We start from the raw sequence: 40,684 nt of genomic DNA, 5'->3' as shown, positions 1-40,684 counted from the left end.
CACGGTGCCGGAGCGAAGGAACCCCTGGGAACCAGGGGCCGGACGTCAGCGAAAATGGTTTTGGTTACTTTTGTCGAAACAAAAGTGACCCGGCCGTCAGGACGGAACCAGAATTCAGCAGCGCCGCAAACGTTATGGGTGCCACTCGATTCAAAGATCTAGCGCTTCAAGGCTTGGCCGCGGTCTGCTGTGTCTTCCCCCCCGTAACCCGCCAAATCTTATTCCCCACATCATCTGCCACCAGCAACCCACCCTGATGATCATTGACCACCCCGACCGGCCGACCCTGGGCTTTTTCATCGGAATTCAGGAAGCCAGTCAGCAGGTCGATGGGCGCGCCGCTAGGCTTACCGCCGCTGAAGGGCACAAACAGCACCTTATAGCCGCTGTGGGGTTTACGGTTCCATGAGCCGTGCTGACCAATGAACAGCCCTTCGTTAAATGGCGCAGGCAGGGTTTTGCCGTCGGCGAACACCAGACCCAACGACGCGGTGTGTGGACCAACTGCGAAGTCCGGGGCGATAGCCTTGGCGACCAGTTCCGGATTTTGCGGTTTCACCCGCACATCCACGTGCTGGCCGTAATAGCTATAAGGCCAGCCATAGAAGCCGCCGTCCTTGACCGAGGTGACGTAGTCTGGGACCAGATCGCTGCCGATTTCGTCGCGTTCGTTGACCGCCGTCCACAACTTGCCGGTGTTGGGTTCCCAATCCATGCCGTTCGGATTGCGCAGGCCCGAGGCGAAGATACGATGTGCGCCGGTGGCGGCATCGACTTCCCAGATGGCGGCGCGACCTTCTTCAGCGGCCATGCCGTTTTCCGCCACATTACTGTTGGAGCCAACAGTCACGTACAGCTTGCTGCCGTCCTTGCTGGCGATGACGTTTTTGGTCCAGTGGTGATTCAGCGTGCCGCCTGGCAGGTCGACGACTTTGGTAGGCGCAGCGCTGATCGACGTCTGGCCGTCCTGATACGGGAAGCTGATCAGGCGGTCCGTGTCGGCCACATACAGCTTATTACCCACCAGAGTCATGCCGAACGGCGAGTTGAGGTTTGCCAGAAACACCGTGCGGGTCTCGGCCACGCCGTCGTGATCCTTGTCGCGCAACAGGGTGATGCGGTTGGCGCTGGGCACGCCCGCTCCGGCCCGGGCCATGACTTTTTTCATGACCCACCCTCGTACGCCCTGGTCATCGTCGGGTTTGGGCGGCGAATTGGTTTCCGCCACCAGCACGTCGCCGTTGGGCAGTACATACAGCCAGCGTGGGTGATCCAGATTCTCGGCGAAGGCGGCAACCTGGGTGCCGGGGGCCGCAACGGGTTTGGCATCTTTCGCCCAGCCGACCGCCGGGGCGATGTTCACCGTCGGGATCAGGGTCTTGTTCGGTTCAGGCAGCTTGGGCGACGGACCGGTGCCGTCGTTGACCTGCAAGGTAGAGGACTCGCCACAGCCCGCCAGGCCAGCAGCAAGCACGAGCAACACAGCGTAATGCGGTTTGAGCGTGAACATGGTGGATCTCCGTAACGGGCAGGGTGCAATAAGAGATAGAGACGCTCATGCGGGGGAGGTTCAACCCCGTGTTTGATTGACGCTCCCAGCCCAACCCTCTAATCTGCGCGCTTTGTTTCAGGTGCTCGAAATCCCCCGGATTGATTGAGTGAAACAGGGAAACCGGTAAAGCCGCTTAACGCGCTTCATCCCGGTGCTGCCCCCGCAACGGTAGATGAGTGAAGCTGTGCTGATGCCACTGTGTCTGAAAAGCCATGGGAAGGCGCGCAGTCGGGTTCGCCCGCTCATGAGCCCGGAGACCGGCCTGATCCATCCAACAGCATCACGGCGGGCGATGCTCTGCGCATGATCTGGCCGAGCGGCCAGTCAGTGCTGCCGCCTGCCGTCTGCTTTCGCGTGCCCTCAAGCGGAGAGCTGAGATGAACGAATCCCCCGAACGTGACGAACGCCATCTGGCGCGCATGCTGCGCAAAAAAGCCGTGATGGACGAACGTATCGCCAGCGCCCCCAATGAATGTGGCTTGCTCCTGGTGCTCACCGGCAATGGCAAAGGCAAAAGCAGCTCGGCCTTTGGCATGCTAGCCCGGGCCATGGGCCATGGCATGCAATGCGGCGTTGTGCAGTTCATCAAGGGCAGCAACAGCACCGGCGAAGAATTCTTTTTCCGGCGTTTCCCGGAGCAGGTGCGTTACCACGTGATGGGCGAGGGCTACACCTGGGAAACCCAGGATCGTCAACGGGATATCGCCGCTGCCGAAGCCGCTTGGGAAGTGTCCCTGGAAATGCTTCGCGACCCGGCCATCGGCATGGTCGTGCTGGATGAGCTGAATATCGCCCTTAAACACGGCTATCTGGACATCGAGCGGGTGCTCGCCGATCTGCAAGCCCGTCCGCCCATGCAGCACGTGATCGTCACCGGTCGTGGTGCCAAGCCGGAAATGATCGACATGGCCGACACTGTTTCTGAAATCACCGTGGTCAAGCACGCCTTTCAGGCAGGCATCCGAGCGCAGAAAGGCATTGAGCTGTGAGTGATTTTTCATGAGTGAGCCGCGCCATTGTCCGGCCGTATTGATCGCTGCGCCCGCTTCGGGTCAGGGCAAAACCACTGTCACCGCTGCGCTGGCTCGTCTGCATCGCAATCAGGGCCGCAAGGTTCGCGTGTTCAAATGCGGGCCGGATTTTCTCGACCCGATGATTCTTGAGCGGGCCAGTGGTGCGCCGGTGTATCAGCTGGACTTGTGGATGGTCGGCGCCGATGAAAGCCGCCGTCTGCTCTGGGAAGCGGCAGGCGAAGCGGATCTGATTCTGATTGAAGGCGTGATGGGCCTGTTCGACGGCACCCCGTCCAGCGCCGATCTGGCCCGTCATTTCGGCGTGCCAGTGCTGGGCGTCATCGACGGCACGGCGATGGCCCAGACGTTCGGCGCCCTGGCGCTGGGGCTGGCGCGGTATCAACCGGATTTGCCATTTGCCGGCGTGCTGGCCAATCGGGTCGGCACCGTGCGCCATGCGCAATTGCTCGAAGGCAGCCTCACCGAAGGTCTGCGCTGGTATGGCGCCCTGTCCCGGGAAACCGGAATCGAGCTGCCCAGTCGTCATCTCGGGTTGGTGCAGGCCAGCGAGCTGAACGATCTGGACCTGCGTCTGGACGCGGCTGCCGAGGCCTTGGCCAGTACCTGCGAAGTGGCCTTGCCACCGGCAGTGACGTTCGCCGCGCCGGAGATCATTCCCGCAGAGCCTTTGCTGGAAGGCGTGCGTATCGCCATAGCCCATGACGAAGCCTTCGCCTTTACCTATGGCGCGAGCCTGGACCTGCTACGGGCCATGGGCGCCGAGCTGTCGTTTTTCTCGCCGATCCGCGACAGCGTAATACCGGATGCCGACAGCCTGTATCTGCCTGGCGGTTATCCGGAATTGCACCACCAAGCCTTGAGCCAGAACGCGCCGATGCTGGCAGCGATTCGCGCCCATCACCAGGCAGGCAAACCCTTGCTGGCCGAATGCGGTGGAATGTTGTATCTGCTTGATGCCTTGACCGATGTCGACGGGCAACGCGCTGAACTGGTCGGGTTGCTGAGTGGTGAAGCGGTGATGCAGAAGCGTCTGGCGGCGCTGGCGCTGCAGAACGTTGCATTGCCCGAAGGCGAATTGCGCGGCCACACTTATCACCACTCGCTGACCAGCACCGAGTTGCAGCCCATCGCTCGCGGCTTGAGCCCTAACGGTGGGCGCGGCGCAGAGGCGGTTTATCGCGATGGGCGTCTGACCGCGTCTTACGTGCACTTCTATTTCCCTTCCAATCCTCAGGCGGTTGCGGCGCTTTTCAAACCATGAGTGATCAAGCGTACAGCGACCAAGAGCGTGCTGCGGTCTACCGTGCCATTGCCGAGCGTCGTGACATGCGGCATTTCAGCGGTGGCAGCGTGGCCCCGGAATTACTGGCACGTCTGCTCGACGCTGCCCATCAAGCGCCCAGCGTTGGCTTGATGCAGCCTTGGCGCTTCATCCGCATCACCGACCGAGCGTTGCGTGCCAGCATTCAGGCCCAGGTCGAGGAGGAGCGGATTCGCACCGCCGAAGCCTTGGGCGAGCGCGCCGATGACTTCATGAAGCTCAAGGTCGAAGGCATCAGCGACTGCGCCGAAGTGCTGGTGGCGGCTCTGATGGATGATCGCGAGAAGCATATTTTTGGTCGTCGAACCTTGCCCGAGATGGATCTGGCGTCGCTATCCTGCGCGATTCAGAACCTCTGGCTGGCGGCCCGCGCCGAAGGTCTGGGCATGGGCTGGGTATCGCTGTTCGATCCCCAGGCGCTGGCGGATCTGCTGGGCATGCCAGCGGGTGCCAAGCCGCTGGCGATTCTGTGCCTGGGGCCGGTGACGGAGTTCTATCCCGCACCCATGCTGGTCATGGAAGGCTGGACAAAAGAGCGACCGCTGAGCGAAATGCTGTTTGAAAATCAGTGGGGAGTCAGTCAATGAGTATGGCGCTGTTGAGCGTCGCCGGGGTGGCGCTGGATGCGTTGCTCGGCGAGCCGAAACGGTCCCATCCGCTGGTCGCGTTCGGGCGCTTTGCCGACCGCATCGAGCAGCGCTTCAATTCTGCGGGACGCGGCTGGCGCAGCCACGGTGTCACTGCATGGGTGATCGCGGTGGTGCCGTTGACCCTACTGGCCACCTTGCTCAGTTGGCTGCCTTACATCGGCTGGCTGGTTGAGATCCTCGCCTTGTATTGCGCCCTGGGTTTGCGCAGCCTGGGCGAGCATGTCGAGCCGGTGGCTCAGGCGTTGCGCTCCGATGATCTGGAAGAAGCGCGGCGTCGGGTGGGGTACTTGGTCAGCCGTCAGACCAGCGAACTGGACGCCACCGAAGTGGCCCGGGCTGCCACTGAGTCAGTGCTGGAGAACGGCAGTGATGCGGTGTTTGCCGCGCTGTTCTGGTTTGCGGTCGCCGGTGCGCCGGGGGTGGTCCTGTATCGCCTGAGCAATACGCTGGACGCCATGTGGGGTTATCGCAACGAACGTTTTGAACGCTTCGGCTGGGCAGCGGCAAAGATCGATGACCTGCTCAACTACATTCCTGCACGGCTGGTGGCGCTGACCTACGCGCTGTTGGGCAAGACCCGGCTGGCGCTGCGCTGCTGGCGCACTCAAGGCCCGACCTGGGACAGCCCCAATGCCGGACCGGTGATGGCAGCCGGCGCTGGTGCGTTGGGGGTGGAGCTGGGTGGCGCGGCGATTTATCACGGTGAGCTGCACCAACGTCCGCAACTGGGCGAAGGTGTGCCGGCGGATGCGAACGCCATCGACCGAGGCTGGCAGCTGGTGCAGCGCGGTGTGTGGTTATGGTTGCTGGTGTTGTGCGTAGGAGCTGAGTTTTATGCTTGAGCACGGTGGGCGCTTGCGCAAGGCCGCTCGGCAATACGGCATTGCCGAAGCGGACTGGCTGGATCTCTCCACGGGCATTGCGCCGTGGGCCTTTCCCATTCCGGCCATCCCGCCCGATGCCTGGGCGCGACTGCCTGAAGCAGATGATGGGCTGGAGCAAAGCGCTTGTGTTTATTACGGCGCCCCCGGTGCGCTGGCGGTGCCCGGCTCCCAAGCGGCCATTCAGGCGCTGCCTAGATTGCGCAGTACCGGCAAGGTCGGCGTGCTATCGCCCTGTTACGCCGAGCACGCCCATGCCTGGCGCCATTCGGGGTTTCTGGTGCGCGAGGTGGTCGAGCATGAAGTGGACTATTTTCTCGACAGCCTCGACGTGCTGGTGGTGGTCAACCCGAACAATCCTACAGGGCTGATGCTCAGTGCCGAGCAACTGCTGAAATGGCACACCCGGCTCGCCCGGCGCGGTGGCTGGCTGGTGGTGGATGAAGCGTTCATGGACAACACGCCAGAATTGAGTCTTGCGCAACACAGCGATGTGCCCGGTTTGATCGTGCTGCGTTCTTTCGGAAAATTCTTCGGCCTGGCTGGGGTGCGACTGGGTTTTGTCCTGGCCGAGGCCCGCTTGCTCAACCTGTTGCGCAACGAGATCGGGCCGTGGGCCGTGAGTGGGCCTACGCGCATTATCGGTCAGGCATGCCTGGGTGATACCGAAGGACATGACATGCAGCGCCAGCGCACCGAGCAGGCGAGCCAGCGTCTGGTGCAATTGCTGACCCGCCATTGCCTGACGCCACAGGGTGGATGCGCGCTGTTCCAGCGGCTGATCACCCCTCGTGCTGCGCAACTCTATGAATTCTGCGCCGTGCGCGGGATCCTGCTGCGCTTGTTCGTCAGTGACGACCCGCTCAAATGCAGCCTGCGATTCGGCCTGCCTCGGGACGAGGTGCAGTGGCAGCGTCTGGATGCCGCACTTTTGGATTTCAATCGGGAGCAGCCATGACCACCTTAATGGTGCAGGGCACCACGTCGGATGCCGGCAAAAGTACCCTGGTGACCGCGCTGTGCCGCTGGCTGACGCGCCAGGGCGTTGCCGTGGTGCCGTTCAAGCCACAAAACATGGCACTCAACAGTGCGGTCACTGCCGATGGTGGGGAAATCGGCCGCGCTCAGGCGGTACAAGCTCAAGCCTGTGGCCTGCAACCGCATACCGACATGAACCCGGTATTGCTCAAACCCAACAGCGACACCGGTGCGCAAGTGATTATTCACGGCCGTGCAGTGACCACCATGAATGCGGTGGCGTATCACGGCTATAAAGAGATCGCCATGCAGGCGGTGCTCGAATCTCACACGCGGCTGAGCCAGACTTACCCGGTGATCATGGTCGAAGGCGCCGGATCGCCTGCCGAGATCAATCTGCGCGCCAATGACATCGCCAACATGGGCTTCGCCGAAGCAGTGGATTGCCCGGTGCTGTTGATTGCCGACATCAATCGCGGTGGGGTTTTCGCCCATCTGGTGGGCACCCTCGAGTTGCTGTCCCCAAGCGAACAGGCGCGGGTCAAAGGTTTCATCATCAATCGGTTTCGCGGCGACATCGCCTTGCTGCAACCGGGTCTGGACTGGCTTGAAGCCCGTACCGGCAAGCCGGTGGTGGGCGTGCTGCCTTACGTGATGGACCTGCATCTGGAGGCGGAAGACGGCCTCGATCAGCGCCAGACCGATAAGGTCGAGCAAGTGTTGAATGTGGTGGTGCCGATCTTGCCGCGCATCAGTAACCATACCGATTTCGACCCGCTGCGCCTGCATCCGCAGGTCAATCTGCAATTCATCGGGCCGGGCCAGGCGATCCCTGCGGCTGACCTGATCATCCTGCCCGGCTCGAAAAGTGTGCGCAGTGACATGGCGTACCTGTGCGCCAATGGCTGGGACAGTGCTATCGCCCGCCATCTGCGCTATGGCGGCAAGTTGCTCGGGATCTGCGGTGGGTTGCAGATGCTCGGTGAGTATTTGCATGACCCGCTGGGGCTGGAAGGTGCACCGGGCTCCAGTGCAGGCCTGGGCTTGCTGGAGATGAGTACTGTGCTTGAAGAGCACAAACAGCTGCGCAATGTGACCGGCCGTTTGTTGCTGGAAGGCGTGCAGGTCAGCGGTTACGAAATTCATGCCGGAGTGACCACCGGCGCGGCTCTGGAGAATCCGGCGGTGGAGCTGGGTGATGGTCGTTTCGATGGCGCGCAAAGTGCGGACGGTCAGATTTTCGGCACCTACCTTCACGGCCTCTTCGAAACCCCCGAGGCGTGCAGCGCGCTGCTGCGTTGGGCGGGCTTGCAGGATGTGCAGCAAGTGGATTATCACGCCCTGCGCGAACGTGACATCGAGCGCCTGGCAGATCTGGTGGAAAACCATCTGGATGGCGGCTTGTTGCGGGAGTTGTGTGGGGTTGGAAAAGGGACGGTTCCTGTGGGAGCGAGGCTTGCCCGCGATGAACGATAGCGCGGTATCTCCCATGGACCGTGGTGCCTCAATCGCGGGCAAGCACCGCTCCCACAATCAATCCCATTCCACTCGGATGGTGATGTGCTTTCTGATGAAAGAGGACCACTGACATGCTGCAATTAATCCTCGGCGGCGCACGCTCCGGCAAGAGCAAACTGGCGGAAGGGCTGGCCAGTGGTTCGGGGCTGGAGGTGGTGTATATCGCCACGAGCCAACCGGTGGATGGCGAGCTGAACCAGCGTGTCGCCCTGCACCGTGAGCGTCGGCCCGCCAGCTGGGGACTGATTGAAGAGCCCATCGAGCTGGCGAGAATACTTCGTGATAACGCCTGCGCCGAGCGCTGCCTGCTGGTGGACTGCCTGACGCTGTGGCTGACCAATCTGCTGATGCTGGAAAACCCCACGCGTCTGGCGCAAGAGCGCGAGGCGCTGCTCGACTGCCTGGCGCAACTGCCAGGCGAAATCATTTTTGTCAGCAACGAGACCGGGCTGGGCGTAGTGCCCCTCGGTGAGTTGACCCGGCGTTATGTCGATGAGGCCGGCTTGCTCCATCAAGCCCTGGCCGAACGTTGCCAGCGCGTGGTGTTGACGGTTGCCGGCCTGCCGCTGACATTGAAAGGATCCGCATTATGAGTAATTCCTGGTGGCTCGCGCCTGCACGGACGATCAATGTTCCGGTCCGCGAAGAGGCCCTTGCCCGACAGCAACAGTTGACCAAACCCACCGGTTCACTCGGCCAGCTGGAGCGCGTTGCGGTGCAACTGGCCGGATTGCAGGGCCGGGCAAAACCCAAGGCCGATGCGCTCTGGATCGCCATCTTCGCGGGGGACCACGGCGTGGTCGCCGAAGGCGTCTCGGCCTATCCCCAGGAAGTGACCGGGCAAATGCTGCATAACTTTGTCACAGGCGGCGCGGCCATCAGCGTCTTGGCGCAACAACTCTCAGCGCAACTGGATGTGGTCGACCTGGGCACGGTCGCGCCACTGGATCTGCCGGGTGTACGCCATTTGCGTATCGGTGCCGGCACGGCGAACTTTGCTCAGGCTCCGGCGATGACCCAGGCGCAGGGACTATTGGCCCTGCAGGCCGGCCGCGACAGCGTGTTGCGGGCCAAGGCGGTGGGCAGTGAATTGTTCGTCGGCGGCGAGATGGGCATCGGTAATACGGCAGCAGCCAGCGCAGTGGCCTGCTCGCTGCTCGAGTGCCCGGCGCAGTTGTTGGTAGGGCCGGGCACCGGGCTGAATGCCGCAGGTATTGCCCACAAGACTGAGGTCATCGAGCGCGCCCTGAAGTTGCATGCCGAGCATGCTGGCGACCCGCTGCAAAGCCTGTTCTGTCTGGGCGGTTTCGAGATTGCAGCCCTGGCCGGTGCCTATCTGGCGTGCGCGCAGGAAGGCATCCCGGTGTTGGTCGACGGCTTTATTTGCAGCGTTGCGGCTCTGGTCGCCGTGCGTCTGAACCCTTCGTGCCGTGACTGGCTGCTGTTCGGCCATCGTGGTGCCGAGCCTGGCCATCGTCATCTGCTGGAAACCTTGCAAGCCGAACCGCTGCTGGATCTGGGTCTGCGTCTGGGCGAAGGCAGCGGCGCAGCACTGGCGGTGCCGTTGGTGCGTCTGGCGTGCCAGCTGCATAACGGCATGGCGACTTTTGCCGAAGCAGCCGTTGCAGATCGCCCGGCATGATGTTGCATCTGGACATGCTGCGCCACGGCGAAACCGAGTTGGGCGGCGGCATGCGTGGCAGCATCGACGACGCCTTGACGCAAGCCGGTTGGCAACAGATGCGCGCAGCGGTAGCTGAATCCGGGCCTTGGGACCGCATCGTCAGTTCGCCTCTGCAACGCTGCGCACGATTCGCCGAAGAGTTGGCGCGCCAGCATTCCTTGCCCTTGAGCCTTGAGCCGGATTTGCAGGAACTGCATTTCGGCGATTGGGAAGGGCACAGCGCTGCACAGTTGATGGACACCGATGCCGAAGGCCTCGGCTTGTTCTGGAATGATCCGTACAGCTTCACCCCGCCCAATGGCGAGCCAGTGCTTGAGTTTTCGGCACGTGTACTGGCTGCGGTGCACCGGTTGCATCAGGCTTATGCCGGTGAAAGAGTCTTGCTGATCAGTCATGGCGGTGTGATGCGCCTGTTGTTGGCCCAGGCCCGGGGCTTGCCTCGTGAGCAATTGCTGCAAGTCACGGTGGGGCATGGCGCGTTGTTGGGCATTAGTGTGGCTTCGAACGGAGCCTTGGAGTCCGCTTGCTGCAACGTGGCAAACTCGGATCCCTGTGGGAGCGGAGCTTGCCCGCGATAAGGGTGCCGTGGATATCAGGCGTATCGCATTCAACCCTATCGCGGGCAAGCACCCACAGAAATAGCATTCCAATTTAAGTTGTGAGTTGTTAGCGAGGAAGTCCGCCATGTTGCCATTCTGGATTGCCCTGCAATTCCTCAGCAGCTTGCCGATCAGCTTGCCCGGCATGCCCAAGCCGCAAGAGCTGGGGCGCTCGTTGTTGTTCTATCCGTTGGTGGGCGTGCTGTTTGGTGTCGTGCTGCTTGGTTTGAATGCACTGCTCAGCGGCACGCCACTGTTCTTGCATGCCGCGTTGCTGCTGACGGCCTGGGTGCTGCTCAGCGGCGGGTTGCATCTGGACGGTCTGGCCGACAGTGCCGACGCCTGGCTGGGTGGTTTCGGCGACCGTGAACGCACTTTGAGCATCATGAAAGATCCGCGCAGCGGGCCGATCGCGGTGGTCACCCTGATATTGGTGCTGCTGCTCAAATTTACTGTGCTGCTGGCCTTGATCGAAAATCATCACAGCGTCGCATTGTTGCTGGCGCCGGTCATCGGCCGCGTCGCGATGCTGGGGCTGTTTCTTTGTACTCCCTATGTTCGAGCGGGCGGGTTGGGGCAGGCGTTGGCTGATCACTTACCGCGTCCGGCGGGGACCAAGGTGTTGCTGGTCGCTGCTCTTGGTTGCCTGTTGATTGCCGGGTGGACAGGTTTGTATGCGCTCATTGCGGCGGCTGCTGCTTTCTTTTGGTTGCGGCATTTGATGGTCAAGCGTCTGGGTGGCACAACCGGAGATACGGCAGGGGCCTTGTTGGAGTTGCTTGAGGTGGTGGTTCTATTGGTGCTGGCAATCTGATGCCGCCACTGAACCATTGTCGGAGCGGTGCTTGTTCTGGGCGGCATTCCGACGATAAGGCTGGACGCGACTCACAGCGAACGCATCCAGCCTTATCGCGGAGAAGCACCGCACATAGGGCTGAGTTCATTCTCGAATTGACACCTCCATCCCCCAGCGCGTAGCTTCCACACATTCAGTTACGGGTATATGCGCGTAACTTGTCGTCTTACTCGTGAGCTGGAGAATAAAAATGACTTCTGTCTGGCGTACCAGTGGCTGGATTCTGTTGGGCAGTGCATTGATTCTGGCTCTGTCGCTCGGCACGCGGCATGGTTTCGGGCTGTTCCTTGCGCCCATGAGTGCCGATTTTGGCTGGGGGCGTGAGGTCTTTGCGTTTGCCATCGCCTTTCAGAACCTGATGTGGGGCTTGGCGCAACCCTTCGCAGGTGCCCTGGCTGACCGCTTTGGTGCGGCGAAGGTGGTGTTTGTCGGCGGGATTCTTTACGCCGCCGGGTTGATGATGATGAGCATGGCGGACTCGCCGCTGAGTCTGTCCTTGAGCGCGGGCCTGTTGATCGGGATCGGCCTGTCCGGGACTTCATTTTCAGTGATCCTCGGCGTTGTCGGCCGGGCGTTGCCGCCTGAGAAACGCAGCATGGGCATGGGCATCGCCAGTGCGGCGGGGTCCTTCGGCCAGTTCGCCATGCTGCCCGGTACTCTCGGTCTCCTCAGTTGGTTGGGATGGTCCTCGGCCTTGCTGGTGCTGGGCGCGATGGTGGCGCTGATTCTGCCATTGGTGATGATGCTCAAGGACAATCCGACGCCGCTGGTGGGTGGCGAGCAAACCTTGCGTGAGGCGTTGCAAGAAGCCTGCTCCCACTCCGGGTTCTGGTTGCTGGCGCTTGGTTTTTTTGTCTGCGGTTTTCAGGTGGTGTTCATCGGCGTGCATCTGCCAGCCTATCTCGTGGATCAGCACTTGCCGGCCAAGGTGGGCACCACAGTGTTGGCGCTGATTGGCCTGTTCAATATTTTCGGCACCTACACCGCAGGCTGGCTGGGCGGGCGCATGTCCAAACCAAGATTGTTGACGATGCTGTATCTGCTGCGCGCGGTGGTCATTGTATTGTTCATTTCGGTGCCCTTGAGCCAGACCACGGCCTATCTGTTTGGTGTGGCCATGGGCTTGTTATGGCTGTCTACCGTGCCACTGACCAACGGCACCGTCGCTACGCTATTCGGTGTGCGAAATTTGTCGATGCTCGGTGGTATCGTGTTTCTGTTCCATCAATTGGGCGCTTTCCTTGGCGGTTGGCTGGGTGGCGTCGTTTATGACCGAACCGGGAGCTATGACTTGATCTGGCAACTATCGATCCTGCTCAGCCTGTTGGCCGCTGCGCTCAACTGGCCGGTACGCGAACGGCCAGTTGCCCGTTTGCAGGCGAGTGTCGCGTGAACAGACTCAGGTTCTGGGGCGCGGGCATGGTCGGCGGGTTGCTGCTGGCCCTGGTCTGGTGGGCATGGCAGTACGTCGGGTTGGCGGCACTGCAACTCGGTATGGGCGCCTGCTGACTAGCCGCGCTAGGCATTTCTTCGGGCGCAGGTTAATTTGTCTGACAGAAAAGACAATAACGACTGCGCCGACCGGTGCCTGGAATTCTTATGACCACTCGCTGGCTTGCTGTTCCTGTTCTATTGCTCGCCATGGGCGGAACTGCCCTGGCTGCAGACTGCCCGCCGTTGCTGCAGGGTGAATTGCCGAAGCTGCGCGCCAAGGAAAATATCGATCTGTGCCAGCGCTTCGCCGGCAAACCAATGGTGGTGGTCAATACCGCCAGCTTCTGTGGTTTTGCGCCGCAATTCAAAAGCCTTGAGGCCCTGAGCCAGCGTTACAAAGGGCAGGGGTTGGAAGTGCTGGGCGTGCCGTCCAATGACTTCAAGCAGGAGTCCAAAGACGGAGAGGAGACCGCCAAAGTCTGCTACGTCAATTACGGCGTGACCTTCACCATGACCGAGCCGCAGAGCGTCAGAGGTTCTGACGCCACGCATCTGTTCAAGGTGCTGGCCGAGCAGAGCAGCGCGCCGCGCTGGAACTTCTATAAATACGTAGTCGATCGTCAGGGCAAGGTCGTGGCCAGTTTCTCCAGCATGACCGAGCCGGACGATCCGGATCTGATTGCGGCGGTGGAAAAGGCCATCGCTTCCAAACCTTGAGGCGCAGATAACAAAAAGCCCCGCAGACCATCACTGGTTTGCGGGGCTTTTGTTTTCAGCCCGTCGCGACTAATGCATCAGAAGCGATAGGTGATCGAGCTACCGATACCGTGAGCACTGTTGCGGTAGTCCGCGCTGTAGGCGCCTTTGGTCGCGCTGGCGTCGCGAATCTTCGCTTCATCTTCACGCAGGTACGAGTAGGCCACGTCGATGGTCATGTCGTCCGTCGGGCTCCAGGCAGCACCGAAACTGATGGCCTTGCGGTCACCGGTCGGGATGCGTGGTGAACGATTCAGGTTATTGGCTGGCGACTGATCAACCGAGAAGCCGGTACGCAGGGTCCACTCTTTGTTGACTTTGTAGGACGCGCCGATGGCGTGTGCCCAGGTGTCGTGCCAGTTCTGTTCTTCGGCAATTCTGCCGATCGGGCCTGCTGAGCCACCCAGTTGCGGTGGAACGCCACTGTTGTTCACAACGATGCTTTCCAGTCGGCTCCAGCGAGTCCAGGTGCTCCCTGCATAGAGAGTCCAGTTGGCGTCCAGCTCGTGGGTAACCGAGAAATCGACAGATTCCGGAGTATCAATGTTCAGGCCAGCGTGATACTTGCCGCCGTTGAACGGGCCGAAACCGCTGCCTTCGATTTTGGTTTTGCCATCGAGTTTGTATTCGACTTTGGAGTGGTAGGTCAGGCCTACGCGGGTGCTGTCAGTGGCTTGTACCAGGATACCGGCGTTGAAGCCGATCCCCAGGTCGTCGCCTTTGATCTTCACTTCGCCGTCATTGCGGCCAGGTGTTGCAGCGTTAAGCGTGGCTGAGGTCAGCTCGCCTTCGATGCGGTTGAAGGTAGGACCGAAACCGATCGAGACCTTGTCGTTGAATGCATAGCTGACGGTGGGCTGGAAGGTGAGAACCTGAACGTGGCTCTTGTCACCCCAGTAGCGACCGGCAAAACCGCTTTCGTAGTCAGTGACCAGACCAAACGGAACGTAGAAACCAACACCAAATGCCCAGTGATCATCGATAGGCTTGACGTAATAGCCCATCGGAACACCGACGAACGGTACCATATCGCCATCATTGCTGCCGCCAAAAGTGCCGCGGCCGTTGTCAATGTCGGTTTTGGCGATGATCGCCGCTGCGCCAACGCTGACTTGTTCGCGCTTCAAACGGGACATGCCGGCAGGGTTACCAAAGACAGTGCTTGCATCATCAGCTGAGGAAGAGCGGCCCGCGAAGCCGGTGCCCATGCCACTGATACTTTGCTCGTTGATAGCGAAGCCGGAAGCAAACAATTGAGAAGTTGCCAGGCTGACAGCTAGGCCGAGTGTGGTCTTGAGCATTACTTTTTTCATTATTAGAACTCCGTGTTGATCACCGCGCGGAAATTACCAACATTTTTCGGAATGCGCTATAGGCCCAATGGCGCGATCTAGAGCGTTTTTTGTAGGACAATCCGTTTAAAATGTCGACATCGTAACGCAACGTGCGGCGGTCACATCCCGGTCATGCCGGGTGATATAGCGGAGTTACACAGGTCTGCCATGCGTCTACGAAATCACGCAGTCTGCCCTGAGGCTGAAATATTTCGCGCCATATTTTGGCCATTTCACGGGGATCTTCATCGGAGGGCAGGCACGAGCCTCTGGCTTCAACCATTAACCATGCAATGGCGGTGGAGTAACGCAGGTTCACGGTAAGTTCCAGATGGGGGCCGGTCAGGAAGGCATGTTGGCTGGCTAGCCCGCGAACGAGGCTGGCTAGCTCCGGATCTCGCGCCAGATAGCTGTCCCATAGTTGTCGGTGGCGAACGTCGGTGATGCTGTAAAGGCCGTGGCCCCGTCGGCTGTCCAGCTCTGCACCTAATGAGGACTGGCTGGCCGCGACTGCCAGCAGAAATGATTCGGCGCCCCCGCTGTGGCGGTTCAAATACAGCAGTGTGGGGCGGATGACGTGACGGGATAAATCTCTGGCTGCAATTCCCATAATGCCCTCGGGGAATCCAATGACCGCCGGGCCCTGACGTATTGGCAGCGAAGGTACAGGTCAGGCCCGTCGGAAGCGGCCGGTGCCGCTTAAGTTGAAGTGTAGTGTCAGAAATCCAGCGTAAAGGACTGTTTTTAAATTATTTCCCGACAAGCATCGACCTGCATATATCCCTTTGCGCTAGAGGGATATCAATCACGCTGCTTATTTTACGGGCGAAAAAAAGCCCCGCCGTTATTGGGCAGGGCTTTATTCATTCGTCGAAACCGGCTGTTTAGCCTCAGGCGATCAAGGCCTGGCGAGTACGATCGATCACTGCTTGCAGCGGCTCTGCGCTGGAATACTGATCGGGGTACAGGCGTTCGCTGTGGCGTGCAATGCCGTGTTCGTTGACGATGGTAAAGCTGAAGCAGCCTTTGCGAGCGGCCATGATCAGGCAGTTCATCGGGGCAAAAGCGTTGGTCAGTGTATGGATAGCGTGTTCAGTCTGGATATGAGTAGTCATGGTAAGGGTGTTTCCTGGATCGGCACGGAACAAAACCGTGCAAAATTAAAACGTTCCAGCTAAACGCGGGCCATCCTGTTGTTAGGAGGCTGGGCGAAGAACCTGTCTGGAACAAAGCAGGCAGTTGAGGCGCGCGTTATCGTATGGCGCTCATTCTGACCGGTAGGTACTTAGGAGGGCAGGCAGCACAACAAGAGCAAAGGTTCGACGCTCTAGGTGGAGATCCTGATCAATTGCAGGCTGGTTCTATCAGACCATGAAGTTGTTGCATCACCACTGCCGTCTGCGGCTAGTCGGTATGCAGGTTCATGTCTGGAAACCATCGAGGTGGTCGATCCCTTGTTGTCAGCAGCCTCTTCATTCGTGTGAAGGTAGCGTGCCGGGGGACTTTTTCGACCAGAATTGACTTTCAGCTTGGTACTAACGGCGGCAATGCTAACCGAGTTGCCGGGGTATGGGAAGAGGCGAGGTGAAAAAACCTTAGCTTAGTCTTTGGGTTGTGGGAGCGCGCTTGCCCGCGATAGCGTTGGATCAGGCATAATTTTTCGGCTGAACCAACGTTATCGCGGGCAAGCGCGCTCCTACAGAGGCGGTGTTGGCCATGGGCATTTTCAGCTCTTATCGCCGTCCGGAATCAACTTGTGCACATTGGCGCAACTAGCTGCCACATCACTGTCATATGCGCGTCTAAGAGGTTGATTTACCGTGGTGATTTATTAAGTCAATGAAAAACATCAAATTTTTTCACTGGTGAAAAAATCGTCAGTTTGACCGCAGGCCCCATTCCGTCTAGCTTTGCGGGCCTTGGATGGGGGTTGTCCACTGAGTTATCCACAGCTTCTGTGGATTGTCCCAAGCGTGCGCTCTACTAAGCGGGTTTAAGCCCCTCGTTCTTCAATACCCTCTTTACCTGCGTGAGAAAAAGTGTAGAGTTGCGCGCCTCCTGTTTTGCCCCCGCAGTGTTTATGAAGCCGTATCCTGACTCACCAAACGAACCTAATGCCTCAACGGGCGAAAGTTCGCACCTGTCATTGCGTGTCGCGTTGTGGCTGCTCGATAACCCGCGTCTGAATCAAAAGTCCAGCATCAAGCACTTCGCCGGTCGTTTGCTCAAGCAGCCTGCGCGTCGAGGCGTGGTGGTGGCGCAAAGTCGGTTGGGGCAAATGCTTTGCCGGGACTGTGGCAATACCCGGGATCGGCGCATCGGTCATGAGTTGCTGCGTCAGGCCGCACGCGCCGGTGACTGCAGCGCTCAGTTCGAATATGGACGTCTGTGTGCGCAGGCACCGATCAACGAACCGCAACGTGCCCGCCACTGGCTGGAACTGGCGTCGGCAAAAGGCTCGCTGGATGCACAGCGGCTGCTGGTCCAGATGGACCGTCGCTGACACCATCTCCCGCAATCCGCTGCCGTCCCACGCCGCAGTTCGCGCATAATGCCGCCAGCATGAATCGGGCATTCCTGGAGTTTCTATGGCACTGGACTTGAACAGCCTGCTGATCGGCCTTGGCCTCGCGGCGTTGCCATTATTGGCCCTCGCCTGGCAACTGCAGCGCAAGCTGACCCTGCTTAAGGCCGAGACAGCGCTGCTTGATGAACGACTGAGCACTGCGCAAATGGCTCAGGATGGGCTCAATGCCCAACTGGATGCCAGCCGCGATGAGATCAGCGATCTGAGCCAAGCGAATGCCGTCAAGCAAGCGGACCTCGCCGCGACCCGCCGGGAGGTCGAGCTGCTGCGTCAGGAGCGTGACAATGCTCAGGATGCCGCACAAGGCTGGAACCTGGAGCGCAGCACTAAAGAAGCCGAGCTACGTCGACTGGATTCTCAATGCGCCTCATTGACCGCCGAGTTGCGTGAGCAGCAGGAAAGCCATCAGCAGCGACTGAACGACCTGCAATCCTCTCGGGACGAACTGCGAGCGCAGTTTGCCGAAATGGCCAGCAAGATCTTTGATGAACGCGAACAGCGCTTTGCCGAAACCAGTCAGCAGCAACTCGGACAACTATTGGACCCTTTGAAGGAGCGCATTCAGTCCTTCGAGAAACGCGTTGAAGAGAGCTATCAGGCTGAAGCCCGGGAGCGATTCTCGCTGGGTAAAGAGCTGGAGCGTTTGCAGCAACTGAACCTGCGCCTGAGCGACGAGGCGACTAACCTCACCCGCGCGCTCAAAGGCCAGAAAACCCAAGGCAACTGGGGTGAGTTGATTCTTGAGCGAGTGCTGGAGCATGCAGGCCTGGAGAAGGGCCGCGAATATCAGACTCAAGTCAGCCTCAAAGGGCCGGATGGCGAACGTTTCCAGCCGGATGTGCTGATCATGTTGCCGGGTGACAAGCAGGTCGTGGTGGACGCCAAGGTCAGTCTTACGGCTTACCAGCAATACATCAGCGCCGATGACGATGTAATAGGTCAGGCTGCGCTCAAGCAACATGTGCTGTCGCTGCGCAATCACGTCAAAGGCTTGTCAGGCAAGGATTACAAGCGCCTCGAAGGTTTGCATAGCCTGGATTTCGTGTTGTTGTTCGTGCCCATCGAGGCGGCATTTTCCGCCGCCCTGCAGGCTGAGCCGAATCTGTTTCAGGAAGCCTTCGATCGCAATATCGTGATCGTAAGCCCGACGACCCTGCTGGCCACCTTGCGTGTGATCGACAGTCTGTGGAAGCAGGAGCGTCAAAGCCAGAACGCTCGGGAAATCGCCGAGCGTGCCGGCTGGCTGTACGACAAATTCGTGCTGTTCATACAGGACCTGGATGAAGTCGGCAGCCGTTTACAGCAACTGGACAAGGCGTACAGTGCTGCTCGCAACAAATTGACCGACGGGCGTGGCAATCTTGTCAGTCGTAGCGAACAGCTGAAACTGCTGGGCGCTCGGGCCAGTAAAAACTTGCCGGCAGATCTGCTTGAGCGGGCAATGACCGATGAGCAGGGGCTGGCGCAGTTGCCGGAGTAGTACACCGCGCTGGAAACGCACGACCTGAGCTCACGATCACCGCGAGGCAGCGATAGCGTCGCATCTGATACACCGCCATCGCTGCCTCGCTGAGCTCACGATCACCGCGAGGCAGCGATAGCGTCGCATCTGATACACCGCCATCGCTGCCTCGCGGTGATCGTGAGCTCCTGCAGGAAATCGTGCTGCTCTCCATCATTGAACAGGGATTTTTAGTACATGAGCATTACCCGCAAAAGCTCGGATGGTTTCGCCCTGCAAGTCATGCTCGTATTGTGTGTGGTCTGGGGCATGCAGCAGGTGCTAATCAAATGGGCGGCGCCGGATATTGCGCCGGTCATGCAGGCGGCGGGTCGTTCCGGCATCGCTGCGTTGATTGTCGGCATAGCGATGTGCTGGCAGGGCGGGTTGCGCAGCATGAGCAGTACTTGGCGAGCAGGGCTGCTGGCGGGCAGCCTGTTTGCCCTGGAGTTTCTGTTTATCGCCGAAGGCTTGCAGTTGACCTCGGCGGCGCACATGTCTGTATTCCTTTATACCGCGCCGATTTTCACCGCGTTGGGCCTGCACTGGAAATTGCCCAGCGAGCGCCTGCGGCCTTTGCAGTGGCTGGGTGTATTACTGGCATTCGCTGGCATTGCCACAGCGTTTGTCGGAGGGATGTCGTTGACCGGCATGGACACCAACATGCTGATCGGTGATGGCATGGGCGTGCTGGCTGGCATGGCCTGGGGCGCTACGACCGTGGTGGTGCGCAGCTCACGGCTTTCCGAGGCGCCGGTGACCTTGACTCTTTTTTATCAGTTGATGGTTTGCCTGGTGGGCCTGCTATTGATTGCGGTGGCCAGCGGTCAGGTGACTCATGTGCAGCTGACACCCGTCGGCGTTGGTAGTGTGCTGTTCCAGGGGTTGGTCGTCTCATGCGCGAGCTACCTGACCTGGTTCTGGTTGCTGCGCCGCTATATGGCCTCCAGTCTGGCGGTGTTTTCGTTTATGACTCCGCTGTTCGGCGTAACCTTTGGTGTGCTGCTGCTCAATGAGCCGCTGAGCATTAACTTCGTGATCGGCGCGATTCTGGTGCTGTTGGGGATTACGCTGGTCAGCGGCGAGCAGTGGATACGTAAAAAGCTCAATCGCTGGGCCAGGCCGGATTGACGGCGATTCGCCGTTGGTCGCAAACAGCGGTTACTCGGGTGAAAGAGATGTCACATTGAGCACTGTAGGAAAAATGTTTTTTCCGTGACACTCGTTAGCAGGCGTAAAGTGCGACTAGGCACTATTATCTGTAAGACGCGGCTTGAAGATCAGTCGTCGAGTATTTCCCTGAAGGGGGGCTTTATGAACACTAAACTGCAAGATTGGCTACATGACCTTGGCGTCGCACTGGGCTTGATCGAACGCCCTAAATTGCAACCCATCCCGGTACGCACAGACGATGATCGTCGTCGTCGCCAGCAGCAACGCCGATAATCCACCTTCGGCGTCAATCGGGGCGCGATGGCGTCCCGAAGTATCCCATCAGGCCAGCCTTGCCAGCGCTGGTCTTGGTTGAAGTTTTTTACCCATGAATGTTCTTTCCTGGGTCAGTCATCCCTCATCGCTAAAATGAAGTCCACCAGAAAATTCAGGGTCATGTGCTCAGGCGCCTGCGTTGCACGCTGTCTGATGGGCACGGGAAAGGTGAATTCCAGCTGGGATTCGAGATAGCTGAACAGCTCCTCGACGTCGTCTTCGTCCAGGGCGAGGTCCTCAAAAGTGGAATTCTCGTGGATCTCCGCTTTATCCACCAGAATCACGCCGACCCTGTCGAATACCAGTTGCTTGATCTCCTCGCGACTCATGAAAGCTCCCTGTGATTTATATGTTTTAGAGGATCAGCCCTAACTTCCATAAAACAGAGGGTGTTTCCATGCGAGTGATCCCACGCTACGTCGATAAATGACGCTTTTCGAAGTCGGCTGTTCTCGGCGCGGTCACTATCAAGGCTAGCTCAAAACCACCGCTGCTCAGGGTTTGTGGGAGAAATAAAAAGGGTGTCCGAAGACACCCTTTTTTTGTGACGCCGGCTCGCTTGAGGTCAGCGATGTGCTACGCCTGGCAGCACGCAGAGCATTTCGTAGAGCAGGTTGGCACCCAGAAGAGAAGTGTTGCCGGTAGTGTCATAGGGTGGCGAGACTTCGACCAAGTCGCAGCCGATCAGGTCCAGCCCCTGGCAGCCACGAATGATTTCGATACCTTGAATGGTGGTCAGCCCGCCGATCTCCGGGGTGCCGGTGCCAGGTGCCCAGGCAGGGTCGATGCCATCAATGTCGAAGCTCAGGTAAACCGGTCCTCCAGCGACTTTTTCGCGAACTTCGGCCATCAGCGGTGCCAGTGATTTGTGCCAGCACTCTTCGGCCTGAACCACGCGGAAACCCTGTTTGCGGCTCCAGTTGAAGTCTTCAGCGGTGTAACCCTGTGCACGCAAGCCAATCTGGACCACGCGATCACAATCCAGCAGGCCTTCTTCAACTGCACGACGGAAGGTGGTGCCGTGGGCGATTTTCTCGCCGAACATGTGATCGTTGACGTCGGCGTGGGCATCGATATGTACCAGACCGATTTTGCCGTACTTCTTATGCAGGGCGCGCAGGATTGGCAGGGTAATGGTGTGATCGCCACCCAGAGTCAACGGGATCACGTCGTGGCTGACAATTTCGTCGTAGGCCTCTTCGATGATGCGCACGGCGTCCAGCAGATTGAAGGTGTTGATCGCCACATCGCCAATGTCCGCGACCGACAGAGAGTCAAACGGCGCCGCGCCGGTTGCCATGTTGTAGGGGCGAATCATCACTGACTCAGCACGGATTTCCCGTGGGCCGAAGCGGGTGCCAGCACGCAAGGAGGTGCCGATATCCAGTGGGACGCCGACGAACGCAGCATCCAGCCCTGCAGCTGTTTGCAGGTGCGGCAGCCGCATCATGGTGGCGATACCGGCAAAGCGCGGCATTTCATTGCCGCCCAGTGGTTGGTGAAAAATCTTTTCCACGGGATTGCCTCAATATTGATTTCAATGGGGCAATTCTGCGAAGCGGGACCCCAAGGAACAATCGCTGGGGCGAAATACTTAGTTCAGGAATTTCAAAACTAAATGAGTTTTGGGCTAAGATTCCGGGCTTGTGGGAGTGGCGCTTGTGTGGGAGCGGTGCTTGCCCGCGATAAGGCTGGACGCGGTTCACTTTAGATCGCATCCGGCCTTATCGCGGGCGAGCACCGCTCCCACCAGTCGGCGCCAGCCCTGAATACAGTGTCCGGACCTCCCCATGCCTAACGCCTTACCCGATATAAAGCTGCTACGGATTTTCGCCAGTGTTGTGCGCCATCAAGGTTTTGCCAGTGCCCAGCAGGAATTGAACCTGTCGACATCGGCCATCAGCACCTATATGAGCCAGCTGGAAGCGGCGTTGGGCATTGTCCTGTGTCATCGGGGGCGGGGCGGTTTCAGCCTGACCAGCAAGGGCGAGTTGTTTCATCAGGAAACCCTGCGTCTGCTGGGCGAACTGGAGGGCTTCGAACTTTATGCGGCAGCCCTCAAGGGCGAACTGCGCGGCACACTCAACCTGGGCGTGCTGGACTCGACAGTCAGTGACCGGGCGCTGCCGTTTGCCGAAGTGATCGGTGCCTACAGCGCGGAACATCCGGCGGTGCACATCCATTTATCCGTGATGAGCCCTTATGAGTTGCAACTTGGCGTGCTGGATAACCGCCTCGATCTGGCGATTGGTTCATTTTCCACGCGCATGAACGGCCTGTTGTATCAGCCGCTGTACCGTGAACAGCATTGGCTGTATTGCAGCAATCGCCACGCCCTGTTTGCCGAACGGCGCATCCCGGAGCCGGTGATTGCTCAGCAGCGGATGGTCGGCCGCGGCTACTGGAGCCAGGCGGAACTTGCCCGGCATGGTTTCAAACACAGCGCCGCCACTGTGGAAAGTATGGAAGCCCAGCTGATATTGGTGCTGTCTGGCGCGTACATTGGGTATCTGCCCGAGCATTACGCCCAGGCCTGGGTGGATTCCGGGCACCTGCGGGTCTTGCTGCCTGCGACTTTCGGCTATCAGGCGCCGTTCTCCATGATTGTGCGCCGTGGCCGAAGCCGCGAACCGCTGATCCAGACCTTTCGTGACTTGCTCAAAGCACAGCTCAACCCGAGCTGAGGAAGCCTTTATGTCCGTCGTGATCTCCAAAAGGGCCCGTTGCGAGCGCTGTCTGCGTCCCGAAACCCACTGCCTGTGCGCGCTGATTCCGCAACTGGACAGCCGCACCCGCGTACTCGTCCTGCAACATCCCAGTGAGGTCAATCACGCGTTGAACACCGGGCGACTGGCCACTTTGGGCCTGCGCAATGCGCAACTGCTGGTGGGCGAGGTGTTTGAGGATCTGCAGACGGTGCTTTACCCGCCAGGCTATCAGCCGCGCCTATTGTTTCCGGGGGAGGGCGCGCAGCCGCTGGTGGCCGATCAGGTTGATACGCTGCCGACTTTATTAGTCGTGCCTGACGGGACTTGGCGCAAGGCGCGCAAGTTGCTGCATATGAATCCGCTGCTGGCGGCATTGCCGCGGGTCACGCTGGGTGAGGTGCTGCCCTCGCGCTACCGCTTACGCAAGGCACCGGGGCCGGATGCCTTGTCAACGCTGGAGGCAATCACTCATGCGTTGCAGATTATCGAGGCCCCAAAATCCTTCGTGCCGTTATTGGCGCCTTTTGAAGCGTTGATAGACATGCAGATTGAGGCCATGGGTAGCGATACTTATCAGCGTAATCACGTTGAACTGCTTAATAAGCGGACTGACTAAAACAATTCCATGTACTTTGTGTCCTCAGCTGTAGCTGTATCAGGCTGGGCTCTAAGCCTAAACTTGCTCTCTTTTGCGTCATCTGCCCTGGGAATTTTCCATGCACATTTCTTCTGGCCGTTGGCTGTATGGCCTCTGCCTTGCACTGGTCACGGCGTTTCTCTGGGGCATTCTGCCCGTCAAACTCAAACAGGTATTGCAAGTCATGGACCCGGTCACCGTGACCTGGTTCAGGCTGCTGGTATCCGGCTCAGTGCTGTTCATCTGGCTGGCCTATAGGCGGCAACTGCCCAGTTTCAAAAAACTGGGCGCCAGAGGTAAAGGGCTGGTGGCGCTGGCGGTGTTCGGGCTGGTCGGCAACTACATTCTGTACCTGTTAGGCCTGCAGATTCTCAGCCCCGGCACCGCGCAGCTGATCATTCAAATGGGACCGATTCTGTTGTTGGCAGGCAGCGTCTTTCTGTTCAAGGAGCGCTTCACTCTCGCCCAGGGGCTTGGCTTGCTGGTGCTGCTGGTAGGTTTTGCGCTGTTCTTCAACCAGCGTCTGGGGGAGTTGCTGACGTCGATGAGCGAATACACCACCGGCGTGTTGTTTGCGTTCCTGGCAGCCACGGTCTGGACCTTCTACGGCTTGAGTCAGAAGCAGTTGCTGACGGTGTGGAATTCCTTCCAGGTGATGATGGTGATCTACCTGTTTTGCGCGCTGGTGATCACACCTTGGGCGCATCCTATGGAAGTGTTCCAGGTCAGCACGCTGCAGGGTTGGTTGCTGCTGGCCTGTTGCCTGAACACTCTGGTGGCTTATGGCGCATTTGCTGAAGCCCTGGCCCATTGGGAAGCATCGCGGGTCAGTGCGACCCTGGCGCTGACGCCGTTGGTGACCTTCGCCACAGTGGCAATCGCCGCCTGGCTCTGGCCTGACTATGTAAAAGCCGAGGATATAAACGCGCTGGGTTATAGCGGGGCGATTCTGGTGGTGGTGGGCTCGGCAGTCGTAGCGCTTGGGCCATCGTTGCTGGCCGGTCTGCGCGCCCGCAAGGCCAGGCTCGCAGGGCAGGTTTAACGCTTGCCGAGTTGTTCGGCCTGCTTGAGCCATTGCTGGCGCTGTTCTTCGGTTGAGGTCTGTACCGGCGCAAACTCGGTCAGACGCTTGGTCTTGATGCCACAAAATGCCAGCACAGCGCGCACCATTTGCCGATGAGCGGGTGCGCCGTATACCCAGCGGAAGTAACGCGGCGGTGTGTCCATGGTCACCAGCAACTCTGCCGTACGTCCTCTGAGTAATTCATTGGTGGGGCTTTTGCGGCCATGGCTCTTGAAGGCAAAACCGGGCATCAGCACCCGATCCAGAAAACCACCGAGCAAGCTCGGTAGACCGCCCCACCAGACCGGATACACCAGCACCAGATGTTCGGCCCAGTGGATTTCCCGCTGGGCTTCAAGCAGGTCATGTTCCAGCACCTGGCTTTGCTGGTAGCCGTTGTGCAAAACCGGATCGAAATCCAGTTCGCTCAGCTTCAGCATGCGCACCACATGACCGCCGCTACGGGCGCCCTGGGCATAGGCTTCACCCAGAGCATGGCCGAGGCTGGCGCTTTTCGGCGTACCGAAAATCATCAGGATGCGTTTGCCGTCACCTTCCAGCCGTGTTGCGCCGTGTTTGGCATCAACCATTGCTGCCGGCCTCAAGCATGTTTTCCGGACGCACCCAGGCATCGAACTGCTCATCGGTCAGATAGCCAAGAGCCAACGCGGCTTCGCGCAGAGTCAGGCCTTCGCTGTAGGCTTTTTTGGCGATCTGCGCCGACTTGTCGTAGCCGATGTGTGGGTTCAGTGCTGTCACCAGCATCAGGCCGCGTTCCAGATGTTCAGCCATCTTCGCCGCATCGGGCTCCATGCCGGCGATGCAGTGCTCGTTGAAGTTACTGCAGCCATCACCCAGCAACCGAATCGATTGCAGCAGGTTGTGAATGATCACGGGTTTGAACACATTCAACTGCAAATGGCCCTGGCTGGCGGCGAAACCGATGGTCACGTCGTTGCCCATCACCTGACAAGCCAGCATCGACAAGGCTTCGCACTGGGTCGGATTGACCTTGCCGGGCATGATTGAGCTGCCGGGTTCGTTGGCAGGCAGCTTCACTTCAGCCAGACCGGCGCGCGGGCCGGAGCCTAGCAGGCGCAAGTCATTGGCGATTTTCATCAGCGTCCCGGCCAGGGTTTTCAACGCGCCGGACAGCGCCATCAAAGGTTCGTGACCCGCCAGGGCGGCGAACTTGTTCGGCGCGGTGACAAACGGCAGGCCGGACAACGCCGCCAGTTCAGCCGCCACCGCTTCAGCGAAACCATGCGGCGAATTCAGCCCTGTGCCAACCGCCGTACCGCCCTGAGCCAGCTCGCAGACAGCGGGCAGGGTGGCGCGTATGGCTTTCGCGGCGTAATCGAGTTGTGCGACGTAGGCGGAAAGCTCCTGGCCGAAGGTGATCGGCGTGGCGTCCATCATGTGCGTGCGGCCGGTTTTGACCAGCTTCATGTGCCGCGCCGATTGCTCGGCAAGGCCGTCGGACAGCTCGGCAATCGCGGGCAGCAGATGATCTTTCACCGCTTGCGCAGCCGCGATATGCATGGCGGTGGGGAAACAATCGTTGGAGCTTTGCGAGCGATTGACATGATCGTTGGGGTGGACTGGCGACTTGCCGCCACGGCCCTGACCGGCCAGTTCATTGGCGCGGCCGGCAATCACCTCATTGACGTTCATGTTGCTCTGGGTGCCGCTGCCGGTCTGCCAGACCACCAGCGGGAATTGGGCGTCGTGATCGCCAGCCAGCACTTCGTTGGCAGACTGTTCGATCAGGCGGGCGATGTCGGCAGGCAAGTCGCCATTACGGTCATTGACTCGGGCGGCGGCTTTCTTGATCAGCGCCAGAGCATGCAATACCGGCAGCGGCATGCGCTGATCGCCGATAGCAAAGTTGATCAGTGAGCGTTGCGTCTGGGCACCCCAGTAAGCGTCTTCCGGGACTTCGATCGGACCAAGGCTGTCGGTTTCAGTGCGGCTCACGGGGCTTGCTCCTTAAGTTAATACGCGCATGTTAGGCCCCATGATCCGTTGAGGGTTCCCCTCACGGCGGATTTAACCGCTCGGCGCGTCAGGGGTTGAGGCCGATACAAAGTTAAGCGCAGAATGGTCGGCCTTGGGGTTCTGCCTCGCATGCTAGAAAGGAAAATCGATGACCCGTCTTCGCGCCATCTGTACTGCGGCTGTTCTGGTATGTGCCAGCGGCCAGGTTCTTGCCGATACCGCCAGCCACAATGCCAGCGCTGAAACGTTCCTGAAGCTGGCTCATGCCGACAAGCTGGGCACCCCGGTGTACATGCAGGTCCAACAGATGTTTGCCCAGCGCTTCGCCGAAACCAAAGCGCCAGAGTCGAAAAAAGCTCTGCTCGAAACCTACCAGGCCAAAGCCAACGCAGCACTGGACCAGTCCATCGGCTGGAACAAGCTGAAGCCGGACATGGTCAAGCTCTATACCGCCAACTTCACCGAAAGCGAGCTTAAGGATCTGGTTGCGTTCTACCAGTCTCCACTGGGCAAGAAAGTCCTGACCAAGATGCCTGAGCTGACTCAGCAATCTGCGCAATTGACCCAGGGCAAGCTGGAAACAGCGGTGCCAGTGGTCAACAAACTGCTTGCCGACATGACTGCTGAACTGGCTCCAGCCCAGAAAGCCGCTCCTGCCCCTGCCAAAAAGCCCTGATAAGCGAAACCCGTCATGACCATGCAAACGCGAATCGAGTCAGCACTGGCTGTGTTTCAACCGCTGCATCTGCAAGTGCTCGATGAGAGCCATATGCACAGTCGTGGGGAGCAGACGCATTACAAGGCTGTGATCGTCAGTGAGCAGTTTGAAGGGCTCAATTCCGTCAAGCGGCACCAGAAGGTCTACGGCATTCTGGGCGGTTTGATGGGTGAGTTCCATGCCCTGGCGTTGCATACCTATACCCCGGTTGAGTGGGCGAAGACTGGCGCTGCGCCGGTGTCGCCGACTTGTGCTGGGGGGGAGTGATGTCGGGGATTTTGTGTTGATTTAGTCGCCGTAGTTTTGGGTGCATATCCATTCCTGCGGTAACGGCTACTTAGGGTTGCGCTTTTACAGCGCCTCACTTTTGAACAGCCGGAATGCCGGCCCAGTCAAAAGTAAGCAAAACGCTCTTGCCCCACCACTCGGTCCCTCGCCCAGGCTCGGCATGCCCGTAATCCGACATTGATTCAGGAGGCCGCCGCGAAGGGCCATCCTTGGCCCAGCGCGGCTAAACCGGCATCCATGCCGGTTCACCTCCCGAATCAATGTCGGCTTACGGCCAGCGTGGTTTAGCGGGGCGCCCCAGATCAAAAGCTGCGCGAGGCGGCCTGACAGCCGACCTAGCTTTTGTGTGTGTGCTTGCTTGGCTGTATTTGCTGTTTGTGCCATTGCCTTCGCGAATCAATTCGCTCCCACGGATGGAATGCGATTCATGTGGGAGATTCTATGTTTCCTCGCAAATGGATGTGACGACGTGGGACCGGCTTTAGCCGGGAAGGCGGCATTTCAGTCGATAAATATCGGGTGGATGTACTGGCCTCTTCCCGGCTAAAGCCGGTCCCACGTTCTCGCGCCAATACTGAGATCACTCCTGTGGGAGCGGTGCTTGCCCGCGATGAGAACAACCCGGTCTATCTGATGTACCGCAGCGCCTGCATCGCGGGCAAGCACCGCTCCCACAGAATACGCGGTACTCGTTGGAGCGAGGCTTGCCCGCGATAAGAACAACTTGGTCTGTTTGATACAGCGCAGCGCCCTATTCGCGGGCAAGCCTCGCTCCAACAGATCACCGAACCCGTGGCAGCGAATTCGTTCGCGAAGGCGATGGTGCAAACTACGGATAAAGTCAGGCAAGTACACACACACACACACACACAAGCTAGGCCGGCTGTCAGGCCGCCTCGCGTGCCTTTGATCTGGGGCGTCCCGTTAAACACGCTGGCCGGAAGCCGATATTGAGGCGGCGGCCCGCCGCATCAATGTTGGATTACGGGCATCCCGAGCACCAGCGAGGGACCGAGTGGTGGGGCAAGAGCGTTTTGCTTACTTTTGCGCTTCTTCTCAAAAGTGAGGCGCTGTAAAAGCGCAACCCTAAGCAGCCGTTACCGCAGCAATGGATATGTACTGAGATTACCGCCACCCCCCATATTTGCTAGAATCCGCCCCCACGCCGCACCCCCGGCGCTTTTTATCGAATTCCCAACATCCGGTAGGCCCTTTGCGAGGGTCGCCACCTGGAGAAACACATGACACAACAGCCGATCAATCAACCGATCGTCGTAGCGGCGCTATACAAATTCGTCACCCTCAGCGACTACGTCGACCTGCGCGAGCCATTGCTTCAGGCGATGGTCGATAACGGCATCAAAGGCACCTTGTTGATCGCCGACGAAGGCATCAATGGCACGGTTTCCGGCACCCGCGAAGGCATCGACGGGCTGCTGGCCTGGTTGAAGAAAGACCCGCGCATGATCGACATCGATCACAAGGAATCGTACTGCGACGAGCAGCCGTTCTACCGCACCAAGGTCAAGCTGAAAAAGGAAATCGTTACCCTGGGCGTCGAAGGCGTTGACCCGAACAAGGCCGTGGGCACTTATGTCGATCCCAGGGACTGGAACGCCATCATCATCGACCCTGAAGTACTGGTGATCGACACCCGTAACGATTACGAGGTCTCCATCGGCACGTTTGAAGGCGCCATCGATCCCAAGACCACGACCTTTCGTGAGTTTCCTGAATACGTCAAAGCCAACTTCAACCCCGACGTACACAAGAAAGTCGCCATGTTCTGCACCGGCGGCATTCGCTGTGAGAAGGCATCGAGCTACATGCTCGGCGAAGGCTACGGTGAGGTTTACCACCTCAAGGGCGGGATTCTCAAATACCTCGAAGAAGTCCCGCAGGAGGAAAGCCTGTGGCGCGGAGACTGTTTCGTTTTCGACAATCGGGTCACGGTGCGTCACGACTTGACCGAGGGCGACTACGATCAATGTCATGCGTGCCGCACGCCGATCAGCGCTGAAGACCGCGCCAGCGAACACTACACCCCTGGCGTAAGCTGCCCGTATTGCTGGGACAGCCTCAGCGAGAAGACACGCCGCAGTGCGATTGATCGGCAGAAGCAGATCGATCTGGCCAAGGCACGCAACCAGCCACACCCGATTGGTCGTAACTATCGTTTAGAAGACCGCCTGCAAGACACGTTGCAAGACCACCAGCCAGACGAGGCCTGATCCATGTCCGCGCGCCTGCTCTACGTAATGGACCCCATGTGTTCCTGGTGCTGGGGCTTTGCCAATGTGGCACAAGCACTGGTCGAGCAGGCGCAGGCCTGCGGCGTGTCGCTGCATCTGGTGATGGGCGGTCTGCGCACAGGCAGTGGCGCGGCGCTTGATCCTTCGACACGGCGCTATATCCTCGAGCACTGGCAGGCCGTGGCGAAGACGACGGGGCAGACGTTCCGTTTCGAAGATGCCTTGCCCGATGGTTTTGTTTACGACACCGAGCCCGCCTGCCGCGCGATTGTTGCCGCGCAGCAGCTGGATCCAGAGTTTTCCTGGAAGCTGGTGCGGCTGATTCAGCAGGCGTTTTACGTAGAGGGCCGTGACGTCACCAAGGCATCGGTGCTGGCTGAACTCGCCGAACAGGCGGGCCTGCCGCGTATCGAGTTTGCCGAAGCGTTCGACAGTGCCGATCAGGTTGCCGCAACTCAAGCAGATTTTGCCTGGGTGCAGGACCTGGGAATTGCCGGTTTTCCCACCTTGCTGGCCGAGCGGGATGGTCAGCTGGCGTTATTGACCAACGGTTTCCAGCCTCTGGATGCCCTGGCGCCGTTGCTTGGTCGCTGGCTGGAGCGTAATGCGGGTGCGTGAGCCTTCAGACGACAATGCGGACAAGCCGGGCGGGTCAAGTGCGGTCTTTGATCGGTTGAGCTGGGCCGAGATTCGTCGTCTGGCGTCACGCCACAAAAAGGCGTTGTGGATTGCCAATGGCGTTGCCGTTCTGGCGACGCTCTGCACGGTTCCGATCCCGCTGCTCCTGCCGTTGCTGGTGGATGAAGTGCTGCTTGGGCATGGCGACACGGCACTCAAGCTCATGAACCACCTGTTGCCGGACGCGCTGCACAAGCCCGCCGGTTACATCGGTTTGATGCTCTTGGTGACGTTCACGCTGCGCCTCGGCGCACTGGTGTTCAACGTCATACAAGCCAAGCTGTTCGCCCGGTTATCCAAAGACGTCGTCTACCGTGTGCGCATCCGCCTCATCGAGCGCCTCAAGCGCATCTCTCTCGGGGAATACGAAAGCCTGGGCGGCGGCACGGTGACTACGCATCTGGTCACCGATCTGGATACCCTGGACAAGTTTATCGGTGACACCCTCAGCCGCTTCCTGGTCGCCATGCTCACCCTGACCGGCACGGCCTCGATCCTGATGTGGATGCACTGGAAGCTGGCGCTGCTGATCCTGCTGTTCAACCCTCTGGTGATCTATGCCACGGTGCAGCTGGGCAAGCGGGTCAAACATCTTAAAAAGCAGGAAAACGACAGCACCTCGCGTTTCACCCAGGCATTGACTGAAACACTGGATTCGATTCAGGAAGTTCGCGCAGGCAATCGACAGGGTTATTTCCTTGGCCGCCTGGGTGTGCGTGCCCGGGAAGTGCGCGATTACGCGATTTCTTCGCAGTGGAAAAGCGACGCCTCGAATCGGGCCAGCGGGCTGCTGTTTCAGTTTGGTATCGATGTGTTTCGTGCTGCCGCCATGCTTACGGTGTTGTTCTCCGATCTGTCCATTGGCCAGATGCTCGCGGTGTTCAGTTACCTGTGGTTCATGATCGGCCCGGTGGAGCAGTTGCTAAACCTGCAATATGCGTATTACGCCGCAGGTGGCGCCCTGACCCGGATCAACGAACTGCTGTCTCGGGCCGATGAGCCGCAGTATCGCGGTGGGGTCGATCCCTTTTCCGGGCAGAAAACCGTGGGCATCGAGATCCGCGGCCTTAGCTTCAGCTATGGGGAGGACAACATTCTCGATCAAATGAACCTGAGCATTGCAGCCGGTGAAAAAGTCGCGATTGTGGGGGCCAGTGGTGGCGGCAAAAGCACCCTGGTGCAGTTGTTGCTGGGGCTCTACACCGCTCAGGCCGGGACGATTCATTTTGGTGGGGCGAGCCAGGAGGAAATCGGTCTGGAAACCATTCGGGAAAATGTCGCGGTGGTATTGCAGCACCCTGCCTTGTTTAACGATACGGTGCGCGCCAACTTGACGATGGGTCGCGAGCGTAGTGATGACGCCTGTTGGCGCGCCCTGGAAATCGCCCAGCTTGAGTCGACGGTACGCGCCTTGCCGCAAGGACTGGACAGCGTCGTGGGCCGTTCGGGAGTGCGGTTGTCGGGCGGTCAGCGCCAGCGGCTGGCGATTGCCCGTATGGTGCTCGCTGACCCGCAGGTGGTGATTCTCGATGAGGCCACTTCCGCGCTCGATGCTGCGACGGAATACAGTCTGCATCAGGCGTTGGCGCGGTTCCTCAGTGGCCGCACCACGTTGATCGTTGCCCACCGACTGTCTGCCGTTAAGCAGGCTGATCGGGTGTTGGTCTTCGATGGCGGGAAGATTGCCGAGCAGGGCGAGCACCAGCAGTTGATCGCAGATGGCGGGCTCTACGCAAAACTGTACGGCCACCTGCAGCACATCTAGCGTCTTGGATATTTAATTGGCCTCCGGCCTTGCCAAGGCTGCATTTAGCGTCTTTCTTGGTAGTAGGTCTTATCCTGTTAACACCTGTGTCTCAGTTGTTTCACACCGTTATTCCTTCTTTGTGTTGCCTGACTCCGTATCTTCAAATATGCGGGGCGGTAGCGTGCTCAAATTTGAGAAAAATGCACGCTTGCCTCTATGGATTTGGCCTAGGCTGTTGTCAGGACGATTTCTGATCCAGCGGCTTGTTGAGCATCTGGCATCGCTTATGAAAGGGAACCCATGAAGCAAGAGCGGATCCTCGGAAAGCCCCGCCTTTTGGGCATTGTTTGGCCTTTTATTGCCGTAGCGCTGTTCCAGGCCCTGCTGGGATGCGTCAGCCTGTACATGCTATCGGCCGTGCGCAGTTATGTCGGGGGAGAAAGTCTCTGGTCCAAAGGTCAGAAGGACGCCATCTACTACCTCCACCTCTATGCCAGCGATCAGGCCGAACTTGACTACCAGCGCTATGAGCAAGCTATCGCCATTCCCAAAGGCGGACATATCTTGCGCATGGCGCTGGACCAGCCGGAGCCTGATCTTGAGCTGGCTCGTCAAGGCATCCTCCAGGGTGGCAATCATCCGGATGATGTGCAGAGCATCGTCTGGTTGTATCTGAATTTCCGTGAATTCGATTACATGAAGAAAGCCATCGATCAGTGGAAGATTGGCGATGCGTTTCTATTGCAGCTCGATGAGGTGGCGCGGCAGGTGCACGCGGGCATTTCCGCTGGCCTCGCGAGCGAAGCCGACATGGATCGCTGGCGCGGACAGATCACTGCCCTGAATGAAAGCGTTACACCCGCGGCCAGAGCATTCAGTGATGCACTGGGTGAGGGCTCCAGAGGCATTCTGCGGCTGTTGCTGGTGGTCAATCTGGCGACGGCGGTGGTACTGATCCTGCTGGCGTTGTTGCGCACCCATAAACTGTTGGCCCAACGGCACGCCTTTGCTGATGCCTTGCAGATCGAGAAGGAACGCGCTCAGGTCACTCTGGCGTCCATCGGGGATGGGGTGATTACCACGGACGTCGAGGGTTCGATCGTTTACATGAACCCGGCGGCCGAGAATCTGACCCACTGGCGAAACGCTCAAGCCAGCGGCTTGCCACTGGCCGCTCTATTCAATTTGCTGGATGAAAACGACCAGAAAGACAGCTCAACCCTGATCGAGCACATTCTCAGTGGCAAGCTCAGCGGTAGCAGTGAACATTCCAAGCTGATCCAGCGCCTGGATGGCAGCACGGTTTGCGTCGCGCTGGTGGGGGCGCCGATTCATACCGATGACAAAGTCAGCGGCACAGTGTTGGTGCTCCACGACATGACCCAGGAGCGCCAATACATCGCCAACCTGTCCTGGCAGGCGACTCATGATGCCTTGACCGGGCTGGCCAATCGTCGTGAGTTCGAGTATCGCCTGGAGCTGGCACTGAGTGATCTGGCCCGCCAGCCCAGCCAGCATTCGGTCATGTACCTGGATCTGGATCAGTTCAAGCTCGTCAACGACACCAGCGGCCATGCGGCAGGCGATGAACTGTTGCGGCATATCTGCACGCTGCTGCAACAGGGCCTGCGTGAAGGCGATACCCTGGCACGGCTGGGCGGCGACGAGTTCGGGATCCTGCTGGAACACTGCCCGCCAGAGGTCGCTGAAAGCATCGCCAATAGCCTGCGTCAGTCGATTCAGAGCCTGAACTTTGTCTGGAAGGGCAGGCCGTTCGTCAGTACCGTCAGTGTCGGGTTGGTGCATATCACTCAGGTTCCCACCACGCTGGAAGCGTCCCTGCGTTCGGCGGACATGGCGTGCTACATGGCCAAGGAAAAGGGCCGCAACCGAGTGCAGGTCTATCACGCGGAGGATTCGGAAGTGTCGGTGCGGTTCGGGGAAATGGCCTGGATTCAGCGCCTGCATGTCGCACTCGACGAAAATCGCTTCTGCCTGTACGCCCAGCAGATAGCCCCATTAGGGGCCAGAGGCGAGCTCTACGGCGGCCACATCGAGATCCTGATTCGGCTGCACGATGAAAGCGGTCAGATCATCTTGCCGGACCGTTTTATACCCGCTGCAGAGCGCTATGGTTTGATGACTTCGATTGATCGCTGGGTGGTCAGGAATGTATTCAGCATCGTTGCTCGCTGCCTGGAGGAGAACCGTCACAGGGGGCCGCTCGCGGTGTGCGCGATCAATCTGTCCGGCTCAAGCATTGGTGATGAAGCTTTTCTGGATTACATCAAGCAGCAGTTCAAGGCCTTTGGTATCGCACCGTCGCTAATCTGTTTCGAAATAACCGAGACCAGTGCGATTACCAATCTCGGCAGCGCCATTCGGTTTATCAACGAGTTGAAGGCGCTGGGCTGTCAGTTTTCTCTGGATGACTTCTGCGCCGGCATGTCGTCGTTTGCCTACCTCAAGCACCTGCCCGTGGACTTCTTGAAGATCGATGGTGGTTTTGTCCAGGATATGCTCGATAACCCGATCAACCGCGCCATGGTGGAAGTCATCAACCATATCGGCCATGTCATGGGCAAACGCACCATCGCTGAATTTGTCGAGACGCCACAGATCGAAATGGCTTTGCGGGAAATCGGTGTTGACTACGCCCAAGGCTATTTGATCGAACGCCCACAACCCTTTACATGTGAAAGCCTGCATCCGCGGCCCGCTCGGCCCATCCCCCTGCTATTCAGCACGCCAGGAACATTTCGCTAAGCCAGTCATTAAACAAAAGGAGCTACACAGTGATCGATACTTTCAGCAGAACCGGTCCGCTCATGGAAGCCAGCAGTTACCCGGCTTGGGCACAGCAGTTGATCAAGGATTGCAGTTACGCCAAGGCCCGCGTTGTCGAACACGAGCTGTATCAGCGCATGCGTGATGCACGCCTGAGTCCGAAAGTCATGCGTCAGTACCTGATTGGCGGTTGGCCGGTGGTTGAACAGTTCGCCATCTACATGGCCAACAGCCTGGCGAAGACCCGTTTCGCCCGTCATCCCGGTGAAGACATGGCACGGCGCTGGTTGATGCGCAATATTCGCGTCGAGCTCAACCATGCCGATTACTGGGTCAATTGGAGTGAGGCTCATGGGGTTAGCCTCGATGACCTTCAGAGGCAGCAGGTTTCACCTGAACTGCACGCGCTCAGTCACTGGTGCTGGCACACCAGTTCGTCGGATTCATTAGTGGTGGGGATTGCCGCGACCAACTACGCCATTGAAGGCGCCACAGGGGAATGGTCTGCAGTGGTCTGTTCCAGCGGGGCTTATGCGCAGGCATTCCCTGAAGAGACCCGTAAGCGCGCTATGAAATGGCTGAAAATGCATGCCCAGTACGACGACTCACACCCTTGGGAAGCGCTGGAGATTATCTGCACCCTGGCGGGAAATAATCCCAGCCAGCAGCTGCAAACCGAGCTACGCCAGGCTGTGACCAAAAGCTACGACTACATGTACCTGTTTCTCGAACACTGCATGCAACTGGACAAGGCCAAACCCGCTCGCACTCGGGTGGCCGAGCTGGAATTGAATCCTTAGCTCGCCATGGCCAGCCGATTACGTCCTTCGCGCTTGGCGACATAAAGCGCAGTGTCGGCACGACGCAGCAGGCTGTCGGCGGACTCCGCCGGCAGCAGCGTGGAACAGCCCAGGCTGATGGTCAGTTCCAGATCGTGGTCGAGCAGTGGGTAAGCCAACTTATGCGCTGATTGACGCAATCGCTCGCCGATCAAGGCGGCTGCGTCCCGGTCGGTGTTAGACAACAACACCAGAAACTCTTCCCCGCCATAGCGGAAAACCCGGTCGATATTTCTCAGCTGACTCTTGATCGTCCTGGCGATAGACCTCAGCACTTCATCGCCCGAAGAGTGGCCGTAGGTGTCGTTGACTTTCTTGAAGTGGTCGATGTCCAGCATCAGCAAGGACAACGGCTGCATGTGCCGGCGTGCGACTTCAATCTCGCGGAGCAGTGTCTGGTCCATGGCGATTCGGTTGCCGGTCCCGGTCAACGGGTCACGCAGCGCGCTCTGTGTGGCTGCGCGGTAGAGCAGGGCGTTGCGCATGGGAAACAGCAGGAAGGCCAGCAAGGTCTCCATGGACGCTAGCTCTTGTTCACCCAGTTCTTCGTCGAGCTGGAACAGAAGCGTGCCCAAATGTTCGCCATCGTTGCTTAGGCTGTAATGTAGGCGATGGCTGCCTCGCTCGCCCAGCTGCAAGCGTAGATCGCTATCTCGATGATCGTAGGACATCGACTTGATTGGCAGCAGGCGCTTCGCGCCCTGGAAGAAAATCCCGAGGATTTTTTCCGCTTCCAGGCTGGTCTGCAATTGCCGGCCGAGCTGCACAGTCAACTGTTCGAGATCGATGGGAAGTCCCGGGGTGTTCTGATTGTGTCGAACACCAAAGCCCAGTCTCTTCAACTTGGCAGCATCAAAGTCGATAGCGTTAGTCTGGGTAGGAGAAATCATGGTCTCACTCCTCAGCACATTTGGTTGGATTGGCTGAGTTAGAGCAGGGTTTCGGCAATCCAGTTCATTTAATTATAAAAAGATCCTTTTCATAACCTCTTTGAACTGATTTGTGAAACCCGAGTCATGCCGGGCAACTGCTGCAGAAAAACCTTGGCGGCGCGCTATTGCGCGTTGAGTGCCTGACCATTGATGTCCTGGCTGTCCGGGCCCATCAGGTACAGGTAAACCGGCATGATTTCTTCGGGTGTCGGATTGTTCAGGGGATTTTCCGCAGGGTATGCCTGAGCGCGCATGCTGGTGCGGGTGGCGCCGGGGTTGATGCTGTTGGAACGCACCGGGGCGACGGTGTCCAGTTCGTCGGCGAGGGTCTGCATCAGGCCTTCGGTGGCAAATTTTGATACACCGTAAGCACCCCAGTAGGCGCGGCCCTTGCGGCCAACGCTGCTGGATGTGAATACCACCGAGGCATCTTTGGACAGTTTCAGCAGCGGCAGCAGGGCGGTAGTCAACATGAACATCGCATTGACGTTGATGTGCATGACGCGCATGAAGTTTTCCCCGGACAGTTGCTCCAGCGGGGTGCGCGGTCCAATGATCGAGGCGTTGTGCAGCAGGCCGTCAAGGTGACCGAATTCGGTTTCGATCATCGCCGCCAGCTCGTCGTACTGGTGGGGCAGCGCGGTTTCCAGGTTGAAAGGAATCACTGCCGGTTGAGGATGACCAGCAGCTTCGATTTCGTCGTACACCTGGGTCAGATTGGCTTCGGTCTTGCCCAGCAGCAGGACCGTCGCGCCGTGAGCCGCATAGGTCTTGGCCGCAGCAGCACCAATACCGCGTCCCGCGCCGGTAACGAGAATCACCCGGCCAGTGAGTAGATCAGGGCGTGGGGAGTAGTCGAACATGGGTTACCTCTTGAAATATCCTGGGTTGCCATTTGGAATCCGGCCTGTGGGAGCGGTGCTTGGGCCGCGATAAAGCTGGACGCGGTTCACTTTAGATCACGTCCAGCTTTATCGCGGGCAAGCACCGCTCCCACAGGTTGGTGTCCGGCAAGTCATGATCTCAGCAACTACAAAGCGCGCTATCGAGCACCTTGCGAAGTTCCAGCGGGTGATCCACCACTACGTCTGCGCCCCAGTGATCGGGGTTGTCGTTGGGATGGATATAACCGTAGCGAACCGCAGCGGTTTTGGTGCCGGCATCGCGACCGGATTCGATGTCACGCAGATCATCCCCGACAAACAGCACGCTTGCCGGATCCAGATCAAGCATCTTGCACGCCAGGGTCAGCGGCTCCGGGTCAGGCTTGCTGTTGGTCACGTGATCCGGGCAGATCAGCAGCGCCGAACGCTCGGATAGCCCCAGCTGCTCCATGATCGGCTGAGCGAAGCGGACCGGTTTGTTGGTTACTACACCCCAGATCAGATTGGCCTTTTCAATATCCGCCAGCAGCTCGGCCATTCCATCGAACAGTTTGCTGTGCACCGCGCAGTCGCGCTGATAGCGTTCCAGAAACTCAAGGCGCAAGGCTTCGAATTCTTCGGCAGTGGGCGACATCGCGAAGGTCGCGGCAACCATTGCCTTGGCTCCGCCTGAAATTTCGTCACGGATCAGCTTGTCATCCACCGCCGGGAAGCCGCGCTCGGCCAGCATCGCCTGACAGATCGCGATGAAATCCGGTGCGGTGTCGAGCAAGGTGCCGTCCATATCGAATAGAACCGCTCTCAAACGCATGGCTTAGGCCTCCCGCAGAGTCTGGATCATGTAGTTGACGTCGACGTCCGAAGCCAGCTTGTAATGCTTGGTCAGCGGGTTGTAGGTCAGGCCGATGATATCCTGCACCGAAAGCCCCGCCGCACGGCTCCAGGCGCCCAGTTCTGAAGGGCGGATGAATTTCTTGAAGTCGTGGGTACCGCGTGGCAACAGGCCCATGATGTATTCCGCGCCGACGATGGCGAACAGGTAGGCCTTCGGGTTGCGGTTGATGGTGGAGAAAAACACCTGGCCGCCGGGCTTGACCATGCGGTAGCAGGCGCGAATCACTGACGAAGGGTCGGGTACGTGCTCAAGCATCTCCAGGCAGGTCACCACATCGAACTGCTCGGGCATTTCTTCGGCCAGGTCTTCAGCCGTGATCTGGCGGTATTCAACTTCGACGCCTGATTCCAGCTGATGCAGACGGGCTACCGCCAATGGAGCTTCACCCATGTCGATGCCGGTCACGCTAGCGCCGCGCAGGGCCATGGCTTCACTGAGGATGCCGCCACCGCAGCCGACATCCAGAACTTTCTTGCCCGCCAGATTGACGCGCTCGTCGATCCAGTTGACCCGCAACGGGTTGATGTCGTGCAGCGGCTTGAATTCGCTATTGCGGTCCCACCAGCGATGGGCGAGGGCCTCGAATTTGGCGATTTCAGAATGATCGACGTTGCTCATGGGATGTCCTCTTGAACTTGAAATACTTTACAGCGGATCGGCTGAACCCAGCCGCTCCGGTCTTATTCGGCGTGCCCGGCAATCTGCCTGCCCCAGGCTTTGGCGGTTTCGCACAGCGCCTGCTCGTCCATGCGAGTCAACTGGCGATTGTCGAGCAAATGCTTGCCGGCGACCCAGACGTGGCTGACACAGTCGCGGCCAGTGGCATATATAAGCTGTGACACAGGATCATAGATCGGTTGACGGGCCAGCCCGGACAGGTCGAAGGCGACGATATCTGCGGCCTTGCCGATTTCCAGTGAGCCTACCTCGTCCTGAATACCCATGGCCCGTGCGCCGTTGAGTGTCGCCATCCGCAACGCCCGATGAGCGTCCAGTGCGGCAGCCGAGCCTGCGACGGCCTTGGCCAGCAGGGCGGCGGTGCGGGTTTCGCCCAACAGATCCAGATCGTTATTGCTGGCGGCACTGTCGGTGCCAATCGCTACATTGACGCCAGCCTGCCACAGTCGTTCGACCGGACAGAAGCCGCTGGCCAGTTTCAGGTTGGATTCGGGGCAATGAATCACGCTGGAGTTGCTTTCTACCAGTAGCGCCATGTCATCGTCGCTGATTTGCGTCATGTGCACGGCTTGAAAGCGCGGCCCGAGCATGCCCAGGCGGTGCAACCGTGCCAGAGGGCGCTCTTCATAATGCTCGATAGCCTGTTCGACTTCGAAAGCGGTTTCGTGGACGTGCATTTGTATCATTGCGTCCAGCTCGTCGGCGATGACCCGGATCTTCACTAGATTCTCGTCGCAGACGGTGTACGGCGCGTGCGGCCCGAACGCCACCTTGATGCGTGGGTGGTGGATCAGGTCATTGAACAGTTGCACGCCGGTGTGCAGGGCTTCGTCAGTGTTGCGTGCCCCAGGGAAGGAGAAGTCCAGGATCGGCACGGTGATCTGTGCCCGCATGCCGCTGATATGCACCCGCTCGGCCGCCACCTTGGGGAAGAAGTACATGTCCGAGAAACAGGTAATGCCGCCTTTTAGCTGTTCGGCGATGGCCAGGTCCGTCCCGTCGCGCACAAAATCTTCATCGACCCATTGGCTTTCGGCCGGCCAGATGTGGTCTTGCAGCCAGGTCATCAGCGGCAAATCGTCCGCCAAGCCACGAAACAATGTCATGGCGGCATGCCCGTGGGCGTTGATCAGGCCAGGGCTGAGCAACGTTTCCGGCAATTCGAGGGTTCGCAGGGCGGTTTGCTTCAGGGCCTCGGCGCGCGGGCCGATATAAACGATACAGCCGTCGCGAATGCCCAGGCCATGGTCCTTGAACACTACGCCAGCGGGTTCGACCGGCACCAGCCAGGCTGGCAGGAGCAACAGGTCGAGCGGGGCAGCGGCGTTCGGCATGGCGGGGCTTCCGGGCTTATTACGGGGGACGGCGAAGTATACCCGAGCGTCTTGACGGGCGGCTCGCTATAAT

At 59.0% G+C, this 40,684-nt stretch carries 39 protein-coding genes and 1 riboswitch; of the genes, 26 read left to right on the top strand and 13 right to left on the bottom strand.

The genetic code is table 11. The features are described from left to right. Positions 1-166 precede the first annotated feature (166 nt). Positions 167-1,510: a PQQ-dependent sugar dehydrogenase gene (locus IV01_RS15005; protein ID WP_032627954.1), complete on the bottom strand. Its 1,344-nt coding sequence runs from the start codon at positions 1,508-1,510 to the stop codon at positions 167-169. Between the two features lie 102 nt (positions 1,511-1,612). Further along, a riboswitch (cobalamin riboswitch) is annotated at positions 1,613-1,833 on the top strand. Positions 1,834-1,929: 96 nt separating this feature from the next. Between IV01_RS15005 and cobO the strand changes: the two genes are divergently transcribed. The 12 genes from cobO (at position 1,930) to IV01_RS15055 (ending at position 13,224) form a co-directional block, all read left to right on the top strand. Then, a complete protein-coding gene (cobO, locus tag IV01_RS15010; RefSeq protein ID WP_032627953.1) occupies positions 1,930-2,541 on the top strand; it encodes a cob(I)yrinic acid a,c-diamide adenosyltransferase in 612 nt (203 codons plus the stop codon). Positions 2,542-2,551: 10 nt separating this feature from the next. Further along, positions 2,552-3,847, top strand: coding sequence for a cobyrinate a,c-diamide synthase (locus IV01_RS15015; protein ID WP_032627951.1), 1,296 nt, complete (start codon positions 2,552-2,554; stop codon positions 3,845-3,847). Then, a complete protein-coding gene (bluB, locus tag IV01_RS15020; RefSeq protein ID WP_032627950.1) occupies positions 3,844-4,494 on the top strand; it encodes a 5,6-dimethylbenzimidazole synthase in 651 nt (216 codons plus the stop codon). The genes IV01_RS15015 and bluB overlap by 4 nt, the downstream gene beginning before the upstream one ends. After that, positions 4,491-5,399: an adenosylcobinamide-phosphate synthase CbiB gene (gene cbiB / locus IV01_RS15025; protein WP_032627948.1), complete on the top strand. Its 909-nt coding sequence runs from the start codon at positions 4,491-4,493 to the stop codon at positions 5,397-5,399. The genes bluB and cbiB overlap by 4 nt, the downstream gene beginning before the upstream one ends. After that, on the top strand, positions 5,392-6,396 hold the full coding sequence (cobD, locus tag IV01_RS15030; protein WP_032627947.1) for a threonine-phosphate decarboxylase CobD: 1,005 nt from the start codon (positions 5,392-5,394) through the stop codon (positions 6,394-6,396). The genes cbiB and cobD overlap by 8 nt, the downstream gene beginning before the upstream one ends. Further along, positions 6,393-7,892 carry a cobyric acid synthase gene (locus tag IV01_RS0124975; RefSeq protein ID WP_050507439.1) on the top strand — a complete coding sequence of 500 codons (1,500 nt, stop codon included), beginning with the start codon at positions 6,393-6,395 and terminating at the stop codon, positions 7,890-7,892. Before cobD ends, IV01_RS0124975 begins: the two co-directional genes overlap by 4 nt. A gap of 113 nt (positions 7,893-8,005) precedes the next feature. Next, the gene (gene cobU, locus IV01_RS15035; protein ID WP_032627946.1) at positions 8,006-8,527 is read left to right on the top strand and encodes a bifunctional adenosylcobinamide kinase/adenosylcobinamide-phosphate guanylyltransferase; all 522 of its coding nucleotides are present in this window, start codon (positions 8,006-8,008) and stop codon (positions 8,525-8,527) included. Next, a complete protein-coding gene (cobT, locus tag IV01_RS15040; protein WP_032627944.1) occupies positions 8,524-9,576 on the top strand; it encodes a nicotinate-nucleotide--dimethylbenzimidazole phosphoribosyltransferase in 1,053 nt (350 codons plus the stop codon). Before cobU ends, cobT begins: the two co-directional genes overlap by 4 nt. Continuing rightward, the gene (gene cobC / locus IV01_RS0124970; RefSeq protein ID WP_050507437.1) at positions 9,573-10,196 is read left to right on the top strand and encodes an alpha-ribazole phosphatase family protein; all 624 of its coding nucleotides are present in this window, start codon (positions 9,573-9,575) and stop codon (positions 10,194-10,196) included. Before cobT ends, cobC begins: the two co-directional genes overlap by 4 nt. 106 nt (positions 10,197-10,302) lie before the next feature. Then, positions 10,303-11,031 (top strand): adenosylcobinamide-GDP ribazoletransferase, encoded by a 729-nt coding sequence (locus IV01_RS15045; RefSeq protein ID WP_032627942.1) that lies wholly within the window; start codon positions 10,303-10,305, stop codon positions 11,029-11,031. A 232-nt stretch (positions 11,032-11,263) separates the two neighbouring features. Next, a complete protein-coding gene (locus tag IV01_RS15050; protein WP_032627941.1) occupies positions 11,264-12,466 on the top strand; it encodes an MFS transporter in 1,203 nt (400 codons plus the stop codon). Positions 12,467-12,672: 206 nt separating this feature from the next. Further along, complete coding sequence (locus tag IV01_RS15055; RefSeq protein ID WP_032627940.1) at positions 12,673-13,224, top strand: glutathione peroxidase; 552 nt, start codon at positions 12,673-12,675, stop codon at positions 13,222-13,224. A gap of 77 nt (positions 13,225-13,301) precedes the next feature. Here the strand turns inward: IV01_RS15055 and IV01_RS15060 are convergent, their stop codons facing one another. From IV01_RS15060 to IV01_RS15070, 3 genes are all read right to left on the bottom strand, one after another. Further along, entirely contained in the window at positions 13,302-14,576 is a 1,275-nt protein-coding gene (locus IV01_RS15060) for an OmpP1/FadL family transporter (protein WP_032627939.1), read from the bottom strand. Positions 14,577-14,727: 151 nt separating this feature from the next. Then, complete coding sequence (locus tag IV01_RS15065; RefSeq protein ID WP_032627938.1) at positions 14,728-15,207, bottom strand: hypothetical protein; 480 nt, start codon at positions 15,205-15,207, stop codon at positions 14,728-14,730. A 280-nt stretch (positions 15,208-15,487) separates the two neighbouring features. Beyond that, the gene (locus IV01_RS15070; protein ID WP_032627936.1) at positions 15,488-15,712 is read right to left on the bottom strand and encodes a hypothetical protein; all 225 of its coding nucleotides are present in this window, start codon (positions 15,710-15,712) and stop codon (positions 15,488-15,490) included. Between the two features lie 965 nt (positions 15,713-16,677). On the opposite strand from IV01_RS15070, the gene IV01_RS15075 reads away from it, so the two are divergent. The 4 genes from IV01_RS15075 (at position 16,678) to IV01_RS27235 (ending at position 20,131) form a co-directional block, all read left to right on the top strand. After that, entirely contained in the window at positions 16,678-17,100 is a 423-nt protein-coding gene (locus IV01_RS15075) for a tetratricopeptide repeat protein (RefSeq protein ID WP_032627935.1), read from the top strand. Between the two features lie 199 nt (positions 17,101-17,299). Next, positions 17,300-18,664 (top strand): DNA recombination protein RmuC, encoded by a 1,365-nt coding sequence (rmuC, locus tag IV01_RS15080; RefSeq protein WP_195758776.1) that lies wholly within the window; start codon positions 17,300-17,302, stop codon positions 18,662-18,664. 219 nt (positions 18,665-18,883) lie between these two features. After that, a complete protein-coding gene (locus IV01_RS15085) occupies positions 18,884-19,816 on the top strand; it encodes a DMT family transporter (RefSeq protein WP_032627932.1) in 933 nt (310 codons plus the stop codon). 183 nt (positions 19,817-19,999) lie between these two features. Continuing rightward, positions 20,000-20,131 carry a PA1414 family protein gene (locus IV01_RS27235; RefSeq protein ID WP_267872306.1) on the top strand — a complete coding sequence of 44 codons (132 nt, stop codon included), beginning with the start codon at positions 20,000-20,002 and terminating at the stop codon, positions 20,129-20,131. Positions 20,132-20,244: 113 nt separating this feature from the next. Here IV01_RS27235 and IV01_RS0124960 read toward each other — a convergent pair whose 3' ends face one another. Next, positions 20,245-20,502, bottom strand: coding sequence for a hypothetical protein (locus tag IV01_RS0124960; protein WP_050507436.1), 258 nt, complete (start codon positions 20,500-20,502; stop codon positions 20,245-20,247). A 236-nt stretch (positions 20,503-20,738) separates the two neighbouring features. Continuing rightward, complete coding sequence (speB, locus tag IV01_RS15090; RefSeq protein WP_032627930.1) at positions 20,739-21,689, bottom strand: agmatinase; 951 nt, start codon at positions 21,687-21,689, stop codon at positions 20,739-20,741. 274 nt (positions 21,690-21,963) lie between these two features. On the opposite strand from speB, the gene IV01_RS15095 reads away from it, so the two are divergent. The 3 genes from IV01_RS15095 (at position 21,964) to IV01_RS15105 (ending at position 24,560) form a co-directional block, all read left to right on the top strand. Beyond that, the gene (locus IV01_RS15095; RefSeq protein ID WP_032627929.1) at positions 21,964-22,857 is read left to right on the top strand and encodes a LysR family transcriptional regulator; all 894 of its coding nucleotides are present in this window, start codon (positions 21,964-21,966) and stop codon (positions 22,855-22,857) included. A 10-nt stretch (positions 22,858-22,867) separates the two neighbouring features. After that, positions 22,868-23,497: a tRNA-uridine aminocarboxypropyltransferase gene (locus tag IV01_RS15100; RefSeq protein ID WP_032627928.1), complete on the top strand. Its 630-nt coding sequence runs from the start codon at positions 22,868-22,870 to the stop codon at positions 23,495-23,497. Positions 23,498-23,597: 100 nt separating this feature from the next. Then, a complete protein-coding gene (locus IV01_RS15105) occupies positions 23,598-24,560 on the top strand; it encodes a DMT family transporter (RefSeq protein ID WP_032627927.1) in 963 nt (320 codons plus the stop codon). Here IV01_RS15105 and IV01_RS15110 read toward each other — a convergent pair. Continuing rightward, positions 24,557-25,171 (bottom strand): NAD(P)H-dependent oxidoreductase, encoded by a 615-nt coding sequence (locus tag IV01_RS15110; protein WP_032627925.1) that lies wholly within the window; start codon positions 25,169-25,171, stop codon positions 24,557-24,559. The two genes, IV01_RS15105 and IV01_RS15110, sit on opposite strands and share 4 nt — an antisense overlap. Continuing rightward, positions 25,164-26,558, bottom strand: coding sequence for a class II fumarate hydratase (locus IV01_RS15115; RefSeq protein ID WP_032627924.1), 1,395 nt, complete (start codon positions 26,556-26,558; stop codon positions 25,164-25,166). The genes IV01_RS15110 and IV01_RS15115 overlap by 8 nt, the downstream gene beginning before the upstream one ends. A gap of 169 nt (positions 26,559-26,727) precedes the next feature. Between IV01_RS15115 and IV01_RS15120 the strand changes: the two genes are divergently transcribed. The 7 genes from IV01_RS15120 (at position 26,728) to IV01_RS15145 (ending at position 35,849) form a co-directional block, all read left to right on the top strand. Then, on the top strand, positions 26,728-27,255 hold the full coding sequence (locus IV01_RS15120; protein WP_032627922.1) for a DUF2059 domain-containing protein: 528 nt from the start codon (positions 26,728-26,730) through the stop codon (positions 27,253-27,255). Positions 27,256-27,270: 15 nt separating this feature from the next. After that, positions 27,271-27,564: a BolA family protein gene (locus IV01_RS15125; protein WP_032627920.1), complete on the top strand. Its 294-nt coding sequence runs from the start codon at positions 27,271-27,273 to the stop codon at positions 27,562-27,564. A 1,262-nt stretch (positions 27,565-28,826) separates the two neighbouring features. Beyond that, entirely contained in the window at positions 28,827-29,816 is a 990-nt protein-coding gene (locus IV01_RS0124955) for a rhodanese-related sulfurtransferase (RefSeq protein ID WP_080290275.1), read from the top strand. 36 nt (positions 29,817-29,852) lie between these two features. Then, positions 29,853-30,455, top strand: coding sequence for a DsbA family protein (locus IV01_RS15130; protein ID WP_195758775.1), 603 nt, complete (start codon positions 29,853-29,855; stop codon positions 30,453-30,455). Next, positions 30,442-32,280, top strand: a complete 1,839-nt coding sequence (locus tag IV01_RS15135) for an ABC transporter ATP-binding protein (protein ID WP_032627918.1) — start codon at positions 30,442-30,444, stop codon at positions 32,278-32,280. The genes IV01_RS15130 and IV01_RS15135 overlap by 14 nt, the downstream gene beginning before the upstream one ends. Positions 32,281-32,562: 282 nt before the next feature. Next, positions 32,563-35,028 (top strand): EAL domain-containing protein, encoded by a 2,466-nt coding sequence (locus IV01_RS15140; protein WP_032627917.1) that lies wholly within the window; start codon positions 32,563-32,565, stop codon positions 35,026-35,028. A gap of 62 nt (positions 35,029-35,090) precedes the next feature. Then, a complete protein-coding gene (locus IV01_RS15145) occupies positions 35,091-35,849 on the top strand; it encodes a TenA family transcriptional regulator (RefSeq protein ID WP_418903524.1) in 759 nt (252 codons plus the stop codon). Here the strand turns inward: IV01_RS15145 and IV01_RS15150 are convergent. The 5 genes from IV01_RS15150 to IV01_RS15170 form a co-directional block, all read right to left on the bottom strand. Further along, complete coding sequence (locus tag IV01_RS15150) at positions 35,846-36,778, bottom strand: GGDEF domain-containing protein (protein ID WP_032627915.1); 933 nt, start codon at positions 36,776-36,778, stop codon at positions 35,846-35,848. The two genes, IV01_RS15145 and IV01_RS15150, sit on opposite strands and share 4 nt — an antisense overlap. A 164-nt stretch (positions 36,779-36,942) precedes the next feature. Then, on the bottom strand, positions 36,943-37,683 hold the full coding sequence (locus IV01_RS15155) for a YciK family oxidoreductase (protein ID WP_032627914.1): 741 nt from the start codon (positions 37,681-37,683) through the stop codon (positions 36,943-36,945). A gap of 160 nt (positions 37,684-37,843) precedes the next feature. Then, complete coding sequence (gene mupP, locus IV01_RS15160) at positions 37,844-38,515, bottom strand: N-acetylmuramic acid 6-phosphate phosphatase MupP (protein ID WP_032627913.1); 672 nt, start codon at positions 38,513-38,515, stop codon at positions 37,844-37,846. A 3-nt stretch (positions 38,516-38,518) separates the two neighbouring features. Beyond that, positions 38,519-39,217, bottom strand: coding sequence for a bifunctional 2-polyprenyl-6-hydroxyphenol methylase/3-demethylubiquinol 3-O-methyltransferase UbiG (gene ubiG / locus IV01_RS15165; protein WP_032627912.1), 699 nt, complete (start codon positions 39,215-39,217; stop codon positions 38,519-38,521). Positions 39,218-39,279: 62 nt separating this feature from the next. Then, positions 39,280-40,611, bottom strand: coding sequence for a TRZ/ATZ family hydrolase (locus IV01_RS15170; RefSeq protein ID WP_032627911.1), 1,332 nt, complete (start codon positions 40,609-40,611; stop codon positions 39,280-39,282). Positions 40,612-40,684: the final 73 nt, after the last annotated feature.

It is taken from the genome of Pseudomonas syringae (assembly GCF_000737245.1).
In the GTDB taxonomy this organism is placed as follows: Bacteria; Pseudomonadota; Gammaproteobacteria; order Pseudomonadales; family Pseudomonadaceae; genus Aquipseudomonas; species Aquipseudomonas syringae_J.
This window is presented reverse-complemented; position numbering and strand designations above follow the sequence as displayed.

Excerpts from the sequence above, each read along its gene's own strand:
- IV01_RS15120 (WP_032627922.1), top strand. The coding sequence starts at position 26,728 with ATGACCCGTCTTCGCGCCATCTGTACTGCGGCTGTTCTGGTATGTGCC.
- IV01_RS15070 (WP_032627936.1), bottom strand. The coding sequence starts at position 15,712 with ATGACTACTCATATCCAGACTGAACACGCTATCCATACACTGACCAAC.
- cobO (WP_032627953.1), top strand. The coding sequence starts at position 1,930 with ATGAACGAATCCCCCGAACGTGACGAACGCCATCTGGCGCGCATGCTG.
- IV01_RS15100 (WP_032627928.1), top strand. The coding sequence starts at position 22,868 with ATGTCCGTCGTGATCTCCAAAAGGGCCCGTTGCGAGCGCTGTCTGCGT.
- IV01_RS0124960 (WP_050507436.1), bottom strand. The coding sequence starts at position 20,502 with ATGAGTCGCGAGGAGATCAAGCAACTGGTATTCGACAGGGTCGGCGTG.
- IV01_RS15135 (WP_032627918.1), top strand. The coding sequence starts at position 30,442 with ATGCGGGTGCGTGAGCCTTCAGACGACAATGCGGACAAGCCGGGCGGG.
- cobT (WP_032627944.1), top strand. The coding sequence starts at position 8,524 with ATGAGTAATTCCTGGTGGCTCGCGCCTGCACGGACGATCAATGTTCCG.
- IV01_RS15045 (WP_032627942.1), top strand. The coding sequence starts at position 10,303 with ATGTTGCCATTCTGGATTGCCCTGCAATTCCTCAGCAGCTTGCCGATC.
- cobD (WP_032627947.1), top strand. The coding sequence starts at position 5,392 with ATGCTTGAGCACGGTGGGCGCTTGCGCAAGGCCGCTCGGCAATACGGC.
- IV01_RS15145 (WP_418903524.1), top strand. The coding sequence starts at position 35,091 with ATGGAAGCCAGCAGTTACCCGGCTTGGGCACAGCAGTTGATCAAGGAT.
- IV01_RS15130 (WP_195758775.1), top strand. The coding sequence starts at position 29,853 with ATGTGTTCCTGGTGCTGGGGCTTTGCCAATGTGGCACAAGCACTGGTC.
- IV01_RS15150 (WP_032627915.1), bottom strand. The coding sequence starts at position 36,778 with ATGATTTCTCCTACCCAGACTAACGCTATCGACTTTGATGCTGCCAAG.
- IV01_RS15085 (WP_032627932.1), top strand. The coding sequence starts at position 18,884 with ATGAGCATTACCCGCAAAAGCTCGGATGGTTTCGCCCTGCAAGTCATG.
- IV01_RS0124955 (WP_080290275.1), top strand. The coding sequence starts at position 28,827 with ATGACACAACAGCCGATCAATCAACCGATCGTCGTAGCGGCGCTATAC.
- IV01_RS15140 (WP_032627917.1), top strand. The coding sequence starts at position 32,563 with ATGAAGCAAGAGCGGATCCTCGGAAAGCCCCGCCTTTTGGGCATTGTT.
- IV01_RS15155 (WP_032627914.1), bottom strand. The coding sequence starts at position 37,683 with ATGTTCGACTACTCCCCACGCCCTGATCTACTCACTGGCCGGGTGATT.
- IV01_RS27235 (WP_267872306.1), top strand. The coding sequence starts at position 20,000 with ATGAACACTAAACTGCAAGATTGGCTACATGACCTTGGCGTCGCACTG.
- bluB (WP_032627950.1), top strand. The coding sequence starts at position 3,844 with ATGAGTGATCAAGCGTACAGCGACCAAGAGCGTGCTGCGGTCTACCGT.
- IV01_RS15095 (WP_032627929.1), top strand. The coding sequence starts at position 21,964 with ATGCCTAACGCCTTACCCGATATAAAGCTGCTACGGATTTTCGCCAGT.
- IV01_RS15055 (WP_032627940.1), top strand. The coding sequence starts at position 12,673 with ATGACCACTCGCTGGCTTGCTGTTCCTGTTCTATTGCTCGCCATGGGC.
- cobC (WP_050507437.1), top strand. The coding sequence starts at position 9,573 with ATGATGTTGCATCTGGACATGCTGCGCCACGGCGAAACCGAGTTGGGC.
- IV01_RS15050 (WP_032627941.1), top strand. The coding sequence starts at position 11,264 with ATGACTTCTGTCTGGCGTACCAGTGGCTGGATTCTGTTGGGCAGTGCA.
- IV01_RS0124975 (WP_050507439.1), top strand. The coding sequence starts at position 6,393 with ATGACCACCTTAATGGTGCAGGGCACCACGTCGGATGCCGGCAAAAGT.
- ubiG (WP_032627912.1), bottom strand. The coding sequence starts at position 39,217 with ATGAGCAACGTCGATCATTCTGAAATCGCCAAATTCGAGGCCCTCGCC.
- IV01_RS15105 (WP_032627927.1), top strand. The coding sequence starts at position 23,598 with ATGCACATTTCTTCTGGCCGTTGGCTGTATGGCCTCTGCCTTGCACTG.
- IV01_RS15015 (WP_032627951.1), top strand. The coding sequence starts at position 2,552 with ATGAGTGAGCCGCGCCATTGTCCGGCCGTATTGATCGCTGCGCCCGCT.
- mupP (WP_032627913.1), bottom strand. The coding sequence starts at position 38,515 with ATGCGTTTGAGAGCGGTTCTATTCGATATGGACGGCACCTTGCTCGAC.
- IV01_RS15170 (WP_032627911.1), bottom strand. The coding sequence starts at position 40,611 with ATGCCGAACGCCGCTGCCCCGCTCGACCTGTTGCTCCTGCCAGCCTGG.
- IV01_RS15125 (WP_032627920.1), top strand. The coding sequence starts at position 27,271 with ATGACCATGCAAACGCGAATCGAGTCAGCACTGGCTGTGTTTCAACCG.
- IV01_RS15110 (WP_032627925.1), bottom strand. The coding sequence starts at position 25,171 with ATGGTTGATGCCAAACACGGCGCAACACGGCTGGAAGGTGACGGCAAA.
- IV01_RS15005 (WP_032627954.1), bottom strand. The coding sequence starts at position 1,510 with ATGTTCACGCTCAAACCGCATTACGCTGTGTTGCTCGTGCTTGCTGCT.
- cbiB (WP_032627948.1), top strand. The coding sequence starts at position 4,491 with ATGAGTATGGCGCTGTTGAGCGTCGCCGGGGTGGCGCTGGATGCGTTG.
- IV01_RS15075 (WP_032627935.1), top strand. The coding sequence starts at position 16,678 with ATGAAGCCGTATCCTGACTCACCAAACGAACCTAATGCCTCAACGGGC.
- IV01_RS15065 (WP_032627938.1), bottom strand. The coding sequence starts at position 15,207 with ATGGGAATTGCAGCCAGAGATTTATCCCGTCACGTCATCCGCCCCACA.
- IV01_RS15060 (WP_032627939.1), bottom strand. The coding sequence starts at position 14,576 with ATGAAAAAAGTAATGCTCAAGACCACACTCGGCCTAGCTGTCAGCCTG.
- cobU (WP_032627946.1), top strand. The coding sequence starts at position 8,006 with ATGCTGCAATTAATCCTCGGCGGCGCACGCTCCGGCAAGAGCAAACTG.